This is a genomic window from Streptomyces sp. NPDC001204, assembly GCF_053598035.1.
The window spans coordinates 193,800-249,992 of record NZ_JBSFJL010000010.1 but is presented as its reverse complement, the minus strand read 5'-3'; the positions used below and the strand labels follow the sequence as shown (position 1 = coordinate 249,992).

At 73.9% G+C, this 56,193-nt stretch carries 50 protein-coding genes and 1 pseudogene (1 of these 51 cut by a window edge); 25 read left to right on the top strand and 26 right to left on the bottom strand.

All coding sequences use genetic code 11. The annotated features are described in order from the left end of the window. The 4 genes from hypF to ACWC91_RS17190 form a co-directional block, all read right to left on the bottom strand. Positions 1-2,136 carry the 5' portion of a carbamoyltransferase HypF gene (gene hypF, locus ACWC91_RS17205; protein WP_450643026.1) on the bottom strand. It extends 240 nt beyond the left edge of the window, so 2,136 of the gene's 2,376 nt are visible here — the first part of the coding sequence; it begins with the start codon at positions 2,134-2,136; the stop codon falls past the left edge of the window. Further along, positions 2,133-2,912: a hydrogenase nickel incorporation protein HypB gene (gene hypB / locus ACWC91_RS17200; protein ID WP_225076570.1), complete on the bottom strand. Its 780-nt coding sequence runs from the start codon at positions 2,910-2,912 to the stop codon at positions 2,133-2,135. The genes hypF and hypB overlap by 4 nt, the downstream gene beginning before the upstream one ends. 66 nt (positions 2,913-2,978) lie before the next feature. Beyond that, positions 2,979-3,581: a hydrogenase maturation protease gene (locus ACWC91_RS17195; RefSeq protein ID WP_225076571.1), complete on the bottom strand. Its 603-nt coding sequence runs from the start codon at positions 3,579-3,581 to the stop codon at positions 2,979-2,981. After that, positions 3,578-5,287: an enoyl-CoA hydratase-related protein gene (locus ACWC91_RS17190; RefSeq protein ID WP_450643028.1), complete on the bottom strand. Its 1,710-nt coding sequence runs from the start codon at positions 5,285-5,287 to the stop codon at positions 3,578-3,580. The genes ACWC91_RS17195 and ACWC91_RS17190 overlap by 4 nt, the downstream gene beginning before the upstream one ends. 236 nt (positions 5,288-5,523) lie before the next feature. Between ACWC91_RS17190 and ACWC91_RS17185 the strand changes: the two genes are divergently transcribed. Further along, on the top strand, positions 5,524-5,889 hold the full coding sequence (locus ACWC91_RS17185) for a transglycosylase family protein (protein WP_225076573.1): 366 nt from the start codon (positions 5,524-5,526) through the stop codon (positions 5,887-5,889). A gap of 56 nt (positions 5,890-5,945) precedes the next feature. Here the strand turns inward: ACWC91_RS17185 and ACWC91_RS17180 are convergent, their stop codons facing one another. Together ACWC91_RS17180 and ACWC91_RS17175 are read right to left on the bottom strand one after the other, a co-directional pair. Beyond that, the gene (locus ACWC91_RS17180) at positions 5,946-6,827 is read right to left on the bottom strand and encodes a YegS/Rv2252/BmrU family lipid kinase (protein ID WP_225076574.1); all 882 of its coding nucleotides are present in this window, start codon (positions 6,825-6,827) and stop codon (positions 5,946-5,948) included. Between the two features lie 73 nt (positions 6,828-6,900). After that, positions 6,901-8,496, bottom strand: coding sequence for an FAD-binding oxidoreductase (locus ACWC91_RS17175; RefSeq protein WP_225076575.1), 1,596 nt, complete (start codon positions 8,494-8,496; stop codon positions 6,901-6,903). Between the two features lie 115 nt (positions 8,497-8,611). Between ACWC91_RS17175 and ACWC91_RS17170 the strand changes: the two genes are divergently transcribed. Continuing rightward, complete coding sequence (locus ACWC91_RS17170) at positions 8,612-9,229, top strand: TetR/AcrR family transcriptional regulator (RefSeq protein WP_450643029.1); 618 nt, start codon at positions 8,612-8,614, stop codon at positions 9,227-9,229. Continuing rightward, the gene (locus tag ACWC91_RS17165; protein WP_450643030.1) at positions 9,226-10,824 is read left to right on the top strand and encodes a glycerol-3-phosphate dehydrogenase/oxidase; all 1,599 of its coding nucleotides are present in this window, start codon (positions 9,226-9,228) and stop codon (positions 10,822-10,824) included. The genes ACWC91_RS17170 and ACWC91_RS17165 overlap by 4 nt, the downstream gene beginning before the upstream one ends. Before the next feature lie 632 nt (positions 10,825-11,456). On the opposite strand, the gene ACWC91_RS17160 is transcribed toward ACWC91_RS17165, so the two are convergent. Next, positions 11,457-11,996 (bottom strand): hypothetical protein, encoded by a 540-nt coding sequence (locus ACWC91_RS17160; RefSeq protein ID WP_225076578.1) that lies wholly within the window; start codon positions 11,994-11,996, stop codon positions 11,457-11,459. A 295-nt stretch (positions 11,997-12,291) separates the two neighbouring features. Between ACWC91_RS17160 and ACWC91_RS17155 the strand changes: the two genes are divergently transcribed. From ACWC91_RS17155 to ACWC91_RS17145, 3 genes are all read left to right on the top strand, one after another. Continuing rightward, positions 12,292-12,960, top strand: coding sequence for a lipoprotein (locus ACWC91_RS17155; protein WP_225076579.1), 669 nt, complete (start codon positions 12,292-12,294; stop codon positions 12,958-12,960). A gap of 34 nt (positions 12,961-12,994) precedes the next feature. Continuing rightward, complete coding sequence (locus ACWC91_RS17150) at positions 12,995-13,459, top strand: low molecular weight protein-tyrosine-phosphatase (RefSeq protein WP_376500441.1); 465 nt, start codon at positions 12,995-12,997, stop codon at positions 13,457-13,459. 101 nt (positions 13,460-13,560) lie between these two features. Then, complete coding sequence (locus ACWC91_RS17145; RefSeq protein WP_225076848.1) at positions 13,561-14,382, top strand: fructosamine kinase family protein; 822 nt, start codon at positions 13,561-13,563, stop codon at positions 14,380-14,382. A gap of 2 nt (positions 14,383-14,384) precedes the next feature. On the opposite strand, the gene ACWC91_RS17140 is transcribed toward ACWC91_RS17145, so the two are convergent. Beyond that, the gene (locus tag ACWC91_RS17140; RefSeq protein WP_450643032.1) at positions 14,385-14,846 is read right to left on the bottom strand and encodes an SRPBCC family protein; all 462 of its coding nucleotides are present in this window, start codon (positions 14,844-14,846) and stop codon (positions 14,385-14,387) included. A gap of 299 nt (positions 14,847-15,145) precedes the next feature. On the opposite strand from ACWC91_RS17140, the gene ACWC91_RS17135 reads away from it, so the two are divergent. The 4 genes from ACWC91_RS17135 to ACWC91_RS17120 all read left to right on the top strand — a co-directional run bounded on the left by ACWC91_RS17135 (position 15,146) and on the right by ACWC91_RS17120 (position 20,424). Beyond that, positions 15,146-15,610 (top strand): hypothetical protein, encoded by a 465-nt coding sequence (locus ACWC91_RS17135; RefSeq protein ID WP_225076582.1) that lies wholly within the window; start codon positions 15,146-15,148, stop codon positions 15,608-15,610. 253 nt (positions 15,611-15,863) lie between these two features. Further along, entirely contained in the window at positions 15,864-16,556 is a 693-nt protein-coding gene (locus tag ACWC91_RS17130) for a GAF and ANTAR domain-containing protein (RefSeq protein WP_225076583.1), read from the top strand. Between the two features lie 206 nt (positions 16,557-16,762). Continuing rightward, entirely contained in the window at positions 16,763-19,522 is a 2,760-nt protein-coding gene (locus ACWC91_RS17125) for a SpoIIE family protein phosphatase (RefSeq protein ID WP_450643035.1), read from the top strand. A 77-nt stretch (positions 19,523-19,599) separates the two neighbouring features. After that, complete coding sequence (locus ACWC91_RS17120; RefSeq protein WP_450643036.1) at positions 19,600-20,424, top strand: chitosanase; 825 nt, start codon at positions 19,600-19,602, stop codon at positions 20,422-20,424. A gap of 31 nt (positions 20,425-20,455) precedes the next feature. Here the strand turns inward: ACWC91_RS17120 and ACWC91_RS17115 are convergent, their stop codons facing one another. After that, positions 20,456-22,300, bottom strand: a complete 1,845-nt coding sequence (locus tag ACWC91_RS17115; RefSeq protein ID WP_225076586.1) for a glycoside hydrolase family 15 protein — start codon at positions 22,298-22,300, stop codon at positions 20,456-20,458. A 199-nt stretch (positions 22,301-22,499) separates the two neighbouring features. Here ACWC91_RS17115 and ACWC91_RS17110 point away from each other — a divergent pair, with 199 nt between their 5' ends. Together ACWC91_RS17110 and sthA are read left to right on the top strand one after the other, a co-directional pair. Further along, the gene (locus ACWC91_RS17110) at positions 22,500-22,706 is read left to right on the top strand and encodes a hypothetical protein (protein WP_225076587.1); all 207 of its coding nucleotides are present in this window, start codon (positions 22,500-22,502) and stop codon (positions 22,704-22,706) included. 99 nt (positions 22,707-22,805) lie between these two features. Next, positions 22,806-24,209 (top strand): Si-specific NAD(P)(+) transhydrogenase, encoded by a 1,404-nt coding sequence (sthA, locus tag ACWC91_RS17105; protein ID WP_225076588.1) that lies wholly within the window; start codon positions 22,806-22,808, stop codon positions 24,207-24,209. A gap of 13 nt (positions 24,210-24,222) precedes the next feature. On the opposite strand, the pseudogene ACWC91_RS17100 reads toward sthA, so the two are convergent. The 3 genes and pseudogenes from ACWC91_RS17100 to efeU all read right to left on the bottom strand — a co-directional run bounded on the left by ACWC91_RS17100 (position 24,223) and on the right by efeU (position 28,481). Then, positions 24,223-24,668: pseudogene (locus ACWC91_RS17100) on the bottom strand (DUF5709 domain-containing protein). Between the two features lie 13 nt (positions 24,669-24,681). Beyond that, positions 24,682-25,962, bottom strand: a complete 1,281-nt coding sequence (gene efeB, locus ACWC91_RS17095) for an iron uptake transporter deferrochelatase/peroxidase subunit (protein WP_450643038.1) — start codon at positions 25,960-25,962, stop codon at positions 24,682-24,684. Positions 25,963-26,018: 56 nt separating this feature from the next. Continuing rightward, positions 26,019-28,481, bottom strand: a complete 2,463-nt coding sequence (gene efeU, locus ACWC91_RS17090) for an iron uptake transporter permease EfeU (RefSeq protein ID WP_450725949.1) — start codon at positions 28,479-28,481, stop codon at positions 26,019-26,021. Positions 28,482-28,835: 354 nt separating this feature from the next. Between efeU and ACWC91_RS17085 the strand changes: the two genes are divergently transcribed. Genes ACWC91_RS17085 through ACWC91_RS17075 form a run of 3 tightly spaced genes read left to right on the top strand, consistent with a single transcriptional unit; the run spans position 28,836 to position 30,828 of the window. After that, complete coding sequence (locus ACWC91_RS17085) at positions 28,836-29,504, top strand: DedA family protein (protein WP_225076591.1); 669 nt, start codon at positions 28,836-28,838, stop codon at positions 29,502-29,504. Beyond that, the gene (locus ACWC91_RS17080; protein WP_225076592.1) at positions 29,501-30,103 is read left to right on the top strand and encodes a phosphatase PAP2 family protein; all 603 of its coding nucleotides are present in this window, start codon (positions 29,501-29,503) and stop codon (positions 30,101-30,103) included. The genes ACWC91_RS17085 and ACWC91_RS17080 overlap by 4 nt, the downstream gene beginning before the upstream one ends. Continuing rightward, positions 30,100-30,828: a phosphatase PAP2 family protein gene (locus ACWC91_RS17075; protein WP_225076593.1), complete on the top strand. Its 729-nt coding sequence runs from the start codon at positions 30,100-30,102 to the stop codon at positions 30,826-30,828. Before ACWC91_RS17080 ends, ACWC91_RS17075 begins: the two co-directional genes overlap by 4 nt. A 738-nt stretch (positions 30,829-31,566) precedes the next feature. On the opposite strand, the gene ACWC91_RS17070 is transcribed toward ACWC91_RS17075, so the two are convergent. Beyond that, a complete protein-coding gene (locus ACWC91_RS17070) occupies positions 31,567-33,063 on the bottom strand; it encodes a hypothetical protein (protein ID WP_225076595.1) in 1,497 nt (498 codons plus the stop codon). A 231-nt stretch (positions 33,064-33,294) separates the two neighbouring features. Between ACWC91_RS17070 and ACWC91_RS17065 the strand changes: the two genes are divergently transcribed. Beyond that, entirely contained in the window at positions 33,295-33,678 is a 384-nt protein-coding gene (locus ACWC91_RS17065; RefSeq protein WP_141355372.1) for a BlaI/MecI/CopY family transcriptional regulator, read from the top strand. After that, on the top strand, positions 33,675-34,568 hold the full coding sequence (locus ACWC91_RS17060) for a M56 family metallopeptidase (RefSeq protein ID WP_225076596.1): 894 nt from the start codon (positions 33,675-33,677) through the stop codon (positions 34,566-34,568). Before ACWC91_RS17065 ends, ACWC91_RS17060 begins: the two co-directional genes overlap by 4 nt. Positions 34,569-34,603: 35 nt before the next feature. Here ACWC91_RS17060 and ACWC91_RS17055 read toward each other — a convergent pair whose 3' ends face one another. Together ACWC91_RS17055 and ACWC91_RS17050 are read right to left on the bottom strand one after the other, a co-directional pair. Then, positions 34,604-36,946, bottom strand: coding sequence for a glycoside hydrolase family 65 protein (locus ACWC91_RS17055; RefSeq protein ID WP_450644149.1), 2,343 nt, complete (start codon positions 36,944-36,946; stop codon positions 34,604-34,606). Then, the gene (locus tag ACWC91_RS17050; RefSeq protein ID WP_225076598.1) at positions 36,943-37,695 is read right to left on the bottom strand and encodes a beta-phosphoglucomutase family hydrolase; all 753 of its coding nucleotides are present in this window, start codon (positions 37,693-37,695) and stop codon (positions 36,943-36,945) included. The genes ACWC91_RS17055 and ACWC91_RS17050 overlap by 4 nt, the downstream gene beginning before the upstream one ends. Before the next feature lie 206 nt (positions 37,696-37,901). On the opposite strand from ACWC91_RS17050, the gene ACWC91_RS17045 reads away from it, so the two are divergent. From ACWC91_RS17045 to ACWC91_RS17030, 4 genes are all read left to right on the top strand, one after another. Continuing rightward, the gene (locus ACWC91_RS17045) at positions 37,902-38,567 is read left to right on the top strand and encodes a nucleoside/nucleotide kinase family protein (RefSeq protein WP_225076599.1); all 666 of its coding nucleotides are present in this window, start codon (positions 37,902-37,904) and stop codon (positions 38,565-38,567) included. A 90-nt stretch (positions 38,568-38,657) separates the two neighbouring features. Continuing rightward, a complete protein-coding gene (locus tag ACWC91_RS17040) occupies positions 38,658-39,581 on the top strand; it encodes a MurR/RpiR family transcriptional regulator (protein WP_450644146.1) in 924 nt (307 codons plus the stop codon). Positions 39,582-39,912: 331 nt separating this feature from the next. Next, a complete protein-coding gene (locus ACWC91_RS17035) occupies positions 39,913-40,293 on the top strand; it encodes a hypothetical protein (RefSeq protein WP_172632751.1) in 381 nt (126 codons plus the stop codon). Positions 40,294-40,436: 143 nt separating this feature from the next. Continuing rightward, on the top strand, positions 40,437-42,881 hold the full coding sequence (locus ACWC91_RS17030; RefSeq protein ID WP_450644153.1) for a SpoIIE family protein phosphatase: 2,445 nt from the start codon (positions 40,437-40,439) through the stop codon (positions 42,879-42,881). Between the two features lie 94 nt (positions 42,882-42,975). Here ACWC91_RS17030 and ACWC91_RS17025 read toward each other — a convergent pair whose 3' ends face one another. Next, positions 42,976-43,701, bottom strand: coding sequence for a peptidoglycan-binding protein (locus ACWC91_RS17025; RefSeq protein ID WP_450725946.1), 726 nt, complete (start codon positions 43,699-43,701; stop codon positions 42,976-42,978). A 104-nt stretch (positions 43,702-43,805) separates the two neighbouring features. Continuing rightward, positions 43,806-44,639 (bottom strand): hypothetical protein, encoded by an 834-nt coding sequence (locus ACWC91_RS17020; RefSeq protein WP_450643535.1) that lies wholly within the window; start codon positions 44,637-44,639, stop codon positions 43,806-43,808. A 161-nt stretch (positions 44,640-44,800) separates the two neighbouring features. Here ACWC91_RS17020 and ACWC91_RS17015 point away from each other — a divergent pair, with 161 nt between their 5' ends. Both ACWC91_RS17015 and ACWC91_RS17010 read left to right on the top strand, forming a co-directional pair. Then, positions 44,801-45,562 (top strand): TetR family transcriptional regulator, encoded by a 762-nt coding sequence (locus tag ACWC91_RS17015; RefSeq protein ID WP_225076603.1) that lies wholly within the window; start codon positions 44,801-44,803, stop codon positions 45,560-45,562. Between the two features lie 146 nt (positions 45,563-45,708). Further along, positions 45,709-46,122: a Zn-ribbon domain-containing OB-fold protein gene (locus tag ACWC91_RS17010; RefSeq protein ID WP_225076850.1), complete on the top strand. Its 414-nt coding sequence runs from the start codon at positions 45,709-45,711 to the stop codon at positions 46,120-46,122. Between the two features lie 34 nt (positions 46,123-46,156). Here ACWC91_RS17010 and ACWC91_RS17005 read toward each other — a convergent pair whose 3' ends face one another. Both ACWC91_RS17005 and ACWC91_RS17000 read right to left on the bottom strand, forming a co-directional pair. Continuing rightward, positions 46,157-47,410, bottom strand: coding sequence for a glycosyltransferase 87 family protein (locus tag ACWC91_RS17005; RefSeq protein WP_450643536.1), 1,254 nt, complete (start codon positions 47,408-47,410; stop codon positions 46,157-46,159). Between the two features lie 74 nt (positions 47,411-47,484). After that, complete coding sequence (locus ACWC91_RS17000; protein ID WP_225076605.1) at positions 47,485-47,865, bottom strand: PPOX class F420-dependent oxidoreductase; 381 nt, start codon at positions 47,863-47,865, stop codon at positions 47,485-47,487. Positions 47,866-48,104: 239 nt separating this feature from the next. Here ACWC91_RS17000 and ACWC91_RS16995 point away from each other — a divergent pair, with 239 nt between their 5' ends. Continuing rightward, a complete protein-coding gene (locus tag ACWC91_RS16995) occupies positions 48,105-49,115 on the top strand; it encodes a DUF3800 domain-containing protein (protein WP_450643537.1) in 1,011 nt (336 codons plus the stop codon). 130 nt (positions 49,116-49,245) lie between these two features. Further along, a complete protein-coding gene (locus ACWC91_RS16990; protein ID WP_450643538.1) occupies positions 49,246-50,625 on the top strand; it encodes a S1 family peptidase in 1,380 nt (459 codons plus the stop codon). A 68-nt stretch (positions 50,626-50,693) separates the two neighbouring features. On the opposite strand, the gene ACWC91_RS16985 is transcribed toward ACWC91_RS16990, so the two are convergent. The 7 genes from ACWC91_RS16985 to ACWC91_RS16955 form a co-directional block, all read right to left on the bottom strand. After that, positions 50,694-50,879: a hypothetical protein gene (locus ACWC91_RS16985; RefSeq protein ID WP_225076608.1), complete on the bottom strand. Its 186-nt coding sequence runs from the start codon at positions 50,877-50,879 to the stop codon at positions 50,694-50,696. 143 nt (positions 50,880-51,022) lie between these two features. Then, positions 51,023-51,718, bottom strand: a complete 696-nt coding sequence (locus ACWC91_RS16980) for a L,D-transpeptidase family protein (protein WP_225076609.1) — start codon at positions 51,716-51,718, stop codon at positions 51,023-51,025. 140 nt (positions 51,719-51,858) lie between these two features. Beyond that, entirely contained in the window at positions 51,859-52,665 is an 807-nt protein-coding gene (locus ACWC91_RS16975; protein WP_450643539.1) for an SDR family NAD(P)-dependent oxidoreductase, read from the bottom strand. Positions 52,666-52,810: 145 nt separating this feature from the next. Then, positions 52,811-53,725 carry an SDR family oxidoreductase gene (locus ACWC91_RS16970; protein ID WP_450643540.1) on the bottom strand — a complete coding sequence of 305 codons (915 nt, stop codon included), beginning with the start codon at positions 53,723-53,725 and terminating at the stop codon, positions 52,811-52,813. A 182-nt stretch (positions 53,726-53,907) separates the two neighbouring features. Further along, positions 53,908-54,537, bottom strand: coding sequence for an MBL fold metallo-hydrolase (locus ACWC91_RS16965; RefSeq protein WP_376500419.1), 630 nt, complete (start codon positions 54,535-54,537; stop codon positions 53,908-53,910). Beyond that, a complete protein-coding gene (locus ACWC91_RS16960; RefSeq protein WP_225076613.1) occupies positions 54,537-55,622 on the bottom strand; it encodes an S-(hydroxymethyl)mycothiol dehydrogenase in 1,086 nt (361 codons plus the stop codon). The genes ACWC91_RS16965 and ACWC91_RS16960 overlap by 1 nt, the downstream gene beginning before the upstream one ends. A 196-nt stretch (positions 55,623-55,818) precedes the next feature. Continuing rightward, on the bottom strand, positions 55,819-56,049 hold the full coding sequence (locus ACWC91_RS16955) for a hypothetical protein (protein ID WP_281157175.1): 231 nt from the start codon (positions 56,047-56,049) through the stop codon (positions 55,819-55,821). Between the last annotated feature and the right edge of the window lie 144 nt (positions 56,050-56,193).

The window sequence follows — 56,193 nt, the reverse complement described above, 5'->3', positions numbered from 1 at the left end:
GACGGCCCGCGCGAGGCCCCGGTGGAAGCGGGCCGCGAGGACCGGCGGCGGGGTGCCGCGCCGCTGGTCGTCCAGGAGCGCCCGCAGCATGGGCGCCGGGTCGCAGCCGAGGGGGCCGGGTCCTTCGGTGATGGCGAAGGGGTACGCCGCGCTGTCGGCGTCCCGGGCCAGGGTCGCGGCCGCCTCCAGTTCCAGCGCGGCCTGTGCTTCGTATCCCGCGCGGTGGCACACGCCCGCGAGGGAGGACACGGCGTCGAAGAGCCGGCCCGTGCTGGAGGTCGGCACGCAGGCCAGGTCGCGCTCCAACTGCCGCCGGAGCAGCGACCGTTCGTCGGGTGCGCAGGCTGCGACGCTGGGCAGCCGGGGGTCCCAGGGCAGTCCCGCGGCCCACAGCCGGGCCAGGGCGAGCCGGCAGGGGTTGGCCACGCCCGCGTCGCCTCCGGGCAGCGGGGCGGGGGTCAGCCGGGCGAAGCGGCGGTGGCCGGTGTAGTCGGCGAGCAGGAACTCGCCGCCCCAGACGGTGCCGTCGTCGCCGTACCCGGTGCCGTCGAAGGCGACGCCGATGACGGGCGTGGTGCCGTCGAGGCCGTGCTCGGCCATCGCTGAGGCGATGTGGGCGTGGTGGTGCTGGACGAGTACGGGCTCCGGCTGCGGGAGTCCGGCGGCGCGGCGGCGCGCCCAGCGGGCCGAGTGGTAGCCGGGGTGGCGGTCGGCGGCGACCAGGGCGGGGGTCACTCCGGTCAGGCGCAGCAGGTGCCGTTCCGCCCGCCGGGCGGCCTCCTGGGTGGCGAGGTCCCCCATGTCGCCGATGTGCGGCCCGAACCAGGCCTGCTCGCCGTCGCCGACGCACGGGACGTTCTTCAGGTCGCCGCCCACGGCGAGCGCGGGGCGCACCGCGACCGGCAGGCGCAGCGCGCGGGGTGTGTAGCCGCGGGAGCGGCGCAGCACCTGTTCGGTGCCGTCGGGGCGCACCCGCAGCAGGGAGTCGTCGCAGGGGGAGGCGATGGGCCGGTCGTGGGCGAGCCAGGCGTCGGCGAGCCCGGCGAGCCGGGTCAGCGCCTCCTCGTCGTCGGTGACGATCGGTTCGCCGGAGCGGTTGCCGCTGGTCAACACCAGCACGCGCGGGCCGGGGGGATCGCCGGGCAGCCCGAACAGCAGGGTGTGCACGGGGGTGTAGGGCAGCATCACGCCGACGTGGGGGCTGCCGGGGCACACCTCGTCGGACAGGCGGAGCCCGTCCGGCCGTGCGCGCCGGCGCAGCAGGACGATGGGCCGTGCCGGGCTGGTGAGCGTGGCCCGTTCGCGGTCGGTGGGGTCGGCGATCCGCTCGACGGCGGCGAGGTCGGCGCACATCACGGCGAACGCCTTGCCGCCGCGTTCCTTGCGCGCCCGCAGGGTGGCGACGGCGCGGGTGTCGGCGGCGTCGCAGGCCAGGTGGTAGCCGCCGACGCCCTTGACGGCGACGATCCGTCCGGAGGCGAGCAGGGCCCGGGCCGCCGCAAGGGCGTCCGTGTCCCGGGCCGGGCGGTCCCCGCTGCCCGCTGCGGACTCCAGGCGCAGCCGGGGGCCGCAGTCGGGGCAGGCCACGGGCTGGGCGTGGAAGCGCCGGTCGGCGGGGTCGGTGTACTCCCGGGCGCAGGCGGGACACATCGGGAAGCCGGCCATGGTCGTGACCGCGCGGTCGTACGGCATGGCGGTGGCGATGGTGAAGCGGGGGCCGCAGTGGGTGCAGGTGATGAACGGGTGCCGGTGGCGGCGGTCGCCCGGGGCGGCGAGTTCGCGCAGGCAGTCGGCACAGGTCGCGGTGTCGGGCGGGAGGTGTGTGCGTCCCGGCGAGTGTTCGGTGGCGTGGATGGCGAACGGGCCGGTGGCGCCGGTGGCGGGAAGGTCCTCCAGACCGATGCCGGTGACGGCGGCCAGCGGGGGCGGTTGCCGGGCCAGCCGCTCGCAGAACCGGGTGACGTCGTCCGGCGGGCCCTCGATCTCGATCAGCACGCCGGCGGCGGTGTTGCTCACGAAGCCGGCCAGCGCCAGGTCGGCGGCGAGGCGGTGCACGTAGGGCCTGAAACCCACGCCCTGCACGGTGCCGCGCACCGTGAGCCGGCGGCGCACCGGGCCGGTGACGGGTGCGGTCATGAGGCGGGGGTGGTCGCCGGGTGCGGTTGCGTGTGGTGGTCGTGGGCCTGTTCACCGTCGGCGGCGTGGTCGTGGCTGTGGCCGTGGGGGTGCGGGGTGAGCGGGGGCCGGTGCTGCGGGGCTCCGTCGCGGGCTGCCAGCACTCGGTCCAGGACGGTGTCGACGCCGTCGCCGGTGCGCGCGCAGGTCCGTACGATCTCCACCCCGGGGTTGACCTGCCGCACATGGGTGCGGAAGGCGGTCTCGTCGAAGCCGGCGGCCTCGGCCAGGTCGGTCTTGGTGACCAGGACCAGGTGGGCGGAGCCGAACGCGGTGGGGTACTTCAGCGGCTTGTCCTCGCCCTCGGTCACGGCCATCAGGACGATCCGCAGGGTCTCGCCGAGGTCGTACGACGCGGGGCAGACGAGGTTGCCGACGTTCTCCACGAACAGCACCGCCGTGTCCTCGGGCAGCCAGCCCTCCAGCCGGGTGCGGACCTGCCGGGCCTCCAGGTGGCAGAGTCCGTCGGTGAGCACCTGCTGCACCGGGGCGCCGGAGCGGGCCAGCCGGCGGGCGTCGTTCTCGGTCGCCAGGTCCGCGGTCAGCGCGGCCACGGGGACGCCGCGTTCGACGGCGCGGGCCAGCACCCGGCCGAGGAGTTCGGTCTTGCCGCTGCCGGGGCTGGACAGCAGGTTGACGACGGCCACGCCCTGCCGGGCCAGGTCGCCGCGCAGGGTGGCGGCGAGATCGTCGTTCTTGGCGAGGACGGCCTGCTTGACGTCGACGGACCGGCACATGGCGCTGCTCCTCGGGGTCGGTTCAGGGGCGGGGCTGGGAGTAGAGGGGGAGGGTTGCGGGGCCCCTCACCGATCTTCGGCCGCTTCGGTGGCGAGGTGCGGGAGCGCAGCCGTGTGCGCGGGGGCGGATTCCTCCGTGCGGACCAACGGCGGGGTGGCCGCGGGGTCGGCGAGCAGCACCGGGACCATGGTGTGCAGGGCCTCGACGGCCGGGGCGACGGCCTCCCGCACCGGGTCGCTGAGCCCGGCCATGATGTCCTCGTCGCCGCGGGGCCGCACCTGGGGCTCGCAGGCGAGCACGAGGACGCGCGGGAGGGGCCCGTCGCCCAGGTGCGCGGCCAGGGCCAGCACCTTGGCCGGGTCCATGCCGTGGGCCTCCGGGGGGGCCGCCGCGCCGGCCTCGGCGCCGGGGAGTTCCGCCTCGATCAGGGACAGGGTGCCGGGCCGTCGGCCGCGCGGCGCCGCGTCGACCAGGACGGCCGTGTCGTAGCCGTCCAGCAGTTCGTAGGCGAGGTCCAGGCCGCGGATGCCGAAGTCCCGCACCCGGACCCCGGCCGGCAGCGGGCGGGAGCCGAGGGCCTGGATCACCTCGGGGCCGAAGGCGTCGTCGGCGAGGAAGATGTTGCCGACGCCGGCGACCAGGAGCCGGGTGCCGGGCGGCGGCGTCATCGGGTGCCTCCGGTGAACGGGGCGCCGGCCGCGGACAGGGGGCGGGCGCAGGCACCGGGCAGCTTGCGGACGAATGCCGAGCGCAGCGCGTGGTAGGGGGCGGCGGGGTCGAAGAAGATGTCGCGCATCCGGGCGAGTTCGGCGCGCCGGTGGTCGGCGAGCGGCCGTACCGCCTCGTCGCGCGCGCGGGCCGCCATCTTGGCGTCGATCCGCCGGCCGAGGTCGGGCGCGTCCGCGAGCCCGGCGGCCATGCGGTCGACCTCGGCGGTGAACTCCCCCGCGGGAACGGGCACGAGACGGTCCACCAGGCCGAGGCCGTGCGCGCTGGCGGCGCTCACCGGCAGGGCCTCGGTGGTCAGCCGCCCGGCCGTCCCGGTGCCGGTCCGGCGCGGCAGGGTGTACGTCCAGAACTCCGAGCCGTACAGGCCCATCCTGCGGTAGTGCGGGTTGAGTACGGCACCGGTTCGGCACCACACCTCGTCGGCGGCGAGGGCGAGCATGACGCCGCCCGCGGCGGCGTTGCCGCCCAGCGCGGCGACGACCAGCCGGTCGGTGGTGTGCAGCACCGCCTCGACCAGGTCGTCCATGGCGTTGAGGTTGGCCCACGACTCGGCGGCCGGGTCGCCGGACGCCTCGATGACGTTCAGGTGGATGCCGTTGGAGAAGAAGTCGCGGGCGCCGCCGAGGACGAGTACCGGGGTGGAGCGGGTGAGGGCGTGGCGGTAGGCGGCGAGCAGCCTGCGGCAGTGGTCGGTGCTCATCGCGCCGCCGGGGAAGGAGAAGGTGACGAAGCCGACGTCGCCGCGCTGCCGGTAGCGGATGTCGGTCCAGGTGCGCCGCCCCGGGGGAAGTTCGAGCGGTACGGCCGCCTCGGGGAGACCGGTCGGGCCGAGGACCGAGGCGGCCGGGCGTTTGAAGGGAGCCGGGTCGCCGGAGTTCTTGCGCGGCCTGAGTTCCGGGATCCACACGGCGCCGTCCCGGGTGGCGCGGCACACCGCTCCCGCCCGCGTGGCGAGCAGTTCCCCGGGGCGGCCGCGCAGTTGGTCCTCCGGGTGGCCGCCGTGCAGGAACAGCTCACGGCCGAGGAGTTCGTCGAGAACTCCGGGCTGCGAGTCGGCGCCTCTCAGCTTGTTCAGCACGGTCGCGGTGCTGTCGTCCTCCCAGTCGACGCGGCGCCGCTCCTGGCGCAGGAAGCCGCGCCGGACGACGTGGGTGGCGGGGTCGCTCTGCGGCAGCGGTTTGAAGGAGCCCTCGGCGTAGCGCCGTACGGCCAGGAGTACGGCGGCCACGGCGGCGTCGGACACCTCGTTGCGGTACAGGTCGCTCTTGCCGACCGGTTCCGTGCGGAACGGCATGGACGCCCAGATGTCGCCGGCGTCCATCGCCGCCTCGGCCTGGAGGACCGTCACGCCCCAGTCCGGCATCTGGTCGGCGATCGCCCAGTCCAGCGCGGAGGGGCCTCGGTCGCCCGGTGGGCCGGGGTGCACGATGAGGCAGGTGTGCTCCCGCCACACGTCGTCGGGCAGCGCGGTCTTGAGCATCGGCGCGATGACGAGTTCCGGGTTCGTCTCGGCGACGGCGGCGCGGACCGCGTCGGGGCCGGGCGTGGCGAGCACGACGTCGACGTGGTGGCCGAGATCCGCCAGTTCGGCGTAGACGCGCTGCGACAGGCTGTTGAACGCACTGACGACGAGCAGAATGTCCATGACGCGGCATGGTGTCCGGTTCACGGAGCTCCGGGAAGGAACCCGGCGGGGCGTTCCTCCGTCTGCGCCAGACCCCGTCCGCCGTCCGCGTCAGATCCCCTCCTCCATCCGGATCGCGTGGCACCGGTCCTCCTCGACGGCGCGGCCACGGACTCACCGGGCGACAGCGCCCCGGCGGACAGGCGCCCGGCGCGTCGCTTCACTACTTTCCGATCACCCGGTGTAACAGTCTGCGCATGATCTGTCAGCAGAACATCGACAGGGCCCCCGGCCGCCGCCCTCGCCGCCGCGCGCTGCGCGGGACCCTGCTGGCCGCGGCGACCACAGCGGCACTGGCCGGCGGACCCCAGGCGACGGCACTCCCGGCCGCCGGTCCGGGTCCCGACTGGGACGCCATCGCCGCGTGCGAGTCCAGCGGCAACTGGAAGGCGAACACCGGCAACGGGTACTACGGCGGGCTCCAGTTCCGCCAGTCCAGCTGGATCGCCGCGGGAGGGCTGAAGTACGCGCGCCGAGCGGACCTGGCCTCCCGCAGACAGCAGATCAGGGTGGCCGGTCGGCTGGTTGTCCTCCAGGGGATGTCGGCGTGGGGCTGCTCCTGACGACGTCTCGGCCGTCCAAGTACCGTTTCTGGCCCACCGGTTGAGCCGACAGGCGGTCAGCAGAGGACGGAGAGCGCCCCGGGCAGCACGCGGGCCGTGACGGGCAGGACCGCCTCGACCTCGCCGTCGGCGCCGTAGGGCACCTCGCGGTCGGCGGCGACACGGATCCGTCTGCCCCGCAGGATCCGCACCTCGGGGCGCTCGACGTGCGCGCCCGACTTCAGCTCGTTCATCAGCGCGAAGAAGAGCCGGCGCGGCGCCTCGCGGATCATCACCACGTCGAGCAGGCCGTCGTCGACGCGGGCGCCGGGCGCGATCATGCGACCGGAGCCGTAGTAGGCGGAGTTGGCGGCCACCACGGTGTAGCCGCGGTGGATGTGCTCCTCGCCGTCGACGGTGACGTGGTAGGTCGCCGCCCGCCAGGTGGCCACGGCGCGCAGCCCGCCCGCGTAGTAGGAGGCGGCGCCGCGCAGCAGCCGGGAGTTGTTCGCGTGCCGGTTGGCGAGCGCGTCGACGCCCGCGTACACGCTGCCGAGGACGACGGTGCGCGGGTGCGCGGCCGACTCCACCTCGATGGTGTCGACGCGGCGCGGGGCGCCGTGCAGCAGGATCCGGGCCAACTCCGCCGGATCGGCGGGCAGTTCCAGCGCGCGGGCGAAGTCGTTGCCGCGGCCCGCCGGGACCAGGCCCAGGAGGGTGCCGGTGCCGCTCAGGGCTCCGCCGATGCCGCCCGCGATGCCGTCGCCGCCCACGGCGAGCACGACGCGGTCGCGCTCCCCGGCCAGGCGGGCGAGGTCCTGGGCGTGAGCGAGACTGCGGCTGTACTCGGTCTCCACTCCGCCGCCGGCCTCCCTGAGCAGCCTGGCCACCCGCAGCAGCGCCGCGGCCCCGGCGGATCCGCCCGCGGTGGGGTTGACGATGGCGGTGAACTGTCGCATCGGTGGGGCCTCCGGAGCGGAAAGGGGGGCGGTCGCGGGCGGTACGGGCCGGGGTCGGCCGAGGCAGCCTGGGTCAGTCGAGGGGCAGCAGAACGCCCGGGTTCAGCAGTCCGTCGGGGTCCAGTCGGCGTTTGACGGCCCGCAGGGCCTCGACGGCGAGCGGCCCGGCCTCCCGGACGTACCCGTCCCGGTGGTCGGTGCCCACCCCGTGATGGTGGCTGATGGTGCCGCCCGCGGCGAGGATGGCCTCGTTCGCGGCCCGCTTGGCGGGCGCCCAGTGCGCCACCGGGTCGTCGCCCTGGGCGCTGACCACGGTGAAGTACAGCGAGGCGCCGTTCTCGTAGACGTGCGAGATGTGGCACATCACCAGGGGCGGCGTGCCCGACTCGGTGAGCGTGGCGGTCAGCGCCCCGCGGACGGAGGCGTAGAGCCCGGGGACACGGGACCAGAACGCGGCGGTCTCCAGCGTCTCGGCGAACGCGCCGGCGTCCAGGAGTGAGTCGCGCAGGTAGGGCGCCGAGTAGCGGCCGTGGGCCCAGCGCTCCCCCGGCTCCTCGCCCAGGTGGGTGCCGCCGCACTCGCGCAGCACTGCCGCGGCGCGTCGCCGGCGGTGGGCGGTGTCCTCCGCGGTGCCCTCGTAGCCCGCGATCGCCTGGCAGCCGGTGCCCTGCCGGACGTCCAGGGCGCCGATGGCGTCGGGCTCGGCGAGGCCGATCAGGGTCTCGGTCTCGTCGGACAGGCGCAGCACGGTCGGGCGCGGCCCGTCCTGGGCGAGCCGCCGCAGGGCGGCGGCGCCCTCCTCGAAGGAGGCGAAGCGCCAGCCCTCGTACACGCGGGTCTGCGGGAGGGGGCGCAGGCGCACGGTCACCGAGGTGATGACACCGAACGCGCCCTCGGAGCCGAGGACGAGCTGGCGCAGGTCGGGTCCGGCCGCCGAGCGCGGGGCGCGGCCCGCCTCGACGGTGCCCTCGGGGGTGGCGAGGGTGAGGCCGAGCACCATGTCGTCGAAGCGGCCGTAACCGGCCGAGGCCTGCCCGCTGGAGCGGGCGGCGGCGAACCCGCCGAGGGTGGCCCACTCGTAGGACTGGGGGAAGTGGCCGAGGGTGAAGCCGTGTTCGGCCAGCAGCGCCTCCGCGTCCGGGGCGCGCAGGCCCGTTTGCAGGGTGGCGGTGCGGGAGACCGGGTCCAGGGCGAGCAGCCGGTTCATACGGCGCAGGTCCAGGGCGACGAAGGGGCGGCGGCGCTCGGGGGCGAGACCGCCGACGACGGAGGTGCCGCCGCCGAACGGAACGAGGGCCAGGCCGTGGGTGGCGCAGGCGCGCAGCACGGCGAGTACGTCGTCGTGGTCCGCGGGGAGCACCACGGCCGCCGGGACGTCCGTGACGTCGCCGTCCCTGATGCGCAGCAGGTCCGGGGTGGACTTGCCGCGGGTGTGGCGGATCCGGGACTCGGCGTCGGTGCGGACGTGCGCCTCGTCGCCCACGGCCTCGCCCAGGGCGCGGAGCGCGTCCGCGGTCAGCGGCGGGCTGGGGACGCGGATCTCCTCCAGGGCGACCGGTCCGGCCTCGCGGGGCTTGACGCCGAGCACGTCGCGCAGGAGTCCGGTCACCGGCTCGGGCAGCGGTGTGGCCCTGGCCGGGTCGCCCCAGCCGCTCCACAGCATGTCCATGGGGTGTTCCTCACCGGTCGTGTCGAAGGAGGGGTGCCTTGTTCCGAGTGCTGTGTTCCGAGTGCCGTGTTCCGCGGTGCGCCGTGACGCGACCGCAGGCGTTACACTGTGACACATGACGCCTATTCGTCACAACGGTGCGGACCGGCCGGACCGCTCGGACGGTGATCCCGTACTCGACGCCGTGCGCGACTGCGTCCTGGCCGTCGGCGTCCGGCGTACGACCCTGACGGACGTGGCCCGCCGCGCGGGCGTGTCCCGGATGACGCTCTACCGCCGCTGGCCCGATGTGCGGTCCCTCGTCGGCGATCTGATGACGCGGGAGTGGATCGCCGTGGCCGTCGGGGCGATGCCGGAGCGCAGGCCCGGGACGAACGCGCGCACGCTGATCGTCGACGGGCTCGTGGCCGGAGTGAGGGCGTTCCGCGCCCACCCGCTCTTCCGCAAGATCGTCGACGTGGACCCCGAACTGCTCCTCCCCTATGTGCTGGACCGCCGGGGAGCCAGCCAGGAGGCCCTGCTCTCCCTGCTCGCCGGCCACCTGCGCGAGGGCCACGCCGACGGGTCGGTGCGCGCCGGTCACACCGAGCGGCAGGCTCGGTCCCTGCTGCTGGTCGTGCAGTCCTTCACGCTGTCGCTGCGCACCATGACCGAGGAGGACGACCCCGAGCTGGACGGCGAGGCCTTCCTCGCGGAACTGCGGACCATCCTGGAGAGGACCCTGACGCCATGAGCTTCGGCAACGACCCGGCCGTCACCGCGCACACGGCTCCGGGCACCTCGCTCACCGCCGCCCGCCGCGCCCGCGAACTGGCCCGGACCGTCGGCGGTCCGGCCGTGGACGTCCTGGTCGTAGGTCTCGGCGCGACCGGCGCCGGGGCCGCGCTGGACGCCGCGGCGCGCGGGCTGAGCGTCGCCGCGATCGACGCCCACGACCTGGCCTTCGGTACCTCCCGCTGGAGTTCGAAACTCGTCCACGGCGGACTGCGCTACCTCGCCTCCGCCCAGTTCGACGTCGCCCACGAGAGCGCGGTCGAACGCGGTGTGCTGATGGAACGCACCGCTCCCCATCTGGTCGGCGCCCAGCCGTTCGTCCTGCCCCTCACGCCGCTGGTCTCGCGCGGCCAGGCCGCCCTGGTCTGGGCCGGCTTCCGCGCAGGCGACGGGCTGCGGCTGGCGGCGCGCACCGCCCGTGCCACCCTGCCGGTGCCGCGCAGGCTGTCCGCCGTGGAGACCCGCCACCTCGCGCCCGCCGTGCGCGGCACCGGGCTGCGCGGCGGTCTGCTGTCCTGGGACGGGCGGCTCACCGACGACGCCCGCCTGGTGACCGCGATCGCCCGTACGGCGGCGGGTCGCGGCGCCCGCGTCCTGACCCGGGTCCGGGCGCTGGAACTCACCGGTTCCGGCGCCCGGGTGCGTGACGAACTGACCGGCGAGGAGGGCGAGATCCGGGCCCGCGCCGTGATCAACGCCTCCGGAGTGTGGGCGGGCGGCCTGGTGGACGGCATCCGGATCCGGCCCTCCCGCGGCACCCACCTCGTGCTGCGCTCCGGCCTGCTCGGTCCCCTGCCGGCCGGGCTGCACATCCCGGTCCCCGGGGAGACCAACCGCTTCGTCCTGGTCCTGCCGCAGGACGACGGCCGGGTCTACGCCGGGCTCACCGACGAGCCCGTCGAGGGCGGCGTCCCGGACGTGCCGCAGGTCCCCGAGTCCGACGTCGGCTTCCTGCTCGACGTGCTGGCCTCCGCCCTCGACGTGCCGATACGCCGCGACGACGTGGCCGGCGCCTTCGCGGGCCTGCGCCCCCTGCTGGACACCACGCCGGCGACCGGATCCGCCTCGGCGCCCCGGACCTCGGACATCTCCCGCAGGCACGCGGTGCTCACCTCGCCGGACGGCGTGGTCACCGTGGTGGGCGGCAAGCTCACCACCTACCGTCGCATGGCCGAGGACGCCGTCGACACCGCCGTCGCCGCGCACGGACTCGGCGCGGGGCCCTCCCCCACGGCCGCCCTCCCCCTCGTCGGCGCCGCGGCACCGCGGATCCTCGCCGCGCTCCGGGCCCCGCACCGCCTGGTCCGGCGCTACGGCACGGAGGCGCCGGCCGTCCACGCCCTGGGCACCCGGGACCCACGCCTGCGCGCACCCGTGCTGGAGGGCCACCCCGTCACCCGCGCCGAACTCCTGTGGGCCGTACGCCAGGAGGGCGCCCTCGACGAGTCCGACCTCCTGGACCGCCGCACCCGAATCGGCCTCGTACCGTCCGACCGCACGACAGCACTGGAGGCCGCGCGCGAGGTGCTGGGCGAGACACTGGGCTCCCGGTGAAACGGCGGTCGACACGCGACGCCCGTTGAACGGGCCGCGGCACCCTCGAAGTCGCGACGCGCGGCCCGTCGGCCGGGAGCCGGTGAGTGGGGCCGAATCCTGAGCGGGCGGTACACACGAGGTCGGCGGGGCGGCGCGGGGCAGCCGCCCGAAGACCGGCCGTGCGCCCAATGACCGCGGGCCGCCGGGCCGCCCGCGTCCACACCAGGGCCGCGCCCACCACGCGGACAGCATCCTTCGATGCCAGAGTCACGCCCATGAGCGCCGGCCCACCCGCCGGGCGCCCGCCTCGGCCGATCGGCACCACAGACGCGCCAATCACCGGCGAAACCACACGAGTTGCCGCCAGGTCCCCACTCATCAGCACCGGGAGGGCTCCCCCGAGCAGCCGAGCCCAAGGACGGCACTGCACCAGAAACACTCGTCGGCACCTGAACCACGTAGGTCAGAGCCGGCAACGCCCCTCGGCGCCAAGACACCACCCGCTCGCGCCCGGACCGGCAATGCGGCGGCCGGAGCCCTGTCGGCGCCGGCGCCGCACCTGTCAGCGCCAGGCCGCGCAGCTCGGCGCCGGCGACGCCCTTCGATGCCGGAGCCGCGGATACGCAGGACGGTGCCGGGACCGTGTCGGGTCATGCGGCGAAGGCCTCGCCCTGATCCTCGAGGCGGGCGAGGAGTTGGGGGTGGTGGAGGGCGGAGACCGGGGCGAGGAGGTCGGGGTGACGGAGCAGGGCCGCTGCCCGTCGGTCGCCGTCGTCGGGGGCGACCAGGCGGCGGAACTCCGGGGGCGTGGAGGCGGGTTCGGTCGCCTCGGTGAGCGCGTCCACCGCACGCCCGGCCAGTTCGGGGTCGGTGAGCAGGCAGGCGGCCCAGCTCAGCACGACCTCGTCCACCCAGGTGCGCCAGGCGTCCGCGTCCGGGTCGTCGGTGTCGGCGCCGTCCCCGCCGTCCGCGCCGGCGATCCAGTCCAGGCGGGCCGAGCCTCCGGGGCCGGACATCATCACCAGCGCGGCGTCCATCGGCGTCGGATAGCGCAGCCGGGCCGCGGCCGTCACCGCCTGGCGCGCCTGCGCCTCGCACAGGGCGGAGGCCAGCGCGCCGCCGGACGCCGGGTACGCGCTGGTCAGCCAGTGGGTGGTCGCCGCGATGAGCGGGGAGAGATCTTCGTGCACTGTCGGACCGTTCGAGCCGTTCACGGACAAAAAGGACTGCGTGAAACGGTAGTCCGCGCTCCAGGCCGAGCAGTATGACCCAGGCCGCCTCCGGGGCGTGGCCTCCGCCACATTCGGATGCGGCGATGAGCGGCGGCCCCCGCCCGGAGGAGGGAGATGGCCTCCTCCGGCGTGGCGGGGCCGCCGGCGCCGAGGATCAGGCCGGGCGCCCCGGCCGCGTGCCCGGGCGAGGCCACTCAGGGCCTCCGGGCCGCAACCGGTTACAGTGGCGCGCCGGCGAGGAGGGGAGAGAGCGGTGCGGGGTCGGGCGGGAACGGCACGGCGGGGTTCGACCATCGTGGTGGCGCTGCTGCTGAGCGCGGCGCTGACGGCGTGTTCGGGGACGGCGCGGGACGGCGCGTCCGCCGTGCGACCGGCGGACGCGACGGACGCAACAGGCACGTCGGTCCGCAGCGGTGGCACGATCGGCGCCCGGGGCTCGGTGTGCGAGCTTCCCGTCACCTTCGACATCGCCGAGGAGTGGAAGGCCGAGGCGGTGGATCCGGCGGCGGCCGGCGACTCCCCAGCCGGCGAGGAGGTCGCGGACGCGCTGCTGCGCCAGGGCCCGGTGACCACCGTGTGCGAGGTCGACGCCAAGCCCGCGGGGAACATCGGTTTCCTCCGCGTGTTCACCGGCCCCCCGGGCGCGGGGGACGCGAGAACGGTCCTGCGGGCCTTCGTGGCCGCCGAGGAGGACGTGAGCGAGGAGACGTACCGCTCGTTCACGACGGGCGGGCTCGAAGGCGTCGAAGTCGAGTACGTGCGTACGAGCGAGCTGCTGGACGAGCCGAAGAAGGAACGCGCCCTGGCCGTCGGCACCGCCCAGGGCCCCGTGGTCCTGCACCTCGGCGGCATGGACACCGAGGAACACGAACAGATGCTCCCCGCCTACGAACTCGCCAGGAGGACCCTGCGCAACGCCTGAGCGGCTTCCGGAGGGGGCCCGTACTCTGGGGGCCGTGCACATCTGTTTCGTCTGCAGCGGGAACATCTGCCGGTCGCCGTCCGCGGCGCTCGTGTTCGCCGAGCGATTGCGCCGGGCCGGGCTCACGGACGAGGTCCGGGTCAGCAGCGCCGGCATCGGTCCGTGGCACGCCGGGGAGGCCATCGACGAGCGGGCCGGAGAGGTACTGGCCCGGAAGGGCTACCCGGTCCGGCACGTCGCCGCCCAGGTCGGCGCCGAGCACCTGGACGCCGACCTGCTGCTGGCCATGGACCGCGGTCACGAGAAGGCGCTGCGCCGGCTCGTCGACGACCCGTCCCGGGTGCGGCTGCTGCGCTCCTTCGACCCGGACGCGACCGGTGACCTGGACGTACCCGACCCGTACTACGGCGGCCCGGAGGAGTTCGAGGAGGCGCTGGCCATGATCGAGGCCGCGACCCCGGGCCTGCTCGACTGGGTGCGCGAGCGCCTGCCCGCGTGACCGGCCGACCGCCGCCCGGCTCCGGCTCCGGCTCCGGCTCCGGCTCCGGCTCCGGCTCCGGCTCCGGCTCCGGCGAGGATCCCGCCGCCGCGGCCGCCCGGCTGACCGGGCGTGCGGCGACCGGCCGCAGCCCGTCGGCGGCGAACCCCACCGAGGTGACCCTCGACGACGGCGCGGTGGTCGTGGTCAAGCATGATGAGGATCCGGAGGCGGTGCTCGCCGAGGCCGCGGGGCTGCGCTGGCTCGCCGAGGCGGGCGCGGTGCGGGTCCCCGCCGTGCACGGCCACGACCGCCGCTGGCTGGTCACCGACCGGGTTCCACCCGGGCGGCCCAGTCCAGGGGCGGCGGCGCGGTTCGGCCGTGACCTGGCCGCCCTGCACGCCGCCGGGGCGCCCGCGTTCGGTGCCGCTCCGCCCGGCGGGCCGCGGGAGGCGTACATCGGGCTCGCGCCGATGCGCAACGTTCCCGGCGCCGACTGGCCGGGCTGGTACGCCGAGCACCGGGTGCTCCCCTATCTGCGCCGCGCGGTCGACGACGGCACCCTGCGCCCCGCCGAGGCGGCCGTGATCGAACGCGTACTGGAACGGCTGCCCGAACTGGCCGGTCCCGCCGAACCGCCCGCACGACTCCACGGCGACCTGTGGAACGGCAACGTGCTGTGGGGCGCGGACGGCGAGGTCTGGCTGATCGACCCGGCCGCGCACGGCGGGCACCGGGAGACCGACCTGGCGATGCTGCAGCTGTTCGGCTGCCCGCACCTGGACCGCGTCCTGGACGGATACCAGCAGGTCGCACCGCTCGCCGACGGCTGGGCCGGCCGCGTCGGACTGCACCAGCTCTTCCCGCTGCTGGTGCACACGGTGCTCTTCGGACGCGGGTACGCCGAACAGGCGGTCGCCGCGGGCCGCGGCGCCGGCGGGTAACCCTACCCGGCGCTCTCCACCAGCCGGGCGAGGTTGTCCAGAGCCATGCGCGTCCCCAACTCGTTGTCCGCGCGCGGCACCTCGTCGGGGATGCCCTCGTGCACGATCACGACCTCCGTCCCGCCGTCCACCTCGGCCAGTGACGTGGTCATCGTCATCGTGCCGTGCAGGGCGTCCTCGTCGGTCTCGAACGCGAGCACCTCGACCACCAGCCGATCGGGCACGAGCCGGGCGAAGTGCCCGCGGTAGGTGTCCGTGCGGGCGCCGGACTTGCCCCGGGCGCCCGCCTCGTCGTACGAGAGGGACACCCGGAACGTGCCGCCCTCACGGGCGTCGAACGCGTGGACATGAGCGGTCATGCCGTCGGGGACGCGCCATCCCGCCACCGCGTCCGGGTCGGTGAGGGCCCGGTAGACGGCGGCGGGAGACGCCTGCACCCGCCGTGAGACCCGTGTGGCGTACATGGCAGCAACGTACACACGCGGCACCCGGAACCGGAATCGACCGGACGAGACAGAACGGGAGCGGACGGGAACGGACGGGACCAGACAGGAACGGACCGGACCGGCAAGGCCGGTGCCTCACGATTGTCCCGGTTTTGTCACCAAGTAGCCCTGGAGTCACAGGTGTTGCTCCCGCATTTTCCCCGCGTGCTAAGAAATACGGCGTCACAGTGGCGCGGAGCGTCCCACGGGGACGCCGCACGCCATGTCGGTCCGGTCCGTGAGGGCCGTAGGGGGAAGGTGTCACTTCAGTGAACCGCATGCGCACGACCGTCGCGGCGCTGGCCGCGGCCGGGGTCCTCACCGCCGCTCAGCTGGGCTTCGCCGCGGCCGCTTCCGCGGCGACCTCCGCACCGCAGAGCTCGGGCTGCCCGATCAACATCGTCTACCCGTCCCGTTTCTACGTGGACCACAACGGGTGGGTGACCAACGGCGGCCTGTACTTCGGCATCAAGAGCAAGACCACGAAGAAGTTCAAGAACGTCACGTTCACGGTCACCAACGTCAAGAACATCCGCTTCGGCTCGGCGACGCCGAAGGGCGGCAAGATCAGCCACAGGACCTCGCAGACCGTGACGGTCCGCACCACGACCTTCAAGGGGAAGGCGAGCCTCGGCTTCAAGGTCCGGACGCACCTGCTGAACACCAGGACCTACAAGGTGAAGTTCGCCCTGCACGGCTCCGGCTGGAACTGCGCCGTCAACCAGGGCACCTGGGGCGCCTGACCCCGCGGGGACCGGGCGGCCGACGACCGGTTCGGTCCCCGACCGCCCCGCATCCCGATGCCCCGGCCCACGCGGCCGGGGCATCGGCGTGCGGGGCCGGGTCGTGGACGTGCGCGGGACCATCACGTGCCCGGACCATGATCGGTACGGCCCGTATACGCACGTGACCGCGGGGTACGCTGCGAATGCCGGCCGGTTACGGGCGATGCCACGTGCGCACCGGTGCGCACGGCGGGGAGAAGGGCGGGTGCGGATGGACTGGCGCGAGTTCGCCGAACAGATGGCCCAGCTGGCCCGGCGCCTGCTGGCCCAGGACTCCGCGCAGGAGACGCTCGACGAGATCGTCCGGGCGGCCGTCGAGCTGATCGACGGGTGCGAGGCGTCCGGGATCCTGGCCCTGCGCAAGGGGCGCGCCGTGACGCTGGCCGCCTGCGGGGACATGGTCGAGGAGTCCGACCGGTTGCAGGGCGAGGTCGGCGAGGGCCCCTGCTTCGACGCGGCCCGCCGCGTCGACGGGGACCGCCTCTTCCGCATCGCCGACCTCACGCAGCCGCAGCCGGCGTGGCCGCGGTACGCGCCGGCCGCCCGCGAGCTGGGCATCGGCAGCATGATGGGTTTCCTGCTGTACACCCACGACCAGGACTTCGGTGCGCTCAACCTCTACTCCAGCCGTCCCGGCTCCTTCACCAAGGACAGCGAGACCGCCGGCTGGCTGTTCGCCTCGCACGCCGCCGTCGCCGTGGCGGGTGCCAGAACCGTCGACCAGCTCGAACACGCGCTGGACACCCGGCACGCCATCGGTGAGGCCATGGGCATCCTGCGGGAGCGCCACGGCCTGAGCGAGGACGACGCCTTCGCCGTCCTGCGCCGCATCTCCCAGCACCACAACATCAAGATCCGCGACGTCGCGCAGACCATCCGTACCGACGCCCCCAAGCAGAGCTGACACGGGCCGAGAGGGCCGGGACTCCCCCCGTCACCATTCCCGGACGGGTGCCGCTGTGCTGCCGGTGGGTGGTGTCTCGATCATGTTCGAGGGACAGGAACGCACGTTCGGATGGCGCTGTCCGCGCGGCCGCCGCCCGCACGCCCTCGTGACCGAGGGCGTGACTGCCTCTCGCCTCACGCGGCGCGGCAGTGTAGACATGGCTCATGGTCCGACTCCCGGGTCGTACCGGCTCCCGGTCGGCCCGCCGTCCCAGCGGACGGCGTCTCCAGCTCGCGTCCGGCCCGGCCCGGCGGGCGCGCGAGCTGGCCGGGCATGGCCGATCGGGGCGCAGCAGACCCTCCGGGCTGCGATCACTCGGCGGGCGCAGCGTCGCCGGGCAGGTGTTCCTGCTCCAGGTCGCCATCGTGGTGCTGCTGGTCGCGGCGGCCGTGGTGGCGCTGGTGCTTCAGGTGCGGCACGACAGCGGCCAGGAGGCCCGCAACCGCTCGCTCGCCGTCGCCGAGACGTTCGCCAACGCGCCGGGCACCCGGGAGGCGCTCGCCGCCCCGGACCCGACGGCGGTGCTGCAACCGCGGGCCGAGGCGGCCCGCAAGGAGGCGCACGTCGACTTCCTCGTCGTGATGAACACCAAGGGGGTCCGCTACACCCACCCCGAGCCGGACCGCATCGGCAAGATGTTCGTCGGCACCATCCGGCCCGCGCTGGCCGGCGGCACGGTGGTCGAGCAGGTCGACGGGACGCTCGGGCCGCTCGTGCAGGCCGTGGTACCGGTCCAGGCGCCGGACGGCAAGGTGGTGGGCCTGGTGTCGGCCGGCATCACCACCAGGAACGCCGGCGGCCTCGCGGACCGGCAGCTGCCGGTCGTCCTGGGCGCCGCTGCCGTGGCCCTGGCCCTGGCCCTGGCGGGGACCGCGCTGGTCACCCGCCGGCTGCTGCGCCAGACCCACGGGCTCGGCCCCCGGGAGATGACCCGGATGTACGAGCACCACGACGCGGTGCTGCACTCCGTCCGGGAAGGCGTGATCATCGTCAGCGACGAGGGGAGGCTCCTGCTGGCCAACGACGAGGCGCACCGCCTGCTCGGCCTGCCCGAGGACGCCGAGCGCCGGCATGTGCTCGACCTCGGACTCGCCCCGGAGACCGCCGGTCTGCTGGACTCCGGCCGGATCGCCACCGACGAGGTGCACCTGGTCGGCGACCGGCTGCTGGCGATCAACCAGCGGCCCACGGACATGGCGGGCGGCCCGTCGGGCACCGTGGCCACGCTGCGCGACTCCACGGAGCTGCGCGCCCTGTCCGGCCGGGCGGAGCAGGCGCGGGAACGGCTCAGCCTGCTCTACGACGCCGGGGTGGGCGTCGGCACGACCCTGGACGTGGCCCGGACCGCCGAGGAACTCGTCAAGGTCGCGGTTCCCCGGTTCGCGGACTTCGCCACCGTGGACCTGTACGACGCCGTGCTGGCCGGCGAGGACCCGGATCCGGGGGCCGCGCTGCGCCGTACGGCCTGCACCGGGATCCGCGACAACACGCCGCTCTACTCGCTGCAGCAGGAGATCCGCTTCGTCCCCTCCACTCCGCAGGCGCTCAGCCTGAAGACCCGCCGGCCGGTCCTCGAGCCCCGGCTGGAGGCGGCCCCGGGCTGGCAGGCCCAGGACGTCGAGCGCACCCAGCGGGTGCTGGCGTTCGGCATCCACTCCCTGATCAGCGTGCCCGTGTGGGCGGGCAATCTGGTGCTGGGCCTGGTCAGCTTCTGGCGGTCGGAGAAGGACGAGCCCTTCGACTCCGAGGAGCTGGCCCTCGCCGAGGAACTGGTCGCCCGGGCCGCCGCCTCCATCGACAACGCCCGCCGCTACACCCGCGAGCACGGGCTGGCGGTCACCCTTCAGCGCAGTCTGCTGCCGCGCAGCCTGCCCGAGCAGAACGCGCTGGACATCGCCTACCGCTATCTGCCCGCGCAGGCGGGCGTGGGCGGGGACTGGTTCGACGTGCTGCCGCTGTCCGGGGCGCGGGTCGCGCTCGTCGTCGGCGACGTGGTCGGCCACGGGTTGCACGCCGCGGCCACGATGGGGCGGCTGCGGACCGCGGTCAGCAACTTCTCCGCCCTGGACCTGCCGCCCGATGAGCTGCTCGGGCTGCTGGACGAGTTGGTCGGCCGTATCGACCAGGACGAGACGGCGGACAGTGCCGGCGTGCCCGTCACCGGCGCGACCTGCATGTACGCGATCTACGATCCGGTCTCGCGCCGGTGCGCGGTCGCCCGCGCCGGCCATCCGCCGCCCGCCGTGATCGGGCCCGACGGGGACGTGACGTTCCCCGACGTGCCCGCCGGCCCCCCGCTCGGGCTGGGCGGGCTGCCATTCGAGACGGCGGAGCTGGAGCTGGCGGAGGGCAGCCGGCTGGTCCTGTACACGGACGGGCTCGTGATGGACCGGGAGCGGGACATCGACACGGGCCTCGAGGAGCTGCGCACCGCTCTCGCCTCCGCCGGTGAGTCGCCGGAGGACACCTGCCGGGCCGTCCTGGACGTCCGGCGGCCGTTCCGGCCGGTGGACGACGTCGCACTGCTCGTCGCCCGCACCCGTGCCCTGGGGCCCGGGCAGGTCGCCGAGTGGGACGTGCCCGGGGAGGCGGCGGCCGTCGGGGACGTGCGCGCGGCGGTGAGCCGGCGGCTCGCGGAGTGGGGGCTGGAGGAGCTGACGTTCACCACCGAGCTGATCCTGAGCGAGCTGGTCACCAACGCGATCCGGTACGGCGCCGAACCCATCCGGGTCCGGGTGCTGCGTGACCGCGCCCTGATCTGCGAGGTCTTCGACAGCAGCAACACCTCCCCGCACCTGCGCTATGCGGCGAGCACGGACGAGGGAGGCCGCGGGCTGTTCCTCGTCGCGCAGCTCGCCGAGCGGTGGGGCACCCGCTACACGCCCACCGGCAAGGCCATATGGGCCGAGCAGCCGCTGCCTTGAGCCGCCTCCTCCCCAGCTCCCCCACTTCTGCCACCTCTGCCACCTCTGCCACAGTCGAGTCATTTGGAGCCCTTTTGGTGCACGACACCCCCGGAACGACCGCGCCGGCCGGCGCGGCCCGCCGCAGCGTCCTCGCCCTGATCGGCGGCTCGCTCGTCGCCCTCCCCCTCCTCGGCGCCCGGGGCGTCGCCGCGGCCCCGGGCCTGGACAGCCCCGCGAAGAAGGAGATCGCCATGAAACTGGTGTCGAGCGCGGAGAACTCCACGCTCGACTGGAAGGCCCAGTACGCGTACGTCGAGGACCTCGGCGACGGACGCGGCTACACGGCCGGCATCGTCGGCTTCTGCTCCGGCACTGGCGACATGCTCGGCCTGGTGCGGCACTACACCGACCGCAGGCCGCGCAACGTACTGGCCGGGTACCTCCCGGCGCTGCGCGGCGTCCAGGGCACCGACTCGCACCGGGGACTGGACCCCGGCTTCCCCGAGGCCTGGCGCCGGGCGGCGCGGGACACCGCGTTCCAGCGGGCCCAGAACGACGAGCGCGACCGCGTGTACTTCGACCCGGCCGTCGCACAGGGCAAGGCGGACGGGATGCGCGCCCTCGGCCAGTTCGCCTACTACGACGCGATCGTGATGCACGGCGGCGGAGGCCTGACCGGCTTCCGCGGCATCCGCGAGCGGGCCTTGCGCACGGCCCTCCCCCCGGCCCGGGGCGGCGACGAGGTGACGTATCTGAACGCGTTCCTCGACGCACGCCTGTGGGCCATGCGGCAGGAGCCGGCCCACCGTGAGACCAGCAGGGTCGACACCGGGCAGCGGGTCTTCCTGCGCCAGGGCAACCTCGATCTGGAACCGCCGCTGGACTGGAAGGTGTACGGGGACGGCTACCGCATCGGCTGACGCCGCGGCGGACCGAGGCCCGCGGTCGGCGTCAGCCCAGGGCGCGGTCGAGGTTGTAGGCCGCGCTGATCAGGGACAGGTGCGTGAAGGCCTGGGGGAAGTTGCCCTGCTGCTCGCCGGTGGGGCCGATCTCCTCGGCGTACAGGCCGAGGTGGTTGGCATAGGTGAGCATCTTCTCGAAGGCGAGTCGGGCCTCGTCGAGTCGGCCGGCCCGGGTGAGGGCCTCGACGTACCAGAAGGAGCAGATGGAGAACGTGCCCTCGTCGCCGCGCAGCCCGTCGGGGCTGGCCTGCGGGTCGTACCGGTAGACGAGCGAGTCGGAGACCAGGTCGCCGGTCAGCGCGTCGAGGGTGGACAGCCACTTGGGGTCGGTCGGCGCGATGAACTTCGCCAGCGGCATCATCAGCACGGCGGCGTCCAGTACGTCGCCGTCCTCGTACTGGACGAAGGCCTGCCGCTCGGCGGACCAGCCGCGGTCCATGACGCGGCGGTAGATCGCGTCCCGGCTCTGCCGCCAGCGGGGCAGGTCGGCGGGCAGGCCGCGGCGGTTGGCCAGCCGCATGGCGCGTTCGACGGCCACCCAGCACATCAGGCGCGAGTACAGGAAGTTCTGCCTGCCGCCCCGGGTCTCCCACACCCCCTCGTCGGGCTGGTCCCAGTTCTCGCAGACCCATTCCACCAGCGCGGACACGTCGTCCCACTGGGCGCTGGAGATCGGCTGGGCCCACTTGTCGAAGAGGTAGATCGAGTCGATCAGGGCGCCGTAGATGTCGAGCTGGAGCTGGTCGGCGGCGGCGTTGCCGACCCGTACGGGCGCGGAACCCCGGTGTCCCTCCAGGTGGCCGAGTTCGCGTTCGGGCAGTTCGCTGCGGCCGTCGATGCCGTACATGATCTGCAGCGGGCCGGTCGCCTTGCCGTCCCCGGGGCTGATGTGCCGGGTCAGGAAGCGCATGAACGCCTCGGCCTCGCCGGCGAAGCCGAGCCGCAGCAGCGCGTAGACGGCGAACGCGGCGTCGCGCACCCAGACGTAGCGGTAGTCCCAGTTGCGCTCACCGCCGACCCGCTCGGGCAGGCTCGTGGTGGGCGCGGCGACGATGGCGCCGGTCGGGGCGTAGGTGAGCAGTTTCAGGGTGAGGGCGGAGCGGTGGACCATCTCGCGCCAGCGGCCGCGGTATCGGGACTGCGCGAGCCAGCGGCGCCAGTAGGCGACCGTGGCGCAGAACTGCTCCTCGGCCTCGGCGTGGGCGCACCGCCGTGGGGCCACCTCGCCGCCGACCTGGTCCAGCGCGAAGACGGCGGACTCGCCCTCGGCGAGCTTGAAGTCCGCGCGCAGGTCCGTGCCGTCGCTCTCCAGGGGCACGGTGGACGTCAGGGCGAGGGACAGGGTCGCCGACTCGAACAGGACCGTGCAGCCCTCCATCCGGACCGTGTGAGGGTCGGCGCCGTAGTTGAAGCGGGGAGCCACCCGGGCGCGGAACGGAAGGGTGCCGCGCACGCACAGCACGCGCCGGATGAGCCGGTGTCGTTCGGTCTCGGCGGATCCCTGCCGGTCTCCGCCCACCGGCATGAAGTCCTGCACCTCGCCGACGCCGTCCTCGGTGAAGAACCGGGTGATCAGCACGTTGGTGTCGGGGAAGTAGAACTGCTTGGTGCGCGCCGCCTCGGCCGCGGCGAGCTCGAAACTGCCGCCGCGCTCGGCGTCCAGGATCGCGGCGAAGACGCTCGGGGCGTCGAAGGCGGGGCAGCAGTACCAGTCGATCGTGCCGTCGGTGCCGACGAGGGCGACACTGCGCAGGTCGCCGATCAGGCCGTGGTCGGCGATCGGAACGTAGCGGGATGTGCCCGTCTCGGGCCCTCGGCTTCGGGTGTCGGCCATCGCGGCTGCCTCCTGTCCCCTCGCTGTCCCCCTCGCGCGGCCCGGTACTCGCGGCTGTCGCGGTTCCTCCAGCTTAGGAGCGGTCCTCCGGATGCAGGGTGCCGTCCGACGGGCAATCGTGGGAGGAGGTCCCGCTCCCGCTGCACGAGGGCCGCACTCCGGACGCGGGCGGGGATCCAGCCGGACCCGAGGAGGCCACATGTCGACGTCACAACCCGATGCATCCCGCGAGCCCGGGGAGCGCTGCACCCCGGACCACGTGCTCCACGCCCGTACCGGCACCGACGTCTCGCCCGAGGACGTGGTGCTGGCCGCGGGCCGCGACATCACCCCGCGCAACCTGGAGTGGGCCAAGCGCAAGATCGAGACGGAGGGCCCGGCCGCCCTGGACAAGCTGTTGCCCTAGCTCTTCCGGGGTGCGTGCGAAAGGGATCGGAGCCCTGTCGTTCCGGTCCCTTTCGTTCGTCCCTTTCGCTGGGGGCGTCGCTCTGCGAGACTCCGGGGCGTGCCCGACTTCGACATGATCGTCATAGGATCCGGACCGGGCGGCCAGAAGGCCGCCATCGCCGCGGCCAAGCTGGGCCGCCGGGTCGCTGTCGTCGACAGACCCGACATGGTCGGCGGGGTCTCGATCCACACCGGAACCATTCCCTCCAAGACCCTGCGCGAGGCGGTGCTCTACCTCACCGGACTCACCCAGCGTGATCTGTACGGTCAGAGCTACCGGCTGAAGGAGGACATCACCGTCGCCGATCTGACCGCACGCACCCAGCACGTGGTGGGCCTCGAGGTCGACGTCATCCGCAGCCAGCTCTCCCGCAACCATGTGGCCCTGCTCGCCGGGACCGGCCGCTTCGTCGACGGGCACACCGTCGCGCTGCGCGAAGTGACCGGTGAGGAAAGGCTGTTGACGGCCGAACACATCGTCATCGCGACCGGTACGCGGCCGGCCCGTCCGGACAGCGTGGAGTTCGACGGACGCACCATCATGGACTCCGACAACGTGCTCACGCTGGAGCGGGTGCCGCGGTCGATGGTCATCGTCGGCGCCGGGGTCATCGGGATGGAGTACGCCTCCATGTTCGCCGCGCTCGGCAGCAGGGTGACCGTCGTCGAACGGCGGCCGGGCATGCTCGACATGTGCGACGTCGAGATCGTGGAGTCGCTCCGCTATCACCTGAGGGACCTCGCCGTCACCTTCCGCTTCGGGGAGACGGTGGCCGCCGTGGAGCGGCACGAGAACGGCACGCTCACCGTGCTGGAGAGCGGCAAGAAGATACCGGCCGACGCGGTGATGTACTCGGCGGGCCGGCAGGGCCTGACCGACGGACTCGACCTGGAGAAGGCCGGGTTGAGCGCCGACGCGCGCGGCCGGATCGCGGTCGACGAGCACTACCGCACGCAGGTGCCGCACATCTACGCGGTCGGCGACGTGATCGGCTTCCCCGCGCTCGCGGCGACCTCGATGGAACAGGGGCGGGCGGCGGCGTACCACGCCTGCGGGGAGCCGGTCGGCAGGATGGGCGGCCTTCAGCCGATCGGCATCTACACGATCCCGGAGATCAGCTTCGTCGGGCGGACCGAGGACCAGCTCACCGAGGACCGGGTGCCGTTCGAGGTGGGCGTCTCGCGCTACCGGGAGCTGGCCCGCGGGCAGATCATCGGCGACTCGCACGGCATGCTGAAGCTGCTGGTCTCGCCGGAGGACCGCACGCTGCTCGGGGTGCACTGCTTCGGCGCCGGCGCCACCGAACTCATCCACATCGGGCAGACGGTGATGGGCTGCGGCGGCACGGTGGACTACCTGATCGACGCGGTGTTCAACTACCCGACGCTCGCGGAGTCCTACAAGGTGGCCGCCCTGGACGCGACGAACAAGCTGCGGCAGATCGACCGGATCGGGGGCTGACCCCGGGGCCGGGTCAGGGCTGGGTGCCGTCGTCCGGCAGCGTGTCGTCGACGATGTGGACGGGGCGGCCTCCTCGGCGCCGGCGGCCCCCGCGTCGGCGCCCGTGTCGGCCGCGACCTCCTCCTCGGTGGTGTCGCCGTGGGCGCCCTCGTCCGGGGCGACCGGGCGGCCGGCGCGGTCCCCGCCCGCCTCGGGGCCGACCGATCCGCCCTCGCCGCCGGGCAGGTCGCCCACCCCGTCGCCCTCGGGGCCGCCCTCGTCGGGCCGCTCCTGCGCCGGCAGCCGGCCGAGGCTCTCGCCCGCGTGCTCTTCGGCAGCCCTCGTGCCGTACTTGGTGACGCCCAGCGGCTTCTCCGGCGGGGAGCAGCCCTCGTCGAGGACGTCGTCGCAGGTCCGCTCCCCCACCGCGTCGTCCATGTCCGGCGGCGCGGCGTCCCCGTGTTCCTCGTGGGAGGGGATGGGACCGCGTCCGTCAGGCGGACAGCAGTCCGCGGCCGAGCCAGTCGGAGGAGTCACGGACGCCGGGCAGGGCGAAGAAGTAGCCGCCGCCGGTCGGGGAGATGTAGTCGACGAGGGGCTCGTCGATCAGCCGGGTCTGCGTGGCCTCGAACTGGCGGACGACGTCCTGCTGGTAGCAGCAGAAGACCAGGCCCATGTCGAGGTTGCCGACGTTGTCGACTCCGCGGTCGTAGTTGTAACCGCGGCGCAGGATGCGGGAGGCGTCGGTGGCGGCGGTGCGCGGGTTGGCCAGCCGGATGTGGGAGTCCAGCGGGATCGCCGTGCCCTTGGGGTCCTTGGCGTAGTGAGGGACGTCGGTCTCCTTGGCGCCGTCCAGCGGGGCGCCCGTGTCCTTGCGGCGGCCGAACATCTTCTCCTGCTCGGTCAGCGACACCCGGTCCCAGAACTCCACCAGCATGCGGATGATCCGGATCACCTGGTAGCTGCCGCCGGCCGCCCAGGCCGGCTCGCCCTGCCCGTCGCCCACCCAGACCAGGCGGCTCATCTCCCGGGCGGAGGCGACATCCGGGTTGGCGATGCCGTCCTTGAAGCCGAGCAGGTTGCGCTGGGCGCCGGTGGGGCGCGGGCCGTTCTGGAAACCGTCGACGCGCCACTTGATCTGCAGGGCGCCCCGGGTGTGCCGGGCGATGTCGCGCAGTGCGTGCAGCACCGTGTCCTGGCGGTCGGCGCAGATCTGGAGGGACAGGTCTCCGTGGCACTCGGCGGGGTTCAGGTTGTCGTTGGGGAAGGTCCGCATGGGGGTGAGCCGGCGCGGTATCGCCTTGGCCAGCCCGAAGCGTTCGTCGAAGAGGGAGGCACCGACGCCGACGGTGACGGTGAGGGCGTCGGCGGGGATCTCGGGACCGAGGATGCCGCTGTCGGAGGGCGGGGCGCCGACGCCCAGGTCGGTGGGGGTGCCGCCGGCGGTGAGGAAGCGGGCCCGCTCGGTGATGGTCCGCAGCAGTCCGGCGAGTTCCTCGCGGTTCTCGGCGATGACGTCGAAGGAGACGAAGGCGGCGGCCGCGGGGGCGGGTGTGAGGACGCCCGCCTGGTGGACGCCGTGGAACGGGACCGCCGCCGCGCCGGTGCCGTCCGCGGCGTGCGCCTGGCCCGCGCTGCTCCGGGCGAGGGTGAAGCCGCCACCCGCCAGGACCGCGCCGGCGGCACCGGCGCCCAGGGCCGTCTTGACGAAGGTGCGGCGCCCGTGGCCGGCGGGGCAGCCACCCTCGGGTGCGGACGTTTCGGCGGACGGCATGGAGCTGTTCCCTTCGGTGCGTACGGTCTCGGGTGTCACGGCGCGCGGTGCGGTCATCAGGCGGACTTCCGGATCTCCAGCAGGTCCGGTACGGGCGCGAGGTCCTCCAGGAGCTGTCCGGTGGCCCCGTCGAGGCGGGCCCGGGTGATCGCGTCGAGCCGGTTCACGGGGGTCCAGGCGTTCCCGTGGTGGGCCGCGTCGAGCAGCTTCCCCAGCCGGGCGGTGTCCGCGTCGACGGTGGGCAGCAGGTGCGGGGCGCGGGAGGTGAGCAGCGGCCTCAGCACGGTGAGCAGTTCGCGGGTGCCGGCGAGGTTGGCGTCGGCCGTGGCCAGCTCGGTGCCGCTGCCCTGGTCGGCCTGGCCGGTGAGTTCGAACTGGAGGGTGTTCTCGAGGATCTCGTGGGCGCGCAGCGGCAGGTCACCGGGGTCGAAGGCCTGCGTGGGGAAGGCCTTGCGCAGGCCGGCGGCGTCGGCGGCGAGTTTCTGGGCGGGAGCCTTCAGCCGGTCCGCGCTCTGGCCGTGCCACAGGCCGTACTCGATGCGGTGGAAGCCGGTGAAGTCCTTGTCGTCCACTCCGCCGGGCAAGCCGTCGGGCCGGCCGTTGATCTTCTTGTCGAAGTCCTCGAAGGTGCCGTAGGCGGCGCCGAGGGAGGAGTAGGTGCGATGGGCGGTCAGCCAGTCGGTGCGGGCCGCGTCGAGGTCACCGCCCTGGATGTCGGCGTTCAGCCGGCCTGTCTGGGCGACGAGCGTGCCCAGACCCTGTTCGACGTACTGCCTGTACTCCTTGAGCGGGGTGGCGAGGTCCTGCTCGGACACCGGGACGACCGCCGTGGCCCCTGCCCCGCCGCCGACCCGGACGGCCTTGGAGGTGACGGCCGTGCCGCCGGTGGGCACGCAGCGCCAGGCGTAGCTGCCGCCCGCGACGGTGGCGACCAGGTCGCGGGTGGTGCCGGGGGCCAGGCCCTCGATCTCGCCGTAGACCGCGTTGGTGGCCGGGTCTATCAGGTACACCTCGGAGGTCTTCGACCCGGTGTTCTGCATCTGGAACGTCCGGCGTCCCGGCTCGGGCGCGGTGAAGCCCTTGCCGCACTCGGTCTCCGACACGGCGACGGTCTGGGCTCCGGCGGGCTTGGGCCGTCCCAGGGCCACCACGAGTCCGGCGACGACCGCGGGCACCGCGACGACGGCCACGGGCACGACCCAGACGGGACGCCTCCGGCGGGCGACGGCAGCGTGCGCGTGCGATTCGTCCGGTGTCTCGCTGACGCCGCGCTCGGGCCTGCGCGACGGGTCGGCCCCCTCGGCCCACACCCCACCGGCGCCGCCACCAGCGGACGGGGTGTCGGCCCTGGAGAGTGCGGGGGGCTCGGCGCGGGAGGCGACGGAAGTCTCGACCCGGGACGCGGCGGAAGTCTCGGCGTGGGACGCGGCGGTAGTTCCGCTCGCCGCCGCTGTCGTCGCCGCAGTGGCGGCACCCACGTCCGGCCCGGCGGCGGCTCGGTCCCCGCCCTCGGCCGCCGCGGCGGCAGTCGGCCCGGCCTCGGACGCCAACCCGGCAGGGCTGTCGTCCGGGGCTCCGGTCCCGGCCGCGGCGCGCGGCTCGCTCGCGGCGGCCGGCCGAGGCGTGCTCGCGGCGCCGGCGCCCCGCGGAGCCTCCGGTACAGCAGCGGTCGTCGTGCCGGTCGGCGCCGTGGCGGGCGCCGGTTTCGTGGCGCGTACGCCCCGGACGAACAGGGTCATCACCACGGCGAGGTAGCCGGCGTAGCCGAGGACCTGGAGCCAGGTCATCGTCGGGGTGAGGTTGAAGACGCCCTGGACGAGGGTGCTGTACCAGGAGCCCGCGTCGACGGTGCCGCCGAGGTCGACCGCGTACGCCGCCTTGCCGGGGAGGACTCCGCCCTCCTGGAGGTCGCGCAGGCCGTAGCCGAGGACGCCGGCCGCGATCACGATCAGTACGGCGCCGGTGGCGGTGAAGAACTTGGTGAGGTTGATCTTCAGCACCCTGCGGTACAGGCCCCAGCACAGGCCGGCCGCCAGGACCAGACCGATCCCGGCGCCCGTCAGCGGTCCCACGGACTCCCCGGCCGCGCGGGCGGTGGTCCACAGGAACAGGGCCGTCTCCAGGCCCTCGCGGCCCACCGCGAGGAAGGAGGTGAGGATCAGCACGCCCGCGCCCATGCCGAGCGCGCCGGTCACCTTCTCCTTGATCTCACCGGAGAGGCTGCGGGCCGAGCGGCGCATCCAGAACACCATGGCGGTGACGAACGCGACGGCCACGACGCTGAGGGCGCCGCCGAACGCCTCCTGCGCGGTCGCGGACAGCGAGGCCGCCGTGAAGGTGAGCACCGCGCCGAAGCTCATCGCGAGCGCGATGGCCGCGAGGACGCCGGTCCACACCTGCGGCAGCCGGGACTTGGCTCCGGCCCGGACCAGGGTGGCGACGAGGATGGAGACGATCAGTCCGCCTTCGAGTCCCTCTCGCAGTCCGATCAGGAAACTCGGAAACGCGTCGTCCCACATGCCGTACGGCCCTCCCTGGCACACCGCCCCGGCCACTCCGGGACCGGGTTAGCGAAGGCATGCCTAACTTCGTGATCCATCATGACTACAGGCGTGTAGTCGAATGGTCATGAAGCGGCAATGGACCGGTAAAGGTCGGCGTGCGCACGGGAGTCCTCGGTCACAGCCGTTCTCGCACGCGGGAACCGCATGCGGGGTCCGGCCGGGCGACCCGGTTCACTCGTTCGGGCGACCATGGGAACGCCTCAGGGGTCTCCATCGTCTACATTGACGTAGACCGTCTACAGATTTGTAGTCACTCGGCCGGTGCCCTCGACCGCGCACCCGCCGACCCGACGGAAAGGGCCCGCGACGATGATCGCACTCCCGCACCTGTCGTCGCAGCTCGCTGTCAACGTGCTGGACGCGCAGTCGCTGCTGGCCGCCTTCGGCGTGCTCGGCGTCGGCGTGGTGATGTTCGCCGAGACGGGGCTCCTGATCGGCTTCTTCCTGCCCGGCGACTCGCTGCTGTTCACCGCGGGCCTGCTGTGCACCGGCACGGCCGACCGGGGTGTGAAGCTGTCGCTGGCCCCGTTGCTGGTCGCGGCCGTCGTCGGCGCGCTCGCCGGCTCTCAGTGCGGCTTCCTGCTGGGCCGCAGGGCGGGCGGCGCCCTGCTCGCCCGCAGCCGCTCCCCGCGCCTGCACGAGGGCGCCGGTCGCGCCGAGGAACTCCTGGAGCGGTACGGGTTCGCTAAGGCGATCGTGCTGGCCCGTTTCGTGCCGGTGGTGCGTACGGTACTCAACCCGATGGCCGGTGCCCTGGGCGTGCCGATCCGCACGTTCACCCTGTGGCAGGTCGTCGGCGGTCTCGTCTGGAGCGTCGGCCTCACCCTCGCGGGGTACGCGCTCGGCTCCTCCGTCCCGAACATCGACAAGTACCTGCTCCCCGTGATCGGACTCATCGTGCTCGTGTCGCTGATCCCGCTCGTCCCGGAGGTCCTGCGCTCGCGCCGGGCCGCGAAGGCCAAGGAGGCGCGCGGATGATCCTCGCCCTGTCGGGCTCGTCCATCGACGGCCCCCTGTACTCGGACGTGGTGGACCTGGCCCGCCGCTCCCCCGTGTGGTGGGACGACATGGTGACGGTGTGGTCGGCCTACGGCCTGGCCGTGTTCGCCGTGCTGATGCTCGCGGTCTGGTGGCGCTCGCGCCGGGTGGACGCCGGGGCGGCGGTCACGGCTCTGGCGGTGCCACTCGTCGTGGTGCTCGCCTACGCCGTCAACTCGCTGGTGAAGCTGCTCGTGCGCGAGGTGCGCCCGTGCCGCACGCTGCACGTGGTCACCCTGGAGGCCTGTCCGGCCCGCACCGACTGGTCCTTCCCCAGCAACCACGCGGCGATCGCCGCCGCGGCCGCGGTGGCGCTGCTCCTCGTCTCGCGCCGGCTCGGCGCGATCGCCTGCGTGGCCGCCGTCGCGATGGCCGCCTCGCGGGTCTGGGTCGGCGCCCACTATCCGCACGACGTGGCTGCCGGGCTCCTGACCGGCGCCCTGGTGGCCTACGTCGTGATGAAGGCGCTGCTGCGCCGGCCGGACATACTCGCCCGGCGCCTGGCCGCGACGCGGCTGCGGCCGTTGCTGGTGTCATGAGGCCCCGGGACACCGCCGACCTCGCGGGCAGCGCGGGGCTCGGCGCCTGGACCGCGTTCGCCGTGCTCGGCCTGGTAGTCGGCGGCCATGGCACCCCCCTGTCCGTGGACGACACCCTGCTCTCCTGGTCCCTGGATCACCGCCCGGCGGTGGCCGTGGCGGTGGCCCGCGGGCTCACCGCCACGGGGACGGGGGTCATCCCGTACCTGCTCGTCGCGCTGGCCGGACTCGCCGTCGGCCGCACGGCCCGGCAGCGTGCGGTCGCGGCCGCTCTCGGCCTCGGCTGCCTGGCGGCGGGCCAGGCCCTGCGCTACGGCGTGATGGAGCTGATCTCCCGGCCGCGTCCGCCCCGGCAGGACTGGGCGGCCCACGCCTCGGCATGGTCGTTCCCGTCCGGGCACACCACCACCTCCGCGCTGACCGCCGGACTGCTGATCCTGGCGACAGCCGTGCGTGCCCCGCGCGGCCGCAGGGCGTTCTGCCTCCTCGTCGGCTGCTGGGGCGCGCTGGTGGGGCTGACCCGGGTGTATCTCGGGGTGCACTGGTTCACCGACGTGATCGGCGGCTGGCTGTTCGCCGCGGGCTGGCTCGGGGTGTGCCTGTGCGCGGCCACCTGGTGGCTGCCCGCCGGCCTCGTGTCCGAGTTGACGGCGAGAGCCGGAGGGCCGGTGGAGGACCCCGCGGGCCGGGGTCCCGGCGGTCGAGGTCGGTCACGCCCTGTGTGACGCCCCGGCGCCACGGCCCGCACCACGAGGGCTCCGGCGCACCCCTCGACACGAGCCCACCGCCGCGACCGGCCGACGACGGACCCGGGGGCCCGGCGGCGCCCCCGGCGGCGAACTGCAGCCACGAGCCGTCCACCGGGCAACGGCTCGGCCACACCGGCGCCGGGCGACCGAACAACTGCTGGTCCACGAGACCGCGCCGGACGGATCCTCGCCGAACAGACCGACCGAAGACGTTCTCGTCGGCGACGGGGGTATCTCGCCGGCCGCCGGCCGGTTCGGCGCGGGGGGTGCACGTGGTGGCCGCACGGCGCTGCACGCCCCGCCAGGCGAAGGCGAGCGGGCCGCCCCACGGGCCGGCGGCCCGCCGTAGCCGGCTGCGCACGGTCCCGATGTCGCTCAGCACCGCCACGACCATGGGCCGGCACCGCGAGCGCAGCGGGCCCCGCACCACCGCCGTCACCGGCACTGCGGCGACGAGGACGATGGCCGCGGCCATGACGGAGAAGTGGGGGATCCAGAAGTGGGGGATCCACAGGACGCCCGGGCAGGCCACGGCGAGTACAACGATCAGGCGCCACACGGCGAGCGCGCTCGCGGTGCGGCCCGCGGAAGGGCCGCACCGCATCAGGAACCGCAGCTCGACCGCGCCCGCCCCGAGGCCGGCGGCCAGTGCGTGGTGGGCGGCGCCGGCGGCGAACTACGCGCGCGTTGGTGACGGTTGCGGAACCCCCGGCGTCAGGGGCCGGTGGCCTTGCGCGCCTGGGGCGCGACGTACAGGCGCAGGTCGCCGAAGCGGTGGGAGGGCCAGGTGCGGGCGTACGCGGGCGGGGTGCCGTCGGCGGTGGTGAGGGCGGCGACCGGCAGGCGCCGTGCGGCCTGGTCGATGGCCGCCGGGGTGCTGTTGGTGTTGGGGCCCGCGGTCGCGGCCGAACCGCAGCCGGTGTAGAAGGCGATCGGGATGGCCTCCTCACCGGTGAGCAGACAGGGCGGCCGCACTCCGAGGCGGTGCAGCGTGGCGGCGGTGCCGGACCAGGCGCGGCGGTCGGTGGTGGTGCGGTGGACGGTGTGGGCCAGGACGGCGTACTGCACCGCCAGGTGTCCGGCGAGGCCGAGGGCGGCCAGGGACACGGCGAGGGGCCGCCACTTGCCGTTCGGCGCCCTGAGGAACTGGACGAGGGCGTCGGCGGCCGGGATCGCGAGCAGGGCGTAGGCGGGCAGCAGGAAACGCGGCGCCGCATATCCGATCATGAACAGGTACGGGAAGGCGGCCGTGGCCGCGCAGGCCAGCGCGACCAGCGTGGGCGGGGTCCGCCGGGCGCGCACGGCGAGGGCGAGGCCCAGCAGGGCGAGCAGGGGCAGGACGTACCACCAGGCGGTGACGACCGGGTTCGGCTGCGCGCCGGTGCACGGCCGGCACAGGGCGCGCCCGCCCAGGCTGCGCAGCTGGTCGGCCACGGCGAAGTGCCAGCCCAGGCCGCCCTGCACGGCGGAGCCGTCGGACAGCCGCTGGAACAGGCCCCCGTAGGCGACGTACGCCTCGATCACCCATTCGGCGGACCCGGCGACCAGTCCGGCGAGCAGCGCGGCGAGCGGCTTCCAGCGCCGCTCCAGCAGGGCGAGGGCGAGCAGGGGCAGGACCACCCAGACGGCGTCCATGGGGCGCATCAACGCCATGAGGGCGGCGCCCCCTGCCAGGCCCCACAGTGCGGCGCGGTCCCGCCGGGCGGTCCGGACCCGCAGGCAGCAGCCCGCGCAGGCGAGGGCGCCGATGGCCACCCAGTAGTTGGGCATGGCCTGCGGACCGTAGAACAGGGTCACCCACAGGGAGGCGAACAGGGCGCCGGCCAGCGCCAGGACACCGGAGCGGAACGTGTGCCGCCACACGCGCAGGGCCAGGTACAGGGCGAGCCCGGAGAGCACCGCGAGGTAGACGCGCAGCAGCGTGGTGGACGGCGACCAGGAGGCGACCGGCGCGACGAGCAGCGAGACGCCGCGTGCGCGCGGGGCGCTGAAGTAGGCGGCCGGTGCGTGTCCGCTGACCTGGCTGACGTAGATGGACTCGTCCCAGCCGAGGCCCATGCCGGGCCGGACCAGGAGGAGTTGGGCGAGGGTGAAGGCGGCGGCCACCGCCGCCACGAGGACGTCGCCGCGGGCCCGGCGGGCGCGGGCGGAGCCGGATCCCGGTCCCGCTCGCCGCGTCCCGGCGAGTATGGCGTGCGAACTGTCGGCCATCTCCACCCCTCACCCCCGCACCGCGGGGTTTCGGACTCCCCGCGTTCCGCGCCGCCGGCGCGGGAACCAGGTAAGCAGGAACCAGGTAGGACGTCAGGGAAACAAGTAAGACGTCAGGGAAAACAGGTACGACGTCAGGGAAAACACGGACAAACTAACCCGCGCCGCGCCCACGCGCCGGGCGGGACGCCGCCGGACGCCTGACCCCCTACGCGCTGTAAGGTTGAGGGCATGGCTGGCAGAGGGCCTCACGGCAGGGTGGAACGGCGCAGTTCGGGCGAGTTGGAGAGCGAGGTCCTGGCGGCCTTGTGGTCCACGGAGCACCCGCTCACCCCTGCCGAGATCCAGCTGGAGATCGGCGGCGGCCTGGCCTACAACACCGTGCACACCATCCTCAAGCGGCTGTACGACAAGGGCCTGGTGCTGCGCGAGGTGGACGGACGGCGGGGTGCCTACCGGCCGGCCAAGAACGCGGCCGAGCTGACCGCCCAGGCGATGCACGACGCCCTGGACCGCGGCCCCGACCCGATCGCCGCCCTCCAGCAGTTCGTGACCGGGCTGAGCCCCGAGGAGGAGCGGGCCCTGCGCGAACTGCTCACCGGAGGGGCCGCGTGACGGTCGACGTCTACACCCCGCTGGCGCTGTCCGCGCTGCTCGCCGCGATCAGTCCCGCGGTCGGCCGGCGGGTGGCCCCCGCCCTGGCCGCGCGCGTGCTGACCGCCGCCGCCGCGGTGACGGCCGCCGCCACCGTGTGGTCCCTCGTACTGCTGTCAGCCACCCTCCTCAACGACGCCCCGCCGGTCGTCGCCGAGGCCAGGGAGGCCGGCCACGCGATCCCGGACCCGGTACCCGAGGCGATCGGGATCGCCGCCTGCCCGGCCCTCGCGCTGATCGCCCACCGGCTGTGGCGGGCCGTCCGCGCCGAGTACGCCACGCGCCGCAGGCTGCGGCGGCTGTGCGAGGGGCAGCCGGGGGACACCGAACTCATCGTCGCCGCCTCGCCCGTGCCGCGGGCCTTCGCCATCCCCGGCTCACCGGGCCGGATCCTGGTCACCGCGGCGATGCTCGGTGCGCTGGAGCCGGTCGAGCGCCGGGTGCTGCTCGCCCACGAACGCGCCCATCTGGCGCACCGGCACGCGCTGCTGGTGACGGCGGCCACGCTGGCCTTCGCGGCCAACCCACTGCTCGGGCCGGTGCGCGACCAGGTGGCCTTCCTCGTCGAGCGCTGGGCGGACGAACGGGCCGCCGCGGCGGTCGGCGACCGCACCACCACCGCCCGCGCGCTCGCCCGCGCGGCGCTCACGGCCGGACGGGCGGAGCCTTCGTGCGCGCTGGGCTTCACCGATCGCGCCGTCACCCGCCGTATCGCGGCGCTCCAGTCCGCCCCGCCGCCGCACCTGCGCTCGGTCGCGGTGGCCGTCCTCGCCCTCGGTGCGCTGCCCGCCCTGGGCGCCGCCGACGCCACGGGCGACCTGCTGGGCCTGCTGGTGCACATCGTCCCGTAGCCCTACGGCCTCCCGTACGACGAGGAACGCAGGCATCAGCGGGCATTGGGCTTGCGGTGCGGGGGCTGTTCCGGGGCCGGCAGGTGCTTCGGCGGTGGGACCGGGCGGGCCGTGGCGGCTCCCGGGCGGAGCGTGACCGGGGTGCCGTGGTGACGGATCGTCATGGTCGGCCCGTCGAGCAGCGAGTACGTGACGCTCTGCTGGGTGACCTCCACGCGCAGCCGACGGCCGCGGAACTGGAGTGTGAAGGCGAGGCGGCTGAACTTCTCCGGCAGCCGCGGCGAGAACCACAGCTCCTCACCGGTTCGGCGGGTGCCGCCGAACCCGACCACCAGCGCCTGCCAGGTACCGGCCAGAGAGGCGATGTGCAGCCCGTCGCGAGTGTTGTGCTCCAGGTCCTCCAGATCCATGAGGGCGGCCTCGGCCGCGTAGTCGTAGGCCAGGCGCAGATGGCCCGCCTGGGCGGCGATGACGGCCTGCACGCAGGCCGACAGTGAGGAGTCCCGTACGGTCAGCGGCTCGTAGTAGGCGAAGTTGCGGGCGATGTGCTCGTCGTCGAACTCGCTGCCGCAGGTGTACATCGCCAGCACCAGGTCGGCCTGCTTGATCACCTGCTTGCGATACAGGTCGAAGTAGGGGAAGTGCAGCAGCAGCGGGTACTGGTCGGCGCGGGTGCCGGCGAAGTCCCAGCGCTGGTAGCGGGTGAACCCGGCATGCTGCTCGTGCACGCCCAGCTCGGCGTTGTACGGGATGTTCATCGCCTCGGCCGCTTCCCGCCAGGTGGCGCTCTCCTCGTCGTCGGCGCCGAGCTGCTCCGCCTCCTTCGGATGGCGTTCGACGACGTCGGCCGCGGCCAGCAGGTTCGCCCGGGCCATCAGATTGGTGTACGTGTTGTCGTCGGCGATCGCGCTGTACTCGTCGGGGCCGGTGACGCCGTCGATGTGGAAGGTGCCGTGGTGGTCGTGGTGGCCCAGCGAGCGCCACAGCCGGGCCGTCTCCACCAGCAGTTCCACTCCGGTGTCGCGTTCGAAGTCCTCGTCGCCCGTCGTCGCGACGTAGCGCACCACGGCGTGCGCGATGGCGGCGTTCACGTGGAAAGCGGCGGTGCCGGCGGGCCAGTACGCCGACCCCTCCTGGCCCTCGATGGTCCGCCAGGGGAAGGCGGCGCCGCGCAGGCCCAGCTGGGCGGCGCGCTCCCGGGCGGCGGGCAGGGTGTTCTGCCGCCAGCGCAGCGCCTCGGTCACGGCGTCGGGCGAGGTGTAGGTCAGCACGGGGAGCACGAACATCTCGGTGTCCCAGAAGGCGTGCCCGTCGTAGCCGGAGCCGGTCAGCCCCTTGGCCGCGATCGCCCGTTCCTCGGCGCGGGCGCCGGCCTGGAGGACGTGGAAGAGGGCGAAGCGCACGGCCTGCTGGATCTCCTCGTCGCCGTCCACCTCGACGTCGGCACGGGACCAGAAGTCGTCGAGGTACGCCCGCTGTTCATCGACCAGGCCGGTCCAGCCGCCGTGCGCGGCGGCCGCCAGGGCCGCGTCGACCTGGTCGCTCATCGCCGGCAGGGAGCGGGCGCCGGACCAGCCGTGCGCGACGAACTTCTCCACCCTCAGCCGCTGTCCCGGTTCGAGGACGGAGGCGACCGTCAGCCGGGCCAGGTGGGGATGGCTCTCGCTGTCGGTCGTGGTGTGCTCGGGTCCGGAGATCACGTGGTCGGCGGCCACGGCCACCCGCAGGCCGCTGTGCCGGGTGCGGTGGACCAGCCGCAGCCGTTTGCCGGAGGCGAAGTCGTCCTCCGGCTCCAGCGGGGACTCCAGGGCCATCGCCGCCCGGGGGTCGCCGTCGGACTGGGGCATCTGCTCGTTGGCCACCAGCTCCGACTGGATGACCACGCGCGCCTGGGAGCCGACGGGCTCCACCTCGTAGGCGACCGCGGCGATCGACCGCTGGGTGAGGGAGACCAGGCGGGTGGAGCGCACCCGGACCGTCGTGCCGGCCGGGGAGATCCACTCGCAGGTCCGCTCCATCACCCCGCGGCGCAGGTCGACGGTGCGCTCGTGGGAGACCAGCCGGCCGTAACGCAGGTCGAACGGCTCGTCGTCGACGAGCAGCCGCAGCACCTTGCCGTTGGTGATGTTGATGACCGTCTGGCCCGACTCGGGGTAGCCGTAGCCGGCCTCCGCGTACGGCAGCGGGTGCACCTCGTACACGCCGTTGAGGTAGGAGCCGGGCAGTCCGTGCGGTTCGCCCTCGTCGAGGTTGCCGCGCCAGCCGATGTGCCCGTTGGACAGCGCGAAGACGGACTCGCTCTGGGCGAGGACGTCGAGGCTGAGTTCCGTCTCGCGAACGGACCACGGCTCGACGGCGTACGAACGGTGGGTGATCACTCGGTTCCTCCTCCCGCGCCGAGAAGTTCGGCGAGGTCCTTGACGACCACGTCGGCGCCGTGCGCGTACAGCGCGTCGCGCTGACCCACGCGGTCGACGCCGACGACGTATCCGAAGCGGCCCGAGCGGCCCGCCTCCATGCCTGCCAGCGCGTCCTCGAAGACGGCGGCCCGCCCGGCGTCGACGCCGAGGTCGCGGGCGGCGGCCAGGAACGTGTCGGGCCGGGGCTTGCCGGGCAGCGCGCGTTCGCGGGCGACCACTCCGTCGATGCGGACGTCGAAGAGGCGTTCGGCGTCGATGGAGTGCAGGACGTCCCGGGTGTTGGCGCTGGAGGAGACGATCGCGGTCCGCAGGCCCTCGGCCCGGACGGCCCCGATGTAGCGCAGGGTGCCCTCGTACGCCTCCACACCCTCGGTACGGATTTTCTCCAGGAGGAGTTCGTTCTTGCGGTTGCCGACCCCGTTGACCGTCGGGGCGTCCGGCGGGTCGTCGGGGCTTCCCTCGGGCAGTTCGATGCCGCGGGAGGCGAGGAAGGTGCGCACCCCGTCGGCGCGGGGGCGGCCGTCGACGTACTCGTCGTAGTCGGCGACCTGGTCGAAGGGCCGGAAGCCGGCGCCCTCCCGCTCGCGCAGGAAGGCGTCGAACGTCTCCTTCCAGGCGGCCGCGTGCACCACGGCCGTCTTGGTGACCACCCCGTCGAGGTCGAAGAGGCAGACGGTGATGTCTTCGGGCAGACCGAGCTGTGTCATAAAGGCACCTTTCCCCGCATCGCGGCATTGAGAGGGTGTCGAGTGCCACATCCGGCCGATGCCACATCCGGCGTTCGGTCGCGGCGAACGGTCGCCGGTCCCGCGGCCATCGTGCTCCCGGCGGCGGGCGTACGCCGGTTGCGCGGGCGCGTCCTCCCCCCGGTGCCGGGATCCGTCCCCGCCGACCGGGTGACACACTGTGCCGTGTGCCGCAGGCCTTCGACGACCTCCTCGCCCGTGCCCGAGCCATCCCCCGTGCCGGACAACGGGCGATCCTCGGTGTCGCGGGCAGCCCCGGCGCGGGCAAGTCGACCCTGGCCGAGCACCTGGTGCGGGCACTGAACGGAGACGGGGACGGGGAGCCGTGGGTGGCGCACGTCCCGATGGACGGCTTCCACCTCGCCGACGTCGAACTGGACCGGCTCGGCCGCCGGGACCGCAAGGGCGCTCCGGACACCTTCGACGCGGCGGGGTACGCGGCGCTGCTGCGCCGGCTGCGCGAGGAGCCGGACGAGACGGTGTACGCGCCCGGCTTCGACCGCGTCCTGGAGCAGCCCGTCGCCGGCACCGTCCCGGTACCGCCGTCGGCCCGGCTGGTGGTGACGGAGGGCAACTACCTGCTGCTGGACACCGGACTCTGGGCGCGGGTGCGGCCCCGTCTTGACGAGGTCTGGTTCTGCGAACTCGAAGAGCCGGAGCGCGTGCGCCGCCTGGTCGCCCGCCACGAGGAGTTCGGCAAGTCGCGCCAGGAGGCGGTGGCCTGGGTCCTGGGCACCGACCAGCGCAACGCGGACCTGGTCGCGGCGACCCGGTCCCGCGCGGACCTGATCGTGCCGCGGTCGGCCCTGCCGCCCCGCACCCGCGCTGCCTGAGCCCGCCCGGTCCCGCCCGTCCGGCGCGACCGGCGCCCCTGCCGCGTTGGACTATGTTGGGCCTCTGTGGGAGACAAAGGAGGCGCCTCGGTGCCATCGCCGCAGCAGGCACGCGCACAGGCGTCCGCGATCACCTCGGGAAAGACGGCTCCACGGGCGGAGGCCGCCCCCGCGTCCCAGCTCAGAACGATCTTCGATGGGCCCCATCTGTCTCCCGGGCAGCGCCGCATCGCCCAGTACCTGATCGAGAACATCACCGAGGCGGCGTTCATGTCGATCACGGAGCTCGCCGACCGGGTCGGCGTCAGCCAGCCGTCGGTGACGCGGTTCGCCGCGGCGGTCGGCTTCAGTGGTTACCCGGCGCTGCGCGAGAGGCTCCAGTCCATCGCGCTGCGGACGCTGGCGGGCGGGCCGGGCACGGCTGTGCAGGACCGCAGCAACGAGCTCCAGGCGGCCGTCGACGCGGAGATCGGGAACCTGGAGAACCTGCGCCGGGACTTCGCCGACCCCGGCCTCGTGATCGACACCGGCCGCGAGTTGTCGCGCTCGACCCCGCTGACCGTGCTCGGCCTGCGCATCTCGGGGTCGCTCGCCGAGTACTTCGCCTACGCGGCGCGGCGCATCCATCCGGACGTGCGGCTGGTGACCCGCGGCGGCAGCGTCGCCTTCGACGCGCTGTTGCAGGCCCGGGAGGCCGGCGGTACCTGGGTGCTGGCCTTCTCCATGCCCCGGCACGCCCACGAGACCCTGGCCGCCGTCCGGGTCGCCCGCGACGCCGGGCTCAAGGTGGCCGTGATCACCGACCTGGCGCTCGGGCCGGTGGCCGACGAGGCCGACGTCACCTTCGCCACCGGGACCGGGTCCCGCCTGGTCTTCGACTCCTACGCCGCGCCCGGCGTGATGTGCGCGGCCCTGCTCCAGGCCATGACCGACGCCGACCCGGAACGGACCCACGCCCGGCTGGAGGAGTACGAGCAGATCGCCGACCAGCACCACTTCTTCCTCCGGGACTGACCGGCTCACCACCGCTCCTCCACGGCCGACTTGGCATCGGATGATCGACGTCTGCGGGCAGGCAATGCAAGCGGGCGTGAATGTTTACATACTCCTTGCCAACCGAACGGCATATATAAATACTGCTCACGGATCACGGCCCGGCCCAACCCCGGTACGTGCCACACCCTGCACGGGCATCCCGAGCCGCCGTCTCCCACCGGCGTCGGCACACGGGGTGCCGGGTCGGGCATCGCCTGCGCGAACGCCCGCGGCGGCCCCTGTCATCCCCTAGGCCGGGGCCGCTCACCTCGTCGTACCACCCCTCAACGACGCCGCACACCCGGAAGCGATGACCATGCCCCCGACGACCACGCGCCTCAGCCCGGACTGGCCCCGCCAGGTCAAGACCCCCGGCAGCTACGACTGGGAACGCTCCGCGGCCAAGTGGCTGCGCGAACTGGTCCCGGCGCGCTACGGCAGCTACCCCGCGCTGATCCGCCACCCGGTGCTGCTCGCCCGCCATGCGCGGATACAGGTCGAGCAGGAGATCCGGGTGGCCCGCACCGCCCTGCAGACCGCGCGCACCGAACTGCCCCGGTTGGGCATGCCCGAGTCGGTCATCGAGCACACGATCAAGCTGTACGCCGCCGAACTGCTGCAACTCCAGCACATCGCCCGCAGCGTCCGCGCGGTGACGGAGGCACTCGTGGAGCGTGCCGGACACCGGTGAGACCTCCCGGCCGCGCTCACCACGCGCCGGGTCGCGTGTGAATCAGGGCCGGCAATCCGGTGATCGGACCGGCCGCTATGTGCGATGCTCGACGCGTGACCAGCGAGCCCGCCGTTCCCGCGGAGTCCGGCACCGTCCCCGACATGGCGGCGCTGGCCAAGGTGGTGGCAAGGCAGCGGGCCGAGCTCGACCGGCTCCAGGACCAGGCGGCGGCCTCGGCCGTGCTGGAGCGGGCCAAGGGAGCGCTGATGGCGCTGACCGGCTGCGCCGCGGAGGCCGCGTACGAGGAGCTGCTGGCGCGGTCCAAGGCCGCGAACCGCACGCTCATGGAGGAGTGCTGGATCACGCTCGGCGCCCTTCGTTCCCGGCCGGACCACGCCGGCGCCGAGCCGGCCACCCCGTCCCCCGCGCCCGCGGGCGCCGCGCCCTCCTCCGCACGGCCCGCACCCTCCGACGCGGGGCCCGCACCCTCCGACGCGGGGTCCGCAGCCGCCGACGCGGGGCCCGCAGCCGCCGAGACCGGGACGGACGTCCCGGACGGAAGCGGCGGCTCGGACGTGCTCGCCGTGCTGGGCCGGGCCCTCGTCCGTGTCGGCACCCCGCGGGACCTCGCCCGGTGCCTGCTGGACCATCTCGCCCTGCCCGTGGGGGCCGCCGCGGTGATGATCTACCGGCGGCTGCCCGCCGGAGGGTTGGAGCTGATCGGCCACGCCGGCATCGACGACGTGTTCGCCGACCTGTGGCGGCACGTGCCCCCGGTCAGCGGGGTGGCCGCGGGGCACGCCCTCGACACCCGCGAGGCACTGTGGCTGGAGGACCTCGCCGAGGACAGCAAGCGGTACCTGCCGATCGGGGGCCCGGCCGGACCGTGGCTCACCCGCGCCTGGCTGCCCGTGCTCAACGGGGACGCGGCGGACGCCGTCATCGGTGTGCTGCGCGACCGCCCTGGCCCGTTCCTCCCGGACGTCCGGGAGCTGTTGCGCGGGGCGGCCCGGCTGTGCGCGGGCCGGCTGCGCGCCTTCGCCGCCTGGCCGGAGCCCGCCGTGGCGGGCGCCGCGGACGCGGCCGAGGCGGTGGTCCGCACCCTGTTCGACGCGCTGCCCGGCACCACGCTGCTGCTCACCCCGCTGCGGTCACCGTCGGGCGAGGTCGAGGACTACCGCATTGACGCCGCGACGGCGCAGGCCGTCGACACGGTCGGCCGCGGCGGACGCGAACTGGTCGGCCGGCGGCTCCTCGAGTGCTGGCCGGCCGCCGCCCGGGAGCCGCTGTGGCAGGGCTGGCTGGACACGCTGACCGGCGGGGAGCCCTACGAGGGCGAGCCGTTCGCGCGGCAGGAACTGGTCGCGGGCGGGCAGGAGTTGTCCACGTACTCGGTGCGGGCCGCCCGCCTGGGCGACGGTCTGGTGGTCACCTGGCTGCGGCACGAGTCCTCCGACCGGCAGGAGCAGCGCCTGGCGGACATCCAGCGGCTGGGCCATCTCGGCTGGGCCACCTGGAACCTGGTCAGCCGGGAGACGGTCTGGTCGTACCAGGTCTACGAGTTGTGCGGCCGCGACCCCGGCGACGGACCGGTCCGCCTGGCCGAGCTGCCGAAGCTCACCCTGCCCGAGGACGCACCCGGGCTGGCCCGGGTGGTGCGCGAACTGCTCACCGAGGGCAAGCCGTTCGACGTGCCGTTCCGGATCAGGACGGCGGCCGGGGTGCGGCATCTGCGGCTCGTCGCCGAGGCCGTCCCGGACGCCGAGGGCACACCGGTCCAGGTGCACGGCTTCGTACAGGACCTCACCGCGCAGCGCAGCGCCGAACTCGCCCTCGTCGAGAGCGAGCGGGCGATCCTGACGCAGCACGGGATCCTCCAGGCCGAGCGGATGCTGGCGGGCCGGCTCCAGCACGCGCTGCTGCCGCTGCCGCGGCGGCCCGTACGGCTGGCCGGGCTGCGGGTCGACGTGGTCTATCTGCCCGCGCAGTCCGGGATCCACGTCGGCGGTGACTGGTTCAGCGCGATCGAACTGCCGGGTGGCGACGCGCTGTTCGTGATCGGCGACGTCGCCGGGCACGGCATCGACGCGGTGGCCACCATGGCCCAGCTCCGTTTCACGGCCAAGGGCATGATCTTCACCGGTTCGGCGCTGACGGACGCGCTCCTCGGGCTGAACACCCTGCTGCTCCACTCCCGGGACACCCGTCGCACGGCCACCATGGTGCTGGCCCGCTACAAGCCGGCCGAGCGCCGTCTGCTGTGGGTCCAGGCGGGACACCCGCCGCCGCTACTGCTGCGCCGGGGCGAGCCCCGCTACCTCGACCGTCCGCGCGGTGTCCTGCTCGGGGCGACCGGAACCCCGGTGTTCGAGGAGGCGGAGTGCCGGCTGGAGCCGGGAGACCGGCTGCTGCTGTACACCGACGGCCTGGTCGAGCGGCCCGGGGAGGGCATCCAGGAGGGCCTGGAGCGACTCGCCGCGGCGGCCGCGACCGGCCCCGGCGGTACGGCCGGTGCGCTGGGGCCGCTGCTGGCCTCGATGCTGGAGGGCGAACGCCGCGACGACGTCTGCGTCCTGGACCTCCGGGTGCCCGCGCAGCCGGTGTAGGCCCCGCTCGCCGTAACCCTCACCGCAACCCTCCCCGCACCGTCCGGCGCGGCCGCCGGGTGACGCCGGTCCGGCTCGGCCGCCTCCGACCGGTTCATCCACCGTCGACCGTCGTACGGGACTCCAGCGCGCGGCGGGTGTCGTCGCCGTAGACGCCGGTCTCGTCGCCGCTGATGCCGTACCAGAGCTGGAAGCGTGCGACGGCCGCCCTCAGTTCGCCGTCGTAGCGGCCGCCGGTGGAGCCGTCGCGGTAGACGTCCGGGACGCGCAGGAGGCGTTCTTGCAGTTCGGTGACGTCCGGGCCGCTGTCGCCCTCGCGCAGGGTGCCGGCGCCGTCCGGATCGGCCGGCGCGGTGCCCGTGGGGGTCGCGGCCCCGGTGGGCGTGGCGGCGGCGCTCGCGGACGGTCGCGGTGGGGCCGCCGCCGCGCCGGCGGCCTCGCCCCGGGCGGGCAGCAGGAGGGCGCAGCCGAAACCGAGCAGCGCGGCCGAGGCCACGGCGAGCGCGACGGCGGCCCCGCGCAGTGAGCGCCCCGCCGCGTCCGGCTCCAGGACCGGGGCCCGGCGGCGTGCGGGACCCGGGGGTGCGGAGCCCCGAGGGGCGGAGCCCCCGGCCGGTGCGGCCGGGAGTTCCTCGGTCGCCGCGTCCTCGACGGATCCGCCGGGCGGCCCCGGCGGATCCTCGCCGCCGGTTTCCCGCTGGTACTCCCTGAACTCCCGCATGAGCTCGGCGAGGGCGTCGGTCCGTCTGGGCCGGATGACGCGTACCGGCTCCAGGGGCGCCCCGCCGTGCGGCTGTCCGTGTCCGGGCGGTGTCGACACACTGCACTCCTCACGCTCTGCGTCCGGGCCCCGTCCCGAGGAGTGATACGCGGCCGCCGCCCGGCCGGTTCAGCGCCGCCCGCGGTGCGGCGGGCTGTGGCGGCTCACCCGGCGGCGGCGAGAAAGCGGCGCAGGGAGGACTTCATCGCGGCGACGAAGGCGTCCCGCCGTGTGTCGTCGACGGCGTCCAGGGACAGGTACGGGTTGAGGTCCTCCAGTTCGACCAGCAGCAGTTCGCCGCTCGGGGCGCGGCAGGCGTCGACCCGCTGGATGCCGTGGGCGAGGGTGTTCCATTCGACGAAGCTCCGGGCGAACTCCAGGTCCTCGCGGGAGGGTTCGTAGGGGCGCAGATCCCAGCGCCGTTGCGGGTCCGGGGCGTGGAGGGCGTACTGGAAGTCGTGGTCGACGAAGTAGAACGAGACCTCGTAGGCGAAGTCGATGTGCGGCTGGACGAGGAGGCCGCCGCCGGCCAGGCCGGGCAGTTCCCCGGCGGGGACGACGCGCAGGCCTATGGAGTCGGCTCCCATCTTGGGCTTGACCACGTAGCGGTCGGCCGCGGGCAGACGGTGCAGGTCCTCGGGGCGGTCGACGGTGGGGATGACCGGGCGGCCGGCGGCGCTGAGGTCGAGGAGGTACTGCTTGCCGGCCATGTCCGCGCGGCCGGTGAGCGGGTTGTAGACCGGTGTCCCCCTGTCCAGGGCCCGGGCCCGGAAGTCGTCGTAGGCCGCCTGGTACTCCAGGACGGGTCCGCTGTTGCGCACGACGACGGCGTCGAAGGCGTCCATCAGCGCGGCGGCGTCCCGGGGGTGGCACAGGGCCAGGTCGAAGTCCTCGCGCAGGCGCGAGGTGAGCCGGATGTCCTCGTCGCAGTAGCGGCGCCCGCGGGCCGGGTACGCAAGGTCGGTGACGTAGAGCAGACGGGAACGATCGGACGGCATGGCTGTCTCCTGGAACGTGGTGTCCGGTGGGACGGACGAGGAGCGGGAGAAGGTGGGGAAAGGTTACTGCGCATACCGCCCGATGCTCCCTTTGCACTCGGTTCCCTCATCAGGCTGCACCGAGTGCCATCCACACCCGTCCGGATGCTACGTTCCCGTCCATGAGCTCCAGCAGCGCCGCGTCCCGCCGCGGTGAGACGGCGCGGACGGCGGCCGGGCGGACGCCCATGCGGGAGGCCCTCGTGGCAGCGGCGTTCCGGCTGTTCCTGGAGCGCGGCTACGAACAGACCACCGTCGACGACATCGTGGCGCTCGCCGGGGTCGGACGGCGGTCGTTCTTCCGCTACTTCCCCTCCAAGGAGGACGTGGTCTTCCCCGACCACGAGCGGTACCTGGCCGACATGACGGCCTTCCTCGCCGCCGGCGGCGACGAGGACGAACCCGTGCGGCGGGCCTGCGACGCGGCCCGCCTGGTGCTGCGGATGTACGCGGAGAACCCGGCGTTCTCCGTCCAGCGCTACCGGATCACCAAGCGCGTACCGGGGCTGCGGGCGTACGAGTTGTCGGTGGTGTGGCGCTACGAGCGCGCGCTCGCCGGATATCTGCGGACCCGCTTCGCGCGGCGGCGCGACGGGACGCTGCGGGCGGACGTGATCGCGGCGGCGGTGGTCGCGGCGCACAACAACGCCCTGCGCTCGTGGCTGCGTTCGGACGGACGGGGCGACGCGGCTGCTGCGGTGGACCACGCGCTGAACCATGTGCAGGCCGCCTTCTGCGACCCGGCCGCCCCCCGCGCCGAACAGCGGCCCGGGGCGGCACAGGAGGACGTGGTCGTCGTGGTCGCACGGCGCGGAGCGCCCCTGTGGCAGGTGGTGCGGGAGGTCGAGACGGCACTCGCGGAGGGCCGGCAGCCCCCGGACTGAGGGCAATTGAGGGTACGCAGTGCCTTTACGAGTGACACCCAGTGCCATACGCTGTGCGTGTGCACGGTGGCGCGACCACCGTGCACACGCGTGCCCGGGTGCGCCGCGCACGAGGGATTCCGGCCGAGCGCAGGGAGTTGACCAGCGTGTACTACCACTCAGGAAACACCGTTCTTGCTGCAGCCGGCTCCACGACCGGCCTTCTGGAGTCCGCGGCCCACGACTCGCGGGCCCTGTACTTCCAGCGCTGCGCCTGGTGCGGGACGGCCGTGTACCACCGGCTGCTGTGCCCGGTCTGCCGGGGCAGCGACCTGCGCACCGAGCGCAGCGCGGGCACGGGCACGGTCCGCCACTCCACGGTGGTGAACCGCAACTCCCCCGCCGCACGCAATGTGTCGCTGATCGAGCTGAGCGAGGGCTTCGTCGTACGGGGCCGGGTCATGGGGCCGCCCATCGGCATCCACGGCGGCGACCGGGTCCGGCTGTCCACGGCCAAGGACCCGGTGCGCGGCGAGCCGGTCTTCCAGCTGGTCGACGAGCCGTACGGCGCCTGGAGCTGACCGGCGGTCAACCGCCCTCGACGTCGACCGGCCGTCAACCACCTGCAACGTCCGAGCGATCCCGCTCCGGCACCTTGCCGTCGGCGAGGACCGGCCGGTCGTGCCCCGCGGGTCGGAGCGCCACGGCGGCGAGCGTCAGCACGGCGCACCCGGCGTAGACGCAGCCGGGCCAGGCGAGCAGCGCCGGATAGGCGCCGGGGCGGACCAGGCGGTCCTCGGCGCCGATCAGGTAGGGCACCACGCGGGCGACGGTGACCACGGCCCACCACGCGAGCGCGACACGGCTGAGCAGGCGGTGGCGGAGGGGTCCGTGGGCCAGCCAGATCATGGCGGGCAGGCACCAGATCCAGTGGTGGCTCCACGAGACGGGGCTCACCAGCAGCCCGTACAGCTCCACGGCGACCAGGACGCCGAGCAGGTCGTGCCGCCGTACGGCGGAGCGCAGGGCACGGACCAGCGCCACGGTCACCAGAGCGAGCACGGACCAGAGGACCACGGCGGCGGTGGTGTCCTGACCGAGCAGTCGCGCGACGGCACCGGTGAGCGACTGGTTGCGCACCGACCAGACCGGGCCGACCCTGCCGGTGTCCGTGACGAGCGTGGACCAGTAGCGGGCGGACTCGCGCGGGGCGACACCCCAGGCGAGCGCCGTCGCCGCCGCCGCGGCCGCGACCGCCCACGCGGCGGCCCGCCACTGCCGGGTCGCCAGCAGGTACAGTCCCCCGACGGCCGGGGTCAGCTTCACCGCCGCCGCCAGGCCCACCCCCGCTCCTCTGCCCGGCGCCGCGCGCGGCACGGCCAGGCCCCACAGGACCACGGCGCACAGCAGCAGATTGACCTGACCCTGGTCGAGGGTGTGGCGCACGGGCTCCAGCCACAGCCCGGCGGCGGCCCAGAGCAGAGCGCGCCGCCGGCCCCGGGGACGCGGGCCCAGCAGCCGCACCGCGCACACGGCGACGACGACCAGGGCCGCCACGGACAGCGACTGCCAGAGCGCGACCAGCGCCGCCCAGGGAAGCCGCGCGAGCGGCAGGAACACGAGTGCGGCGAAGGGCGGGTAGGTGAACGGCAGCCGCGGGATGGGCGGGGTGGTGCGCAGCGCGTAGTCGTACAGGCCGCCGGAGAGCACGTGCGGTGCGGCCTCGCGGTAGACGCGCAGGTCCAGCGGGTGGGTGGGGTGGGTGACGACGGCTGCGGCGTGCACCGCCAGGGAGACGGCCAGGCACCAGCCGGCATGGCCGGTGAGCCACTGTCCGATCCCCCGGCTCCTGGCCCAGATCCCTTGCACCGCACCAGCCCCGTCGTCTCGCAGCGCCCCGCACACTAGCCCAGCGGGTACCGCGAGCGGCGGCTGCCACGCGGTCAGAGGGTCACGCGGATTCCGACGGTTCCTCCCAGACCGCGGCGCAGTCTGCTGCCCAGCAGGGTGAGGCGGCCGATCACGCCGTACTTGCGGGCGATCAGCCCCCGGTAGCGGGCGGTGGTGTCCGCGTCGCAGATCTCCGCCCGCGCCTCCACCTGTTCCCCGGTCGGATGCCCGCGCAGATCGCAGGGGCCGACGAGGACGTCGGCGCGGTTGCGGATCCGCTTGACCTTCCAGGAGTCGGTGGTCGTCCACACGCCGAGCGCGTCGCCGTCGCGCACCACCCAGACCGGGGTGGCGACCGGGGTGCCGTTCCTGCGATAGCTGGTGACGAGCAGGTACTTCCCCGCTCCGAGCCGCTCCACCAGGGTGTCGTCCATGCGCCGCAGTCTAGGGTCTTTCGTTTGGATCATGCCGGGCTCGCGGTCCCTGGCACCGTGCCTCGCCGCTTTGTCGTCGGCCGGCGGGGCTCCGCCCTGCCGCCCTCCTCCGCCTTGCGATGCACGGCACCGGACCCCGCTCCCTGATCCGGCCTGATCCAAACGAAAGACCCTGGGCCCGGCGTGACAGTGCAAGACTCGGGCTGTGGTCCGGGACGACGAGGACGGGGGCGGGACGGATGATGCGGGACGGGGTACGGGAGGTCGCCTGCGACGAGTCGGGGTCGGACGGTGAGAACCTCACCGACGGCAACACCGACGTCTTCGCACACGCCAGCGTGCTGCTGCCGGTGGAGTCCGCCGCCGGGTGCGTGCGGGAGATACGGAACCGGATCCGCTCGCCCGCGGAGGAGTACAAGGCCGGCCATCTGCTGCGGGAGAAGCACCGGGCGGTACTGGAGTGGGTGCTCTGCCCTGCCGGGCCGCTGTACGGGCACGCCCGGGTGGACCTCACCGAGAAGGCGTTCTTCGTGGTGGACCGCGCCCTGGACCTGCTGCTCGGGGACGCGGCCGGGGCGGACGCACTGTACGGCGCGGGGCGGGAGGCCTTCGGCGCGGACGGATGGCGGCGGTTCCTGCGGGCGGCCAACCGGCTGCTGCGGGCCAGGAGCGACGCGGAGCCCGTGGACCCGGTGGACGCCTTCTTCGCCCATGTCGGGGAACTGCGGCGGGTGGAGGTTCCCGAACCGGCCGCGGCGGTTCTGGAGCGGCTGGCCGGCAGCCGGGAACGCGCCGAGGCCTACCGGGCACGGGTCACCGCCGGCCCGCCCCTGCTCCCCGCGCTCAACCCGTTGCTGCCCGCGATCCTGCGGACGGCCGCGCTGTGGAGCGCGCCGCGATGCGCCGTGCGGCTCGTGCACGACCGGCAGAACATGCTCACTCCCGACCGCGTCGACTGGCTCCTGCGGACGGCCCGGCAGCGGGGTGTGGCCCTGGACGGTGTGGAACTCGTCCACTCGCGGCTGGATCCGCGGGTGCAGCTCGCCGACTTCCTCGCCGGCGTCGCCCGCAAGCTCGCCTCCGACGAGCTGAACGGCTGCGGCGACCCGGTGCTCACCGCGCTGCTGCGCCCCTACGTCGGTGCCTCCTCCGTCTGGGGAGACGCCCCGAGCCGGGCCCGCCTCGGCCCGCTCCCGGACGGCCGCGGCCGGGAGACGCGGGCCGGTTCGGGGGCGCGGCTCCCCTGTTGAGCGGGCGCGCCCGAAGAAGATCGTCCGAGCGCTGAACACGGCCGTGCCGCGCCACGTATGGAGGAGGGGCGCTCAACGAGCGTAGTGCCCCGCGGTGTTGAGGCCGCGCGTTCGGGTTCGGGAGCCATGCATGGGGCACGCACGACGACGGGTCGTCCGGCGGGTGACACGGCTGACGGCCGTCGCGGGACTCCTTCTGGGAGGCGCGATGGTCGCGCAGGCGGCGATGGCGAGCGAGCCTCCCGACGCCTCCGCCGCGCGCGGCACCGCGGGGCCGGCCGGCACGTCCGGCACCTCCGGCGCCGACCTGGTGGCCCGGCTCGGCACCTCGCGCACGGCCGGCAGCTGGATCGGCTCCGACGGGCGCCCGGTGGTCGCCGTGACCGACGAGCGGACGGCGGCGGAGGTGCGGCGGACGGGCGCCGAGGCGAAGATCGTGCCGCACAGCATGAACGAGCTGAAGGCGGCCACCGCGGCACTGCGCGCGGCGCCCCGGGTGGCCGGCACGGCCTGGATGATGGACTACCGCGCCAACCGGGTGACGGTCGAGGGCGACAGCACGGTCTCCGCCGCCGACTGGGCCCGGATGACCGAGGTCGCCGGCAGGATCGGCGGCTTTGTGCGCATGGAGCGCACCGGGGGCGCCTTCACCACCCGCCTCAACGGGGCGCAGCCCATCCTGTCGACCGACGGGCGCTGCTCGGCGGGTTTCAACGTGACCGACGGGCGGACCGACTTCATCCTCACCGCGGGCCACTGCGGGCCCACCGGTTCCCTCTGGTTCGCCGACGGCCAGGGCGACCGGCAGCTCGGCAGGACGGTCGCCGGGTCCTTCCCGGGCGGCGACTTCTCGCTGGTGCGGTACGACTCCGGCAGCGCGGGCCAGGGCGCCGACGTGGTGGCGATCGGCGGCGGCAACGGCGTACGGATCACGGGGGCGGGCGATCCGGCCGTGGGGCAGCGGGTGTTCCGCAGCGGCAGCACGAGCGGGCTGCGCGACGGCGAGGTGACCGGCCTGGACGCGACGGTGAACTACCCCGAGGGCACCGTCACCGGTCTCATCCGGACCACGGTGTGCGCCGAGCCGGGCGACAGCGGCGGTCCGCTGTTCTCCGAGGGGATCGCCCTGGGGGTGACCTCGGGCGGCAGCGGCGACTGCACAAGGGGCGGTACGACGTTCTTCCAGCCGGTCACCAAGGCGCTGTCCGCGCTCGACGTGCGGCTGATCGTGTCCGACGCGCGGCAGGACACCGGGCAGAGCGCGGAGCCGTCCGCCCCGGCCACCCACAGCGCCATCGCCCCCGGCACGGCCTCTCCCGGCTCCTCGGCGCCGGTGGCCGGCGGCGCCGACGGGACCACTCCGCTCTCCCGGCTCTCCGACCCCCAAAACGTCGGCCCCGGTCTACTGATCATGGGGGGCAGTCTGATCGCCCTGGTGGCCACCCGCTGGATCCGCGCGGAACGGGACCGCAAGGCCTACCAGAGGTACTACTCGGCGACGTGGAGCTGACGGAAAGGACGGACGGCGGCGACGGGCGGACCGAAGGCGGAGGTCGGAGGGCAGAGGTCGGAGCCGGTTCAGGCCGCCCTGTCGGCGTGCGGGGCGGCCGCGGCCCACTCCATCACCAGGCGCTGGTACTCCTCGCGCTGCTCGGTGGTCAGAATCCCGCCCGACCTGCGCCACAGCGCCCGGATCTCCTCGTTGACCTCCGCGGCCGATCGCTCGGAGACGGGTTCAACACTGGTGGACATGCCGTGAAGCATATGCCGCCCGACGTGAAGGCGCTGTGAATAAGTACGAGCGATACGGACATATCGGACCGTGTTGCTCATCACGTCAATTCGGCAGGTCACCGGCGTGAGTTCACACTCGGCCGACGGGTCGCGGCGTCGGCCCGCCCGTGCCGTCAGGTGCCCGGCTTGCGCCCGTAGACGAACACGTCGTCGCCCTTCTTCAGCAGCGACCAGTATTTCTTGGCGTCCTTCGTCGTCATGTTGACGCAGCCGTGCGAACCCGGCGGGTTCCACATGCTCAGGCCGACGGAGTGGAAGGCCTGACCGCCGTCGAAGAACTGACTGTAGGGCATCGGCACGTTGTACAGGGTCGAGACGTGGTCGATGTCCCGCCAGTAGATCTTCTTCAGGCCGGTGCGGGTCGTGTACCCCTTGCGTCCCGTGCGCACCGGCACCGGCCCGTAGACGAGCCGGCTGCCGTCCTGGATCCAGCTGAGCTGGAGGGTGAGGTCGACGCAGGCGATGCGGCCTTTGTTGACCGGGCACTTGCCGCTCTTGTTGGGCTTCTTGCCGACGGCCTTCTGCTTGTTCATGAGGTTCATCACGCCCCAGGTGACGGAACCCGCGTAGCCGATGTTCGGCGTGATGCCGTGCTTGTTCTGGAAGGCCCGGATGGCCTTGCAGTCGGCGGCCGACTGCCGCCCGTCCACCGGCCGCCCGAGAAACTTCTCCACCTTCTTCTGGTACGGCCCCGCCTGCGTCGTGCAACTCGCCGCCTGCGCCGGTGCAGTACCGAGCGCGAGCGTGAGCGGCGCCACCAGCCCCGTGACGCCCAGTACGACCGCTCCCCGCCTGCCGATGTCCCTCATAACGGCCTTGCCCCCTAGGTGCGTTCCGGTACTTCCCGACACCTAGACCCATGGCGGGGCACATCGGTTGCGAAGCGGCGCGTGCCGAGACGAAACGGTGACACGCGCCCGGCGGTCGAGGCCGGGGCCGGGCGGTCCGCTCAGGTGTCCCCCTCCTCCCGCTCCTCCTGAACCGCCGCGCGGAAAGCGGTGTTGACCGCGGTGAGGCCCCCGTCGACGGTCAGAGTGGTGCCGGTGATCCAGGCCGCGTCGCGGGAGGCGAGGAAGGCCACCGCGGCGGCGATGTCCTCCGGTTCGCCGACCCGGCCGAGCGGGTACAGGCCGCGGACCCGGTCGAGTTCGGCCTCCCGTCCCTCCCAGGCCGAGGTGCGGACCGTGCCCGGCACCACCAGGTTGACGCGGACGCCGCGGGAGGCGGCGTGTCCGGCGAGGGTGCGGGTGAGCGAGGCCAGCCCCGCCTTCGCCGCGCTGTAGCCGTGGTTGCCGAAGTCCTGGACGCCGTTGACCGAGCCGATGCCGACGATCGCCCCCCTGCCGCCCGCCGCCAGGTGGGGCAGGGCGGCGCGGCAGCAGCGGTAGGCGCCGGTCAGGGTGATGTCGAGGTCGCGGGCCCACACCGCTTCCGGGTCGTCCTCGAACAACGGGGTGTCGGGCGTGCAGTGGGCCGCGCAGTTGACCAGGACGTCGAGGGATCCGAAGGTCTGGACGGCCAGGTCCACGGCCGCCTGGACCGCGTCCCGGTCCGCGACGTCCAACGCGTGCGCCCGCGCCGTGAGTCCACGCTCGCGCAGCGCCGCCGCCGTGTGCTCCGCCACGTCCCCGTCCAGGTCCGTGACCAGGACCCCGGCCCCCTCCTCGGCCAGCCTGCGCGCGGTGGCCGCGCCGATGCCCCGGCCCGCGCCGGTGATGAGAACCCCGTGTCCGCCGAACCGCCCACTGTCCGTCATGCGCCGAACCTACTTCCCCGAAGGGCCTCTCGGGCAGTCGGCGCGCAGCATGTCCTCGCTCCGGCGACTCCCGCAACTCCCCACGCCCGTCGGCGTCGTGGCCGGCGGGGCGGGAGATGCTATGCCGTGGTCGGGCGGCGCCCCGTCAGCGGTATCCGGTCGGGTCGGCGGGCAGGCCCGCGTCCTGGACCTCGACGAGGTACCGCCAGGCGTCGGGGCGGCTGCCGTCCAGGTCGGTGAAGCCGTAGTCCTGGGCGAGACCGCCGCTGGAGAGGGAACGGCCGTTCCAGCGGGCCGCGTCCGGGTCCGCGGCCAGGGCGGCCACGGCGCGGCCCACATAGCGCGGGGTCTCGGAGATGGCGAAGTGCGGGACGCTGTCCAGGGCTTCGCGCCAGTTGTCCTCCCGGACCCCGAAGTGGTCGAGCATCAGCTCCGAGCGCAGCCAGCCGGGGGTGAGGGCCACCGCCGTGGCGCCGCGCGGGCCGAGTTCGTGGCCGAGCGCGAAGGCCATGCGCAGGACGGACGCCTTGGCGAGGTCGTAGAAGAAGTTGACGCGGTAGGTGTCCCGGTTGTACTCGGCGGTGCCGTCGGTCATCTCCACCACCAGGCCGCCGGGGTGACGCAGCAGCAGCGGCAGGGCGTGATGGCTGGTGATCGCGTGTGTCTCCACCGCGAGCCGGAGCAGCCGCAGCCCCTTGTCGAGGTCGTGCTCCCACACCGGGGTGTCCCACGCGAAGAGGTGCTCCGCGCCCCAGATGTCGTTGACGAGGACGTCGAGACGGTCCTGCTCGCGCGCGATGCGATCCACGAGGGCGCGGACCTGGCCGGGCTCCAGATGGTCCGCCGGTACGGCGATGCCGTGGCCGCCGGCCGCGGTGACCAGGTCGGCGGTGTCCTCGATGGTCTCGGGGCGGTCGTACTCGGAGCGGCGGGCGCGGGTGGTGCGTCCGGTGACGTAGACGGTGGCGCCGGCCGCGCCGAGCTCCACCGCGATTCCCCGTCCCGCTCCCCGCGTCGCCCCCGCGACCAGCGCGACCTTGCCTTCCAGTGGGCCCGGCATGTCCTACCTCCCGATGCGTCTTCCGTCGATGCCGTCATCGAGGGTGCCGGGGAAACCGGACACCTTCTGTCGCCTTTCGGCGCGGGAAACGGCGCGGAGACGGTGAAACGCGGGCGGGCCGCACGAGCGCCTTCCGGTCTCGTGCGGCCCGCCACCCGGGCTCCCGGCCCGGTTCTCCCGCGTCAGTGCCCGCGGGCGATCCACTCCTCCAGGTGCGGGGCCTCGGCGCCGATGGTGGTCGGGTCGCCGTGGCCGGTGAGGACCTTCGTCTCGGGCGGCAGCGTCAGCAGGCGGTCGCGGATCGAGTCGATGATCGTCGGGAAGTGGGAGTAGGAGCGGCCGGTGGCGCCGGGACCGCCCTGGAAGAGCGTGTCGCCGGTGAAGACCACGCCGAGTCCGGGGTCGTACAGGCAGATCGCGCCCGGGGCGTGGCCGGGCGTGTGCAGGACCTTCAGGTCGGCGCCGGCCGCCTCGATGACCTGGCCGTCGACCAGGTGCTCGTCGGGGTCCCGGTTCGGGTGGGTCATCTTCCACAGCGGCAGGTCGTCGCCGTGCAGCCAGATCGTCGCGCCGGTGAGGTCGGCGAGCGCCGGGGCGGCGTTGACGTGGTCGTTGTGGGCGTGGGTGCACACGATGGCCGTCAGCCGGCGGTCGCCTACCGCCGCGGCGATGGCCTCGGCGTCGTGGGCGGCGTCGATGACGACGGCCTCATGGTCGTCGCCGACGATCCACACATTGTTGTCGACGTCCCAGGTGCCCCCGTCAAGCTTGAACTGCCCGGAGGTGACGAGGCGTTCGATACGGGCGGCCATCAGAGCACCACCACCGAGCGCAGCACGTCGCCGTGGTGCATCCGCTCGAACGCCTTCTCCACCTCGTCCAGTTGGATGGTCTCGGTGACGAACTTGTCCAGCGGCAGGCGTCCTTGCAGGTGCAGGTCGATGAGCATCGGGAAGTCCCGGGAGGGCAGGCAGTCGCCGTACCAGCTCGACTTCAGCGCCCCGCCGCGTCCGAAGACGTCCAGCAGCGGCAGTTCCAGCTTCATCTCCGGGGTCGGCACGCCGACCAGGACGACCGTGCCGGCCAGGTCACGGGCGTAGAAGGCCTGCCGGTACGTCTCGGGGCGGCCGACCGCCTCGATGACGACGTCGGCGCCGAAGCCGCCGGTCAGCTCGCGGATGGCCTCGACCGGGTCGTTCTCCTTGGAGTTGACCGTGTGCGTGGCGCCCATGGTGCGGGCGGTCTCCAGCTTGCGGTCGTCGATGTCGACGGCGATGACCTTCGCCGCGCCCGCCAGGTACGCACCGGCGATCGCCGCGTCGCCGACACCGCCGCAGCCGATGACGGCGACCGAGTCGCCGCGGCCGACGTTGCCGGTGTTGATCGCCGCGCCGATGCCGGCCATCACGCCGCAGCCCAGCAGCCCGGCCACTGCCGGGGAGACCGACGGGTCGACCTTGGTGCACTGACCGGCCGCCACCAGGGTCTTCTCGGCGAACGCGCCGATCCCGAGCGCCGGGGAGAGTTCGGTGCCGTCGGTCAGGGTCATCCGCTGCCGCGCGTTGTGGGTGTCGAAGCAGTACCAGGGCCGCCCGCGCAGACAGGCACGGCACTTGCCGCACACGGCCCGCCAGTTGAGGATGACGAAGTCCCCGGGCGCGACGTCGGTGACGTCGTCGCCGACCGACTCCACGACGCCCGCGGCCTCGTGGCCGAGCAGGAACGGGAACTCGTCGTTGATTCCGCCCTGCTTGTAGTGCAGGTCGGTGTGGCAGACGCCGCAGGCCTGGATCCGCACGACGGCCTCTCCCGGCCCCGGATCCGGCACGACGATCGTCTCGACCCGCACCGGTTCGTTCTTGCCGGGTGCGATCACGCCGCGCACTTCCTGCGCCATGGTGGTGGTCCCTTCCGTCGAGCGGTGTACGTCCCCCGACCCTACGTCCGACTGATCGGTAAGGGACACCGAGGGGGCCTCTGATCTGCGGGGACGGGGCGGGCGGGGTGCGGGTGCCCGTCCCGCGGGGCGAAAGCTCAGTGCTGGATGGCGTGCACCGGCGCGAAGACCGGCGGGACCAGGCCGGTGACCTGGTTCAGCCGGCCCGCCTGGTCGAGATCGCGTACGCGGTCGACCCCGGAGAGCTGTTCGGAGACCGCGGGCGGTTCGGCCCGGCGTTCGGCCGGGACGCCGGTCCCGGGGAGGAGTCGAGCAGGCCGGGGAGCTGGAACCTGCCGGCGGACGGGGCACTCGCGGGCAGCGCGGTCAGGCCCGCGACCGAGACGGCGAGTCCGGCGGCGACGACGATGCGTCGAGTGCAGACCATGTCCTCGGCAACGCCGTCCGGGCCCGCCCGGACACGGGCCCGCGGCCGCGCTCACCCGTCGGGCTCAGCGTCCGGACCGCGTTTGCCGCGTCCGCCGGGGCGGAGGAGTCTCGAACTGTGAGGCCCGCCGCGGCCCGCTACCCG

Bases quoted from the DNA above. Each gene is read 5' to 3' on its own strand.
- ACWC91_RS16960 (WP_225076613.1), bottom strand. From the start codon at position 55,622: ATGGCGCAGGAAGTGCGCGGCGTGATCGCACCCGGCAAGAACGAACCG.
- efeU (WP_450725949.1), bottom strand. From the start codon at position 28,481: ATGTGGGACGACGCGTTTCCGAGTTTCCTGATCGGACTGCGAGAGGGA.
- ACWC91_RS17065 (WP_141355372.1), top strand. From the start codon at position 33,295: ATGGCTGGCAGAGGGCCTCACGGCAGGGTGGAACGGCGCAGTTCGGGC.
- ACWC91_RS17035 (WP_172632751.1), top strand. From the start codon at position 39,913: ATGACCATGCCCCCGACGACCACGCGCCTCAGCCCGGACTGGCCCCGC.
- ACWC91_RS17070 (WP_225076595.1), bottom strand. From the start codon at position 33,063: ATGGCCGACAGTTCGCACGCCATACTCGCCGGGACGCGGCGAGCGGGA.
- ACWC91_RS17000 (WP_225076605.1), bottom strand. From the start codon at position 47,865: ATGGACGACACCCTGGTGGAGCGGCTCGGAGCGGGGAAGTACCTGCTC.
- ACWC91_RS17140 (WP_450643032.1), bottom strand. From the start codon at position 14,846: ATGTACGCCACACGGGTCTCACGGCGGGTGCAGGCGTCTCCCGCCGCC.
- ACWC91_RS17195 (WP_225076571.1), bottom strand. From the start codon at position 3,581: ATGACGCCGCCGCCCGGCACCCGGCTCCTGGTCGCCGGCGTCGGCAAC.
- ACWC91_RS17175 (WP_225076575.1), bottom strand. From the start codon at position 8,496: ATGGACATGCTGTGGAGCGGCTGGGGCGACCCGGCCAGGGCCACACCG.
- ACWC91_RS17075 (WP_225076593.1), top strand. From the start codon at position 30,100: ATGAGGCCCCGGGACACCGCCGACCTCGCGGGCAGCGCGGGGCTCGGC.
- ACWC91_RS16995 (WP_450643537.1), top strand. From the start codon at position 48,105: ATGATGCGGGACGGGGTACGGGAGGTCGCCTGCGACGAGTCGGGGTCG.
- ACWC91_RS16975 (WP_450643539.1), bottom strand. From the start codon at position 52,665: ATGACGGACAGTGGGCGGTTCGGCGGACACGGGGTTCTCATCACCGGC.
- ACWC91_RS17130 (WP_225076583.1), top strand. From the start codon at position 15,864: ATGGACTGGCGCGAGTTCGCCGAACAGATGGCCCAGCTGGCCCGGCGC.
- ACWC91_RS17185 (WP_225076573.1), top strand. From the start codon at position 5,524: ATGATCTGTCAGCAGAACATCGACAGGGCCCCCGGCCGCCGCCCTCGC.
- ACWC91_RS17110 (WP_225076587.1), top strand. From the start codon at position 22,500: ATGTCGACGTCACAACCCGATGCATCCCGCGAGCCCGGGGAGCGCTGC.
- ACWC91_RS16985 (WP_225076608.1), bottom strand. From the start codon at position 50,879: ATGCTTCACGGCATGTCCACCAGTGTTGAACCCGTCTCCGAGCGATCG.
- ACWC91_RS16955 (WP_281157175.1), bottom strand. From the start codon at position 56,049: ATGGTCTGCACTCGACGCATCGTCGTCGCCGCCGGACTCGCCGTCTCG.
- efeB (WP_450643038.1), bottom strand. From the start codon at position 25,962: ATGCCGTCCGCCGAAACGTCCGCACCCGAGGGTGGCTGCCCCGCCGGC.
- ACWC91_RS17125 (WP_450643035.1), top strand. From the start codon at position 16,763: ATGGTCCGACTCCCGGGTCGTACCGGCTCCCGGTCGGCCCGCCGTCCC.
- ACWC91_RS17165 (WP_450643030.1), top strand. From the start codon at position 9,226: ATGAGCTTCGGCAACGACCCGGCCGTCACCGCGCACACGGCTCCGGGC.
- ACWC91_RS17115 (WP_225076586.1), bottom strand. From the start codon at position 22,300: ATGGCCGACACCCGAAGCCGAGGGCCCGAGACGGGCACATCCCGCTAC.
- ACWC91_RS17190 (WP_450643028.1), bottom strand. From the start codon at position 5,287: ATGGACATTCTGCTCGTCGTCAGTGCGTTCAACAGCCTGTCGCAGCGC.
- ACWC91_RS17085 (WP_225076591.1), top strand. From the start codon at position 28,836: ATGATCGCACTCCCGCACCTGTCGTCGCAGCTCGCTGTCAACGTGCTG.
- ACWC91_RS17080 (WP_225076592.1), top strand. From the start codon at position 29,501: ATGATCCTCGCCCTGTCGGGCTCGTCCATCGACGGCCCCCTGTACTCG.
- ACWC91_RS17030 (WP_450644153.1), top strand. From the start codon at position 40,437: ATGGCGGCGCTGGCCAAGGTGGTGGCAAGGCAGCGGGCCGAGCTCGAC.
- hypB (WP_225076570.1), bottom strand. From the start codon at position 2,912: ATGTGCCGGTCCGTCGACGTCAAGCAGGCCGTCCTCGCCAAGAACGAC.
- ACWC91_RS17135 (WP_225076582.1), top strand. From the start codon at position 15,146: ATGCGCACGACCGTCGCGGCGCTGGCCGCGGCCGGGGTCCTCACCGCC.
- ACWC91_RS16980 (WP_225076609.1), bottom strand. From the start codon at position 51,718: ATGAGGGACATCGGCAGGCGGGGAGCGGTCGTACTGGGCGTCACGGGG.
- ACWC91_RS17050 (WP_225076598.1), bottom strand. From the start codon at position 37,695: ATGACACAGCTCGGTCTGCCCGAAGACATCACCGTCTGCCTCTTCGAC.
- ACWC91_RS16990 (WP_450643538.1), top strand. From the start codon at position 49,246: ATGGGGCACGCACGACGACGGGTCGTCCGGCGGGTGACACGGCTGACG.
- ACWC91_RS17020 (WP_450643535.1), bottom strand. From the start codon at position 44,639: ATGCCGTCCGATCGTTCCCGTCTGCTCTACGTCACCGACCTTGCGTAC.
- ACWC91_RS17180 (WP_225076574.1), bottom strand. From the start codon at position 6,827: ATGCGACAGTTCACCGCCATCGTCAACCCCACCGCGGGCGGATCCGCC.
- ACWC91_RS17015 (WP_225076603.1), top strand. From the start codon at position 44,801: ATGAGCTCCAGCAGCGCCGCGTCCCGCCGCGGTGAGACGGCGCGGACG.
- ACWC91_RS17170 (WP_450643029.1), top strand. From the start codon at position 8,612: ATGACGCCTATTCGTCACAACGGTGCGGACCGGCCGGACCGCTCGGAC.
- ACWC91_RS16970 (WP_450643540.1), bottom strand. From the start codon at position 53,725: ATGCCGGGCCCACTGGAAGGCAAGGTCGCGCTGGTCGCGGGGGCGACG.
- ACWC91_RS16965 (WP_376500419.1), bottom strand. From the start codon at position 54,537: ATGGCCGCCCGTATCGAACGCCTCGTCACCTCCGGGCAGTTCAAGCTT.